The 56,227-nt window shown below is 67.2% G+C and carries 46 protein-coding genes and 1 tRNA gene (1 of these 47 cut by a window edge); 32 read left to right on the top strand and 15 right to left on the bottom strand.

Going from position 1 to position 56,227, the window contains the following annotated elements; all coding sequences use genetic code 11:
* Nucleotides 1-470: 470 nt before the first annotated feature.
* Nucleotides 471-1,682, bottom strand: coding sequence for a dicarboxylate/amino acid:cation symporter (locus FS770_RS07920; RefSeq protein ID WP_144942731.1), 1,212 nt, complete (start codon nt 1,680-1,682; stop codon nt 471-473).
* A 307-nt stretch (nt 1,683-1,989) separates the two neighbouring features.
* Between FS770_RS07920 and FS770_RS13745 the strand changes: the two genes are divergently transcribed.
* The 11 genes from FS770_RS13745 (at nt 1,990) to FS770_RS07865 (ending at nt 13,954) form a co-directional block, all read left to right on the top strand.
* Nucleotides 1,990-2,769 carry a hypothetical protein gene (locus tag FS770_RS13745; protein WP_186366729.1) on the top strand — a complete coding sequence of 260 codons (780 nt, stop codon included), beginning with the start codon at nt 1,990-1,992 and terminating at the stop codon, nt 2,767-2,769.
* Complete coding sequence (locus FS770_RS07915; protein ID WP_244944816.1) at nt 2,766-3,986, top strand: hypothetical protein; 1,221 nt, start codon at nt 2,766-2,768, stop codon at nt 3,984-3,986. The genes FS770_RS13745 and FS770_RS07915 overlap by 4 nt, the downstream gene beginning before the upstream one ends.
* Nucleotides 3,979-5,034 (top strand): HAD-IIA family hydrolase, encoded by a 1,056-nt coding sequence (locus tag FS770_RS07905; RefSeq protein ID WP_144942732.1) that lies wholly within the window; start codon nt 3,979-3,981, stop codon nt 5,032-5,034. The genes FS770_RS07915 and FS770_RS07905 overlap by 8 nt, the downstream gene beginning before the upstream one ends.
* On the top strand, nt 5,031-5,405 hold the full coding sequence (locus tag FS770_RS07900; RefSeq protein WP_144942733.1) for a hypothetical protein: 375 nt from the start codon (nt 5,031-5,033) through the stop codon (nt 5,403-5,405). The genes FS770_RS07905 and FS770_RS07900 overlap by 4 nt, the downstream gene beginning before the upstream one ends.
* Nucleotides 5,406-5,408: 3 nt before the next feature.
* Nucleotides 5,409-6,185 (top strand): TlyA family RNA methyltransferase, encoded by a 777-nt coding sequence (locus FS770_RS07895; protein ID WP_144942734.1) that lies wholly within the window; start codon nt 5,409-5,411, stop codon nt 6,183-6,185.
* A gap of 46 nt (nt 6,186-6,231) precedes the next feature.
* A complete protein-coding gene (locus FS770_RS07890; RefSeq protein WP_244944815.1) occupies nt 6,232-7,398 on the top strand; it encodes an NAD kinase in 1,167 nt (388 codons plus the stop codon).
* Nucleotides 7,395-9,107, top strand: a complete 1,713-nt coding sequence (recN, locus tag FS770_RS07885; RefSeq protein WP_145010956.1) for a DNA repair protein RecN — start codon at nt 7,395-7,397, stop codon at nt 9,105-9,107. The genes FS770_RS07890 and recN overlap by 4 nt, the downstream gene beginning before the upstream one ends.
* Nucleotides 9,108-9,150: 43 nt before the next feature.
* Entirely contained in the window at nt 9,151-10,866 is a 1,716-nt protein-coding gene (locus tag FS770_RS07880) for a CTP synthase (protein WP_145010953.1), read from the top strand.
* A 122-nt stretch (nt 10,867-10,988) separates the two neighbouring features.
* A complete protein-coding gene (locus FS770_RS07875; RefSeq protein ID WP_145010950.1) occupies nt 10,989-11,645 on the top strand; it encodes an NUDIX domain-containing protein in 657 nt (218 codons plus the stop codon).
* Complete coding sequence (locus tag FS770_RS07870) at nt 11,642-12,859, top strand: site-specific tyrosine recombinase XerD (protein ID WP_280525936.1); 1,218 nt, start codon at nt 11,642-11,644, stop codon at nt 12,857-12,859. The genes FS770_RS07875 and FS770_RS07870 overlap by 4 nt, the downstream gene beginning before the upstream one ends.
* Before the next feature lie 99 nt (nt 12,860-12,958).
* Nucleotides 12,959-13,954: a D-alanyl-D-alanine carboxypeptidase family protein gene (locus FS770_RS07865; RefSeq protein WP_145010947.1), complete on the top strand. Its 996-nt coding sequence runs from the start codon at nt 12,959-12,961 to the stop codon at nt 13,952-13,954.
* A gap of 196 nt (nt 13,955-14,150) precedes the next feature.
* On the opposite strand, the gene FS770_RS07860 is transcribed toward FS770_RS07865, so the two are convergent.
* From FS770_RS07860 to FS770_RS07845, 4 genes are all read right to left on the bottom strand, one after another.
* Nucleotides 14,151-15,290, bottom strand: a complete 1,140-nt coding sequence (locus FS770_RS07860) for a bifunctional 2-methylcitrate synthase/citrate synthase (RefSeq protein WP_144942739.1) — start codon at nt 15,288-15,290, stop codon at nt 14,151-14,153.
* An 80-nt stretch (nt 15,291-15,370) separates the two neighbouring features.
* A complete protein-coding gene (gene prpB, locus FS770_RS07855; protein ID WP_145010944.1) occupies nt 15,371-16,282 on the bottom strand; it encodes a methylisocitrate lyase in 912 nt (303 codons plus the stop codon).
* Nucleotides 16,283-16,284: 2 nt separating this feature from the next.
* Nucleotides 16,285-17,817 (bottom strand): MmgE/PrpD family protein, encoded by a 1,533-nt coding sequence (locus FS770_RS07850; RefSeq protein ID WP_144942741.1) that lies wholly within the window; start codon nt 17,815-17,817, stop codon nt 16,285-16,287.
* Between the two features lie 58 nt (nt 17,818-17,875).
* Entirely contained in the window at nt 17,876-18,535 is a 660-nt protein-coding gene (locus tag FS770_RS07845) for a GntR family transcriptional regulator (protein ID WP_144942742.1), read from the bottom strand.
* 181 nt (nt 18,536-18,716) lie between these two features.
* On the opposite strand from FS770_RS07845, the gene FS770_RS07840 reads away from it, so the two are divergent.
* From FS770_RS07840 to FS770_RS07795, 10 genes are all read left to right on the top strand, one after another.
* Nucleotides 18,717-20,636: a propionyl-CoA synthetase gene (locus tag FS770_RS07840; protein ID WP_145010940.1), complete on the top strand. Its 1,920-nt coding sequence runs from the start codon at nt 18,717-18,719 to the stop codon at nt 20,634-20,636.
* A gap of 131 nt (nt 20,637-20,767) precedes the next feature.
* Complete coding sequence (locus tag FS770_RS07835) at nt 20,768-22,201, top strand: cation:dicarboxylate symporter family transporter (RefSeq protein ID WP_145010937.1); 1,434 nt, start codon at nt 20,768-20,770, stop codon at nt 22,199-22,201.
* Between the two features lie 206 nt (nt 22,202-22,407).
* Nucleotides 22,408-23,301, top strand: coding sequence for a ParA family protein (locus FS770_RS07830; protein ID WP_144942745.1), 894 nt, complete (start codon nt 22,408-22,410; stop codon nt 23,299-23,301).
* Nucleotides 23,302-23,459: 158 nt separating this feature from the next.
* Entirely contained in the window at nt 23,460-24,428 is a 969-nt protein-coding gene (locus tag FS770_RS07825) for a segregation and condensation protein A (protein ID WP_425323828.1), read from the top strand.
* An 18-nt stretch (nt 24,429-24,446) separates the two neighbouring features.
* On the top strand, nt 24,447-25,187 hold the full coding sequence (gene scpB / locus FS770_RS07820; RefSeq protein WP_244944814.1) for an SMC-Scp complex subunit ScpB: 741 nt from the start codon (nt 24,447-24,449) through the stop codon (nt 25,185-25,187).
* A 7-nt stretch (nt 25,188-25,194) separates the two neighbouring features.
* On the top strand, nt 25,195-26,307 hold the full coding sequence (locus FS770_RS07815) for a pseudouridine synthase (protein WP_094393678.1): 1,113 nt from the start codon (nt 25,195-25,197) through the stop codon (nt 26,305-26,307).
* The gene (locus tag FS770_RS07810; RefSeq protein WP_145010933.1) at nt 26,304-27,422 is read left to right on the top strand and encodes a prephenate dehydrogenase; all 1,119 of its coding nucleotides are present in this window, start codon (nt 26,304-26,306) and stop codon (nt 27,420-27,422) included. Before FS770_RS07815 ends, FS770_RS07810 begins: the two co-directional genes overlap by 4 nt.
* Nucleotides 27,422-28,174: a (d)CMP kinase gene (gene cmk / locus FS770_RS07805; RefSeq protein WP_055086579.1), complete on the top strand. Its 753-nt coding sequence runs from the start codon at nt 27,422-27,424 to the stop codon at nt 28,172-28,174. Before FS770_RS07810 ends, cmk begins: the two co-directional genes overlap by 1 nt.
* Complete coding sequence (gene der, locus FS770_RS07800; protein WP_144942749.1) at nt 28,171-29,715, top strand: ribosome biogenesis GTPase Der; 1,545 nt, start codon at nt 28,171-28,173, stop codon at nt 29,713-29,715. Before cmk ends, der begins: the two co-directional genes overlap by 4 nt.
* A 135-nt stretch (nt 29,716-29,850) precedes the next feature.
* A tRNA-Pro gene (locus tag FS770_RS07795) sits at nt 29,851-29,924 on the top strand.
* A gap of 191 nt (nt 29,925-30,115) precedes the next feature.
* Here FS770_RS07795 and FS770_RS07790 read toward each other — a convergent pair.
* The 6 genes from FS770_RS07790 to FS770_RS07765 form a co-directional block, all read right to left on the bottom strand.
* Entirely contained in the window at nt 30,116-30,658 is a 543-nt protein-coding gene (locus tag FS770_RS07790; RefSeq protein WP_244944813.1) for a tyrosine-type recombinase/integrase, read from the bottom strand.
* On the bottom strand, nt 30,553-31,029 hold the full coding sequence (locus tag FS770_RS07785) for an IS3 family transposase (RefSeq protein ID WP_145010930.1): 477 nt from the start codon (nt 31,027-31,029) through the stop codon (nt 30,553-30,555). Before FS770_RS07785 ends, FS770_RS07790 begins: the two co-directional genes overlap by 106 nt.
* A 15-nt stretch (nt 31,030-31,044) precedes the next feature.
* Nucleotides 31,045-32,265, bottom strand: coding sequence for an IS30 family transposase (locus FS770_RS07780; RefSeq protein ID WP_425323827.1), 1,221 nt, complete (start codon nt 32,263-32,265; stop codon nt 31,045-31,047).
* A 54-nt stretch (nt 32,266-32,319) separates the two neighbouring features.
* Nucleotides 32,320-33,570, bottom strand: a complete 1,251-nt coding sequence (locus tag FS770_RS07775) for an IS256 family transposase (protein WP_145010982.1) — start codon at nt 33,568-33,570, stop codon at nt 32,320-32,322.
* 160 nt (nt 33,571-33,730) lie between these two features.
* Nucleotides 33,731-34,291, bottom strand: a complete 561-nt coding sequence (locus tag FS770_RS07770) for a PIN domain-containing protein (RefSeq protein WP_222126500.1) — start codon at nt 34,289-34,291, stop codon at nt 33,731-33,733.
* A complete protein-coding gene (locus FS770_RS07765; protein WP_119933838.1) occupies nt 34,291-34,731 on the bottom strand; it encodes a helix-turn-helix domain-containing protein in 441 nt (146 codons plus the stop codon). Before FS770_RS07765 ends, FS770_RS07770 begins: the two co-directional genes overlap by 1 nt.
* Nucleotides 34,732-35,055: 324 nt before the next feature.
* Here FS770_RS07765 and FS770_RS07760 point away from each other — a divergent pair, with 324 nt between their 5' ends.
* From FS770_RS07760 to dld, 6 genes are all read left to right on the top strand, one after another.
* Nucleotides 35,056-41,250, top strand: coding sequence for an nSTAND1 domain-containing NTPase (locus FS770_RS07760; protein WP_222126499.1), 6,195 nt, complete (start codon nt 35,056-35,058; stop codon nt 41,248-41,250).
* Entirely contained in the window at nt 41,171-41,875 is a 705-nt protein-coding gene (locus tag FS770_RS07755; RefSeq protein WP_222126498.1) for a hypothetical protein, read from the top strand. The genes FS770_RS07760 and FS770_RS07755 overlap by 80 nt, the downstream gene beginning before the upstream one ends.
* Nucleotides 41,876-42,040: 165 nt before the next feature.
* Entirely contained in the window at nt 42,041-44,143 is a 2,103-nt protein-coding gene (locus tag FS770_RS07750) for an ATP-dependent nuclease (RefSeq protein ID WP_186366725.1), read from the top strand.
* Nucleotides 44,140-46,005: a UvrD-helicase domain-containing protein gene (locus FS770_RS07745; protein ID WP_145010919.1), complete on the top strand. Its 1,866-nt coding sequence runs from the start codon at nt 44,140-44,142 to the stop codon at nt 46,003-46,005. The genes FS770_RS07750 and FS770_RS07745 overlap by 4 nt, the downstream gene beginning before the upstream one ends.
* 465 nt (nt 46,006-46,470) lie before the next feature.
* Nucleotides 46,471-46,674, top strand: a complete 204-nt coding sequence (locus FS770_RS14075) for a hypothetical protein (protein WP_244944811.1) — start codon at nt 46,471-46,473, stop codon at nt 46,672-46,674.
* 6 nt (nt 46,675-46,680) lie between these two features.
* The gene (dld, locus tag FS770_RS07740; protein WP_244944810.1) at nt 46,681-48,180 is read left to right on the top strand and encodes a D-lactate dehydrogenase; all 1,500 of its coding nucleotides are present in this window, start codon (nt 46,681-46,683) and stop codon (nt 48,178-48,180) included.
* Nucleotides 48,181-48,223: 43 nt separating this feature from the next.
* Here the strand turns inward: dld and FS770_RS07735 are convergent, their stop codons facing one another.
* Nucleotides 48,224-48,439 carry a hypothetical protein gene (locus FS770_RS07735; RefSeq protein ID WP_145010916.1) on the bottom strand — a complete coding sequence of 72 codons (216 nt, stop codon included), beginning with the start codon at nt 48,437-48,439 and terminating at the stop codon, nt 48,224-48,226.
* A 62-nt stretch (nt 48,440-48,501) separates the two neighbouring features.
* Here FS770_RS07735 and FS770_RS07730 point away from each other — a divergent pair, with 62 nt between their 5' ends.
* On the top strand, nt 48,502-50,175 hold the full coding sequence (locus FS770_RS07730; RefSeq protein ID WP_145010913.1) for an alpha-keto acid decarboxylase family protein: 1,674 nt from the start codon (nt 48,502-48,504) through the stop codon (nt 50,173-50,175).
* A gap of 174 nt (nt 50,176-50,349) precedes the next feature.
* Here the strand turns inward: FS770_RS07730 and FS770_RS07725 are convergent, their stop codons facing one another.
* Together FS770_RS07725 and FS770_RS07720 are read right to left on the bottom strand one after the other, a co-directional pair.
* Nucleotides 50,350-51,189, bottom strand: coding sequence for a serine hydrolase (locus FS770_RS07725; RefSeq protein ID WP_186366724.1), 840 nt, complete (start codon nt 51,187-51,189; stop codon nt 50,350-50,352).
* A gap of 122 nt (nt 51,190-51,311) precedes the next feature.
* The gene (locus FS770_RS07720; RefSeq protein WP_145010908.1) at nt 51,312-52,079 is read right to left on the bottom strand and encodes an alpha/beta hydrolase; all 768 of its coding nucleotides are present in this window, start codon (nt 52,077-52,079) and stop codon (nt 51,312-51,314) included.
* A gap of 167 nt (nt 52,080-52,246) precedes the next feature.
* Between FS770_RS07720 and FS770_RS07715 the strand changes: the two genes are divergently transcribed.
* Nucleotides 52,247-52,720, top strand: a complete 474-nt coding sequence (locus FS770_RS07715; protein ID WP_145010905.1) for a hypothetical protein — start codon at nt 52,247-52,249, stop codon at nt 52,718-52,720.
* Nucleotides 52,721-52,748: 28 nt separating this feature from the next.
* Nucleotides 52,749-53,909 (top strand): MalY/PatB family protein, encoded by a 1,161-nt coding sequence (locus FS770_RS07710; RefSeq protein ID WP_145010902.1) that lies wholly within the window; start codon nt 52,749-52,751, stop codon nt 53,907-53,909.
* Between the two features lie 4 nt (nt 53,910-53,913).
* On the opposite strand, the gene FS770_RS07705 is transcribed toward FS770_RS07710, so the two are convergent.
* On the bottom strand, nt 53,914-55,605 hold the full coding sequence (locus FS770_RS07705; protein WP_145010899.1) for a cation:proton antiporter: 1,692 nt from the start codon (nt 55,603-55,605) through the stop codon (nt 53,914-53,916).
* Between the two features lie 3 nt (nt 55,606-55,608).
* Here FS770_RS07705 and FS770_RS14070 point away from each other — a divergent pair, with 3 nt between their 5' ends.
* Nucleotides 55,609-55,965, top strand: a complete 357-nt coding sequence (locus tag FS770_RS14070) for a GTP-binding protein (RefSeq protein ID WP_244944809.1) — start codon at nt 55,609-55,611, stop codon at nt 55,963-55,965.
* Nucleotides 55,910-56,227: the start of a CobW family GTP-binding protein gene (locus tag FS770_RS07700; protein WP_244944808.1), read on the top strand. It continues 573 nt past the right edge of the window; only the first 318 of its 891 coding nucleotides appear in the window; it begins with the start codon at nt 55,910-55,912; the stop codon falls past the right edge of the window. The genes FS770_RS14070 and FS770_RS07700 overlap by 56 nt, the downstream gene beginning before the upstream one ends.

The following is a 56,227-nucleotide window of genomic DNA, read 5'->3' as shown; positions in this document are numbered from 1 at the left end:
GTGGGGCCTCCCCGTGTTTAACACTGGTGTGTTCCACGAGGCACCCACCCAACACCCGAAACAACGGTACTGGTGCGGGCGTTGGTGGAAGGGCCCTGCGGGGTGGGAACCCAGTCGTGGGTTCCCACCCCGCAGGGCCCTTCATCATCCTCTGGGGGATTCCAGACGGTGAGGGCTCACGCCCCGCCGGCAGGTTCAGATGTCGCGCTGGGTGCGCCACCGGGGGCTGTAACCGGCGAGCCTTACGGGGCAGCTCATGGATATTGCCTCGAACCCACTGGCAGACACGTCTATGCCCAGGGTGAGCCATTGGCCTGCGCACGGGTCGGTTTACAGCCTCCTGATTGCTCTGGGCTGCTCAGATGCGGATCGCGCTGGGTGGGGATGGTTCCGGCTGAAGGCGTCGGGATGACTGTGGCGCGCCTGCCACGGGGGCCGGCGCGCCACGGGGCGAATTGCATGGCCTGATCTTATGCGGAGGTCTCTACCGGGGCGTTGCGCAGGGTGCCGTCCTTGACCCGCAGAACCCGGTCCATGACGGAGGCGATGGCACCGTCGCCGGTGACATTGCAAGCTGTCCCGAAGGAGTCGATGGCCACGTAGGTGGCGATCATCAGCCCCACGGCCGTCTCGTCGAAGCCGAGTGTGGACTGCAGGATGCCCACCGCGGCCATGATCGCGCCACCGGGAACGCCGGGTGCCGCCACCATGGTGACTCCCAGAAGGAAGATGAACCCGATGTACTGCCCCGTGCTGATGGGCATGCCGGAGATCGTCATGATGGCCAGTGAGAACAGGACAATCTTCATTGTGGACCCGGAGAGGTGGATGGTTGCGCACAGGGGAATGGTGAACCCTGCCACGCGGTCGTCCACACCGTTCTTCTTCGTGCACGCCAGGGTCACGGGAATGGTGGCGGCGGATGATGCGGTACCGAGCGCCGTCGCGTACGCGGGTGCCATGTTTTTGAGCATGACGAACGGGTTGCGACGGGCCACGAGGCCGGCCACGCAGTACTGGATGACCAGGATCACCATGGTCATGATGAACGCGAGGATGACCACCCGCAGGAACGTGGTGATGACGAGGACGATCTGCCCGTTCATCGTGAGGCTGAGGAACATGCCGAAGATGTAGACCGGCAGCAGGGGAATGATGACCTTCTCCACGACGCGCATCACGATGGTGCGCAGCTCGCTCAAGCCGTCGTGCAGCACGTTGCCCTTGATCAGGGTGATGCCCACGCCTAGGCAGAACGCGAGGACGAGTGCAGTCATGACGTCGAACACGGGCGGCATGGTGATCTCGAAGTATCCGGAGAGCGCGTGGTCCTCTGGATTCGCCAGGCCGTTGACCGTCCGTTCACCGCCGAGCAGCCACGGATAGGTGGATTTGGCGACCAGGAAAGCGAGCAGCCCCGCGAAGATCGTTGATCCGTAGGCAATGGCGGCTGTCACCGCGAGCCACTTGCCCGCACCGCGACCGAGGTCGGCGATGGCCGGGGTGACGAGTCCCACGATGATGAGGGGGATCAGGAAGCCGAGGAACTGGCTGAAGATGCCATTGAAGGTCGTGAAGACGCGGGCGAACCACTCGGGCAGGAACAGCCCGACCACGACACCCAGGACGATGGCCACGAGCACCCGCACCAGCAGGTTCTTGGAAAGGGATCTCAAATGCATGGTTCATTATCACTGGGATAGGTGCCTCGGGGGTCGCGATGTCGTGTGCGTGGCGTCGCACCCCGCGCGGCAGCGGCGCCGTCCTCACAGGGCACGGCTGGAACTGCCCAAGGTGCGTGGGGCAGTGGATGGGGAGGCATGACCTCCTGCTTTGCGCGGTACCCGGCATTGGGAGGGCCGCCCGCCGCGTTTGTAGAATGCTCAGCAGAGCAGTGGGCGTCGCAACAGGTCGAGGCCCGTCACAGTGTGGCCGCGGGCCACGGTAGGAGACACCCCTTGAGCGAATCGGATCAGCACGGCTCCCACGATGGCGACGACCGGCGGCGCGACAGTGGCAGGAACGGGCGCGGGTTCTCCCGCGATCGTCGTCGCAACGACGGCGCTCGTGACGGCCAGCGTCGCGGCGGCGGGTACCGGGGCGGTCGGCAGGACGGCGCGGGGCGCGGTCGGGACGACGCCCGCGGCGGGTACCGGGGCGAGGGAGAGCGGACCGATCGCGGTGGTGACCGGGATCGGGGCCGTCGTGAGGGCGGCGTCGGCGACCGCCGTGACGAGCGTCGTCGCGATGACCGCTCCGGTGGCTACCGCGAGGGCGGCAACCGTTCCCAGGGCGGCGGGTACCGGGGCCGCGATGAGCGCGGCGGACGTTCGGCGGACCGTGGATACGGCCGTGACGACCGTCGCAGTGGGCATGAGCGCCGTGACGACCGTGGGAGCCGTTCGGAGAACCGCAGTTTTGACCGGTCCGACCGTCGCGATGGAGGCGTCAGCGGTGGTGACCGCCGTGGTGGGTACGAGCGTCGTGATGGTCGTGGTGGCCGTCGCGAGGGCGGCTTCTCCGGTGGGAACCGCCGTGATGACCGCCGTCCGCGCACCGGTGACCGCAGCTACGGCCGTGATGATCGTCGCGGTGGCTTCACTCGTGACGATCGCCGGGATGACCGACGTGGCGGGGACCGGGTCCGCGACGACCGCCGCGGGGCAGCTCGCGGTGGTGATGGAGGGCGTTTCGAGCGCGAGGACCGTCGTCGCAGCCACGATGACGGCCAGCCCCGCTTCGTCGCACCGGACATCGACGCGGACGTGACCGGCCGCGAGATCGACCGCGTGACCCGTCACGAGCTCGACGCCCTCGAGCCGGGCAACGCCGAGCGCGTCTCCAAGCACCTGGTGATGGCGGCGCGCTACGTGGACGACGACCCCGAGTTCGCCCTCGAGCACGCCAACGCTGCGGTCCGCAAGGCCGGCCGGATTGGCGTCGTCCGCGAGACCGCGGGCATCGCCGCCTACGCCGCCGGAGACTACGCCCTGGCTCTCAAGGAGCTTCGCACGCACCGGCGCATCTCCGGCTCCCAGGAGCACCTGCCCATGATGGTCGATTGCCAGCGCGCCCTCGGCAGGGCGGACAAGGCCCTCGAAGAGGCCAGGTCCGGCGCCGCCGACTCCCTGGACGCGGAGGCCAAGGCCGAACTCGCCATGGTGGTCTCCGGCATCCACGCCGACGCCGGCGACCACGCCGCGGCGCTCACGGCCCTGGAGATCCCGCAGCTCGACAAGAACCGCGGCTTCTCCTACAGCCCCAAGCTCTTCCGCGCCTACGCGGACGCCCTGCGCGCGGTGGGCCGGGACTCGGAGTCGATGTCCTGGGAGCGCCAGGCCATCGTTGCCGAGGCCGCCCTCGGCATGGGCCAGTTCTCCGAGCCGGAGATCGTGGACCTCGGCGACGACCTGGACGAGGACGAAGCCGAACGCACCGTGCGCGAGGCACAGAGGCGGCACAGCGTCGGAGGGGTCGAGGACTCCACCAGGGGCGAGCGCGATGACGACGGCACTGAGCGCGCTGACCGTTCTGAGCGCGAGGACCGGACCGGGCACCGCGACGTCGACGGCGAGGGGCACGACGGCGCGGCGGACCACCGCGCCGAGGGCCCGGTGTCCGTGGCCGCTGCGGCCGAGGACGGGCTCGAAGTGGAGCCAGCCTCCAGAGATCTGACCACCAACGATCCGGACAGCTACCGCGGGGATGGCGACAGCGAACACACCACTGCCGCTTCGCTTCACGGCGGTGCGGGAGCCGCGTCCATCGACGGACCCGGTGACGACGAGCCCTCGGGCGACGAGCTGGGTGAGGACGAACTCGGGCGCGGCGAGTCTGGTGACGAGGACCTGGAGGGTGAGTTCGGCGAGGTGCCGGCCGACGGCGCCTACGGGTACGCGTCGGGGAGCGGGGCCGGTGCGGGCGAGCTCGACCGCGACCCCGTCGAAAGCGATGCGCTCGACGGCCGCGGTGCGAGCCATGAGTAAGACGCCGCGCGCCGGGAGAACCTCAGTGACTGATCGAGCCGGAGCGGATCAGGACCGCCCCCTCGTGGAGCGGTTCGACGCACTGTTGTGCGATCTGGACGGCGTGGTCTACGCGGGCCCCCACGCGATCGACGGGGCCCCCGTGTCGTTGCACCGCGCCCGTGAGAGCGGGTGCGCGGTCATGTACGTGACAAACAACGCGTCCCGCCCGCCCGCGGCTGTGGCCGAGCACATCACCTCGCTCGGTGCGCCCACCACGGCCGAGGACGTGGTGACCTCCGCGCAGGCCGCCGCCGCGCTGCTAGCAGACCGCCTCGCGCCGTCCGCTCGCGTGCTGGTCACGGGGGCGACGGCGCTCGCGGAGGAGATCTGCGCCGTCGGGCTCGTGCCGGTGCGCACCCAGGGGGAGGAACCCCACGCCGTCGTGCAGGGCTTCGACCCGCACCTGGGGTGGGAGGAGCTCGCCGAAGCGTCGTTCACCCTCGCGGACGACTCCGTGCTGTGGTGCGCGACCAACACGGACCGCACGATCCCGCGGGAGCGAGGCATTGCTCCGGGCAACGGGACCCTGGTGGCCGCGGTGGCAGAGGCGACCGGGCGGGAGCCTCTCGTCGCGGGCAAGCCAGAGGCGCCAATCTTCCGGGAGGCGGCTGGACGTGTGGGTGCTGCGCGACCCGCGGTGGTCGGCGACCGGCTGGACACGGACATCCTGGGCGCGCACAACGCGGAGATGGAGAGCATCGAGGTCCTCACGGGAGTGGACGGACCTGCCAGCACGATCGCCGCGCCCCCCGCGCAGCGGCCCACCTATCTTCTCGGCACCCTGAGGGAACTCTTCGAGCCGTACCCCTCCGTGGCGGTGGAACGCCGGGCAGGGCGGGTGCGCGCACGCTGCCGCGGGGCGGGTGCGGACGTTGCGAACGGCGTCGTGGTCGTGACCGCGCCGCGGGACGACCTCGACGGCTGGCGCGCTGCGTGTGCCGCCTGGTGGGCCGAGAACCCGCACGAGGCGGCCGAGCCCGCCGTCCAGTGGCAGGACCCCGCGTGAGCGAGGAGCGTGCGGAGCTGTCCGGCACGGATCTGCCCGGCACCGGGCCGGGGGACGCGCGGCTGCCGACCACGGATCTGCCGACCCCTGAGCTTAGGGACCCGGAGCAAAGTGCCACGGAGCCGCCGCGCACAGGCCTGGAGCCCGTGGACCGGGTGCTGGCCCGTGAAGTGGAGATCGGCGAGCTTCCCGTGACCCAGCGCGCGGCCGCCTACGCGGCCCTGCACGCCGAGCTCGAGCAGATTCTGGAGGCGCGTCCCGGGCACGTACCTTCGGGGCTGACCAGTGGCGCCGGGGGCTCCGTCGGCCCGGGCCAGCAGCGCGGTCCGGGCAAGAGTGGCGCCAACGAGCGCGCCCGGTCGGCACGGTAGCCGGTGGTGCCACGTCTCGACCGTGAGGTGACGGAGCGCGGCCTCGCCCGGTCCAGGACGGTCGCCGCGGTCCGGATCAAGGAGGGCCGTGTCAGGGTCAACGGCGCCGTGGCCGTGAAGCCGTCGGCGGTGGTGGGCCCGGAGGACGAGATCACGCTGGACGCGTCCGCCGGAGACGAGTACGTGAGCCGCGCCGGGCACAAGCTCGTGGGTGCGCTGGAGCGCTTTGCGGACGTAGACCCCGCCGGGCTGCGCTGCCTGGACGCCGGTGCTTCCACCGGCGGGTTCACGGACGTCCTGCTGCGCCGTGGTGCGCGCGAGGTGCTCGCCGTGGACGTGGGCCACGACCAGCTGGTTCCGCAGCTGCGCGAGGACCCGCGGGTGCGCGTGTTCGAGGGGCTCAATGTCCGCTACCTCGACCCGGCGCAGATCGGGGGACCGGCGGATCTCACGGTCTGCGACCTCTCGTTCATCTCCCTCACCCTGGTGCTGCCGGCCCTCGCGGGCGCTACACGGGCCGGCGGGGACCTGCTGCTCATGGTGAAGCCGCAGTTCGAGGTGGGCGTCCACAACCTCTCCCGCACCGGCGTCGTGACCTCCGAGACCGCGCGGGAGGCGTCCGTGCGGCGCGTGACGGCGTGCGCCGAGGACACGGGGCTGGATGTCCTCGGCACAGCCCCGAGCCCGCTGCCGGGGCAGGACGGCAACGTGGAGTTCTTCGTGCACTGCAGACGTCCTGGCGCACGGAGCGCGTCGGAGAGCTCGCGTAGTCTTGGCTGAGTCAGCCCACCGTGGGACCCGACCGCAGGAGGATGGACCCCCACTCGTGACCCGCAAAATCCTGGTGATGACCCACACGGGCCGCTCCGAGGCCAAGGACGCCGCCCGCCAGTCCTGCGAGCAGCTCTACGCCGCGGGGCTCGTGCCCGTCCTCTCGCGCCCGGACGTCGAGGCCCTGCGCGCGGACGGCTTCCGTCTGCCCCCGGTGGAGATCCTCGAGGAGGACCTCGCCCTGCGTGAGATCGAGATCGTCATGGTCCTGGGCGGAGACGGCTCCATCCTGCGGGCCGCCGAGCTGGTCCGCGGCGTGGACACGCCCCTGCTGGGGGTGAACCTGGGTCACGTGGGGTTCCTGGCGGAGTCGGAGCGTTCGGGGCTCAGCGAGACGGTCGAAGCGATCGTGGACGGGCGCTACACCGTGGAGCGCCGCATGGCACTGGACGTGACGGTGTGGGAGCACCGGCGCAAGGTGCTGCACACGTGGGCCCTCAACGAGGCCTCCGTGGAGAAGGGCGACCGCGAGAAGATGATCGAGGTGGTCACGGAGGTGGACCGCCGGCCGCTGTCCACGTTCGGCTGCGACGGCGTGGTGATGGCCACTCCCACGGGATCCACCGCCTACGCGTTCTCCGCGGGCGGGCCCGTGGTCTGGCCGGAGGTCGAGGCCCTGCTCATGGTGCCGCTGTCCGCCCACGCACTGTTCTCCCGTCCCCTGGTGATCTCGCCGCGGTCCATGATTGCCGTGGAAGTGCTCACCCGCACGGACGCCCGGGGCGTGCTGTGGTGCGACGGTCGCCGCACCGCGGATCTCCCGCCGGGTTCCCGCATCGAGGTGCGCCGCTCGGAGAAGTCCGTGAACCTTGCCCGCATACACGCCACGCCGTTCTCCGAACGGCTCGTGAGGAAGTTCGAGCTTCCCATCGCGGGCTGGCGGGGGCCCATGCCGAGCGAGCAGGGCGAGGCCATGACCACCGCACTGCCGCTGGTGCAGCCGACCACGAAGGTGGTCCCGCAGGACGAGCACCAGCCCAAGCTCACAGTGGGTCGGGAGATCCCGCACCACGGCGACGACCGGGACCACCCGGAGACCTCGCACACACCCGCTGCAGAAACGCCAGTGCCGGGTGCGAGCACCCCGCAGGACGCCGCCGACGGCGCCTCGGACGGCGGCGGCGCGGCAGCCACCGGACACCGTGAGGAGCCTCGTCCGTGATCGAGGAAATCCACATCCACGACCTCGGTGTCATCACCGACGCCGTGCTGCCCCTGGGGCCTGGGCTCTCCGTGCTCTCCGGCGAGACCGGCGCGGGCAAGACCATGGTGGTCACCGCGCTCGGAATGCTGCTGGGCAACCGGGCGGACGCCGGTGCCGTGCGCTCCGGCAGCGCCAAGGCCCTCGCGGAGGCCACGGTCCGGGTCCCCGCGGAGCACCCGGCAGTGGGTCTCGTTGAGGAATCTGGTGGAACCGTGGACCACGAGGACGTGGGCCGTGCGCAGGAGGGACTCGTGCTGCTGTCCCGGACGGTCTCCGCCGAGGGCCGCAGCCGCGCCCACGTGGGTGGCCGTGCGGCCCCCGTGGGCACGCTCGGCGCCGTGGGGGAGACCCTCGTGGCGGTGCACGGTCAGTCGGACCAGCTGCGCCTGAAGTCCCCGGTTGCCCAGCGCAAGTCCCTGGACGACTATGCGGGCCCTCCCATCGCCCACGAGCTCGGGCTGTACCGGGAGAAGCTCGCCCGCTACCGCAGCGTCGTCGCCACTCTGCGCGCGGCCAAGGAGAACTCCCGCGAGCGGGCCCTGCAGGCGCAGAGCCTGACCACCGCACTCGCCGAGATCGATGCGGTGGAGCCTGTCCCGGGCGAGGACGCCCAGCTGGACGCGGAGAGCGAGAAGCTCACGAACCTCGAGGCTCTGCGCAGTGCGGCCCTGACCGCCCACACCGCTCTGAGCGGATCAGACGACGACGACGCCGCGGGCGCGAACGCCGTCGCCATGCTGTCCCAGGCCCAGCAGGCCCTGGAGAACGAGGCGGACGCGGACCCGGACCTCGCCGCACTCGCCGTGAGGGTGCGGGAACTGACCGTGGTCGCCGCGGACGTCGCCGCGGACCTCTCCGGGTACGGGAGCGGGCTGGATGAGGACGGCCCGGCCCGCCTCGCGGAGGTCGAGGCCCGGCGCAGCGCGCTGCGCCGGCTGACCAAGAAGTACGGCGCCACGATCGACGAGGTCCTCGCGTGGGCGGACGACGCCAGGGCCAGCCTCGAGAAGCTCGTCGTGGACCCGCACCGGGAGGAAGAGCTGCGTGTCGAGGGGGAGGCGCTGCGCGCGGGGCTCGAGGAGCACGCCGCCACCCTGCTGTCCCTGCGCCGGGCCGCCGCAAAACGGCTCGCGGCCGCGGTGAGCGAGGAGCTCACGGCCCTGGCCATGCCCAACGCGACGCTCGTGGTGGCTGTGGAGCCCGCCGAGCGCTTCACCGACGACGGCCGGGACAGCATCGAGTTCATGCTCGCACCTCACGCCGGCGCGACGCCCCGCCCGCTCGGGAAGGGGGCCTCCGGTGGTGAGCTCTCGCGCATCATGCTCGCGCTGGAGGTGGTGCTCTCCGAGGTGGACCCCGTGCCCACGTTCGTCTTCGACGAGGTGGACTCCGGCGTGGGCGGCAAGGCCGCGGTGGAGATCGGTCGCCGACTGAAGATGCTCGCCCGCAACGTGCAGGTGCTGGTGGTCACGCACCTCCCGCAGGTGGCCGCCTTCGCGGACCAGCACGTGCTGGTCACCAAGTCAGCCGACTCCAGTGTCTCGGACGTGAAGGTCCTCACGCACGAGGAGCGGGTGGTCGAGCTGGCCCGGATGCTCGCCGGCCACGAGGACTCCGACGCCGCCCGCGAACACGCCCGCGAGCTCCTGCGGGGCGCCACCGCATAAGTTTCCGCACGCCCCAACTCTCCGCAACCCCCACTAGACACGAATGGTAGGCTCGAAATCCGTGGTGAATGCTCAGGACGCCGCCCACGAGGCAGGCATAGAAAAGAACAACGGCAAGGTGACCCGGCAGATCTTCGTCACGGGGGGCGTAGCATCGTCCCTCGGTAAGGGTCTCACCGCGTCCTCACTCGGAATGCTCCTGCGGGCACGTGGACTCTCCGTGACCATGCAGAAGCTGGACCCCTATCTCAATGTGGACCCGGGCACCATGAACCCGTTCCAGCACGGCGAGGTCTTCGTGACCGACGACGGCGCGGAAACGGACCTCGACATCGGGCACTACGAGCGCTTTCTCGACGAGAACCTCGACGCCTCCGCGAACGTGACCACGGGCCAGGTCTACTCCACCGTGATCGCCAAGGAGCGCCGCGGCGAGTACCTCGGGGACACCGTGCAGGTGATCCCGCACATCACGGACGAGCTCAAGCGCCGGATGCGCCGCCGCGCGGAGGACGAGAACGCCCCGGACATCATCATCACCGAGATCGGTGGCACGGTCGGTGACATCGAGTCCCAGCCGTTCATCGAGGCGGCCCGCCAGGTCCGCCAGGACGTGGGGCGGCGCAACGTCTTCTATCTGCACGTCTCCCTGATTCCGTTCATCGGCCCCTCCGGCGAGCTGAAGACCAAGCCCACCCAGCACTCCGTGGCCACGCTGCGCGGTCTGGGCATCCAGCCGGACGCCCTCGTGCTGCGCTGCGACCGGGACGTGCCCGACGCCATGCTGCGCAAGATCGGCAGCGCCTGCGACGTGGATCTGGACGCGGTGATCTCCTGCCCGGATGCCCCCAGCATCTACGACATCCCGAACACCCTGCACAGCCAGGGCCTGGACACTTACATCCTGGACTACCTGGGTCTGGACTACCGGGATGCCGACCTGCGGCAGTGGTCCCGGCTGCTCACTGCAGTGCACGAGCCGGACCACCAGGTGAGCGTGGCGCTCGTGGGCAAGTACATCGACCTCCCGGATGCCTACCTCTCGGTGTCCGAGGCGCTGCGCGCGGGCGGGTTCGCCAACAACGCGAAGGTCAGCATCAAGTGGGTGGCCTCGGACCTCTGCGACACCCCCGAGGGGGCCCAGCGCGAGCTCGGCGACGTGGACGCGGTGCTGGTCCCGGGAGGCTTCGGTATCCGTGGCCTCGAGGGCAAGCTGGGCGCGCTGCAGTGGGCCCGCGAGCACAAGGTGCCCACCCTGGGGCTGTGCCTCGGGCTGCAGTGCATGGTCATCGAGTATGCGCGGGACGTCGTTGGCCTGCCCAATGCGTCCTCCACCGAGTTCGACCCCGACACGGACACCCCTGTGGTCGCGACCATGGAGGAGCAGAAGCGGTTCGTCGAGGGCGCCGGGGACCTGGGCGGCACGATGCGTCTGGGACTGTACCCGGCCGCGCTCGCCGAGGGCTCCGTGGTGGCCGAGACCTACGGCGCCACCGAGGTCTCCGAGCGGCACCGGCACCGATACGAGGTCAACAACGCGTACCGCGAGGCGCTCACGGGAGCCGGCCTGCGGATCTCGGGAACCTCTCCGGAGGGCACCCTGGTGGAGTTCGTGGAGCTGCCGCGCGAGGAGCACCCGTACTACGTGGCCACGCAGGCCCACCCGGAGCTGGCATCCCGCCCGACCCGCCCGCACCCGCTGTTCGACGGTCTGGTGAAGGCCGCACTGGAGCGCCGCGGGGTGCAGACGGCCTCGTGACGTGGGGCGGGTGCGGTGTTCCGCACCCGCCCTTCCGCGTGCGTCCACGCCGCACCTCGTCGGGCGCCGCACCTCTGCGCCGCGGACCGTCCTGTCCCGTCCCCTTCCCGAACGGAGTCACCGTGGAATTCACCTCCATCACCGCCGACCAGCTGCGGGACCGCCCGGATCAGCGACCGGTGGACGCGTCCGAGACTGTGCTGGACGGCGCCATCTGGAACGTGCGGCGTGAGACCTTCCGCATGGCGGGCCAGGAGAAGCCCCTGGTCCGGGAGTTCATCACGCACCCGGGTGCTGTCTCGATCGTCGCCCTCGATGAGCAGGACCGCATCCTGCTCATCAACCAGTACCGCCACCCGGTGGGCATGCGCATGTGGGAGATCCCGGCTGGTCTGCTCGACGTCGACGGCGAGCCCGCCGTCGAGGCCGCCCGGCGGGAGCTGGGCGAGGAGGCTGACCTCGTGGCCGAGCAGTGGGACGCGCTCGTGGACTTCGACAACTCCCCGGGGTCCTCCGCCGAGGCCAACCGCATCTTCCTCGCCCGAGGTCTTTCCGAGGTTCCCGCGGCGGAGCGCTTCGCCCGCGAGGGTGAGGAGGCGGAGATCGTGGCAGGCTTCGCGGACCTCGACGACGCCGTGGACGCGGTGCTCGCCGGCCGGCTCGCCTCCCCGGCGGCGGCCCTCGGCATCATGGCCGCGCACGCTGCCAAGGCCCGCGGCTGGCGCACGCTGCGCCCCGCCGACGCCGCCTGGCCCGCCCATCCCGAGCTCGCGGTGTGAGCGCGGAGCGGTTTTCGGCGGACGGGCCGATCACGGAGCCCCTGCCCGTCATCCCAGAGGCGCTCGTGCAGAACGAGCGCTCGAGGGATGCCCTCCCGCCCGACGCCACCACGGACGCACCGTCCGACCAGGACCATGACCAGGACCCGGAGCTGGGCCAGGACCTGAACCGCGACCAGGAGCAGGATCCGGATCCGGATCGGGACACTTCCGCGGCGGAGTCTCCGCAGGCGGGCCGGCGCACTTCCGGCTCCAACCCGGCACCGGCGGAGGACCCCGCGCCCGAGCTGCGCCGCGCTGTCGAGAGGTACCTGGATCACCTGGTGGTGGAACGCGGGCTGGCGGAGAACACTCTGGCGGCATACCGCCGGGACCTCGCCCGCTACCAGCACCACCTCACCACCCGCGCTGCGGAGGTTCGCGTTCCGCGGGACATCACCACCGACCACGTCAGGGCGTTCCTTCGGGTGCTGCGCGAGGGCGAGGAGGGCCACCCGCCCCTGTCCGCCCGCAGCAGCGCGCGGGTGCTGGCCGCGGTGCGGGGAGCACACGCGTTCTGGGCCACCGAGTCCACGGTGGACTCAGACGTCGCCTCCCGCGTGAGCCCGCCCGTGCCGGGCCGCAGGCTGCCGAAGGCGATCGGGATCACCGAAGTAGAGAACCTGTTGGCCGCGCCGGATCCCGAGACGCCCGTGGGGCTGCGCGCCCGGGCGTTCCTGGAACTGCTCTACGCCACGGGAGCCCGCATCTCCGAGGCCGTGGACCTGGACGTGGACGACCTCGCCGGCCTTCGTGACGAGGAGCTCGCACTGATCCGGGTCCACGGCAAGGGCGACAAGCAGCGGCTCGTGCCCGTGGGGTCCTTCGCCGTGGACGCACTGCAGCGCTACCTGGTGCGGGCCCGCCCCGAACTCTCCCGCAAGGGCCAGGGGTCCCCGGCCGTTTTCCTCAACGCGCGAGGATCGCGGATCTCACGGCAGACCGCCTGGAACATGGTCAAGGACGCCGCCCGCACGATCCACCGGGAAGAGGGCATCACCCCTCACACGCTGCGCCACTCGTTCGCCACGCACCTGCTGGAGGGCGGTGCGGACCTGAGGGTCGTGCAGGAGCTGCTCGGTCACGCATCGCTGGCCACCACGCAGATCTACACCCGCGTCTCGGTGGAGTCGCTGCGCGAGGTCTACGCGACATCGCACCCGCGCGCCCGCTGAGCCGGACCCGCCCCGGGCGTGTGCGTGCAGCTTCGTCACCCGGTGTGCTCGTGGAGCGCCGCACTTCCCCGGTGTGAACCACGGAGTACCGTGAGGAGCATGCGAACACTCTCCCGCCTGTCGCACGTCCTGCTCACCGCGCTGCTGGCCGGGGGACTGCTCGCGGCCGGGGCGTCGCCCGTCTCCGCCGTGTCCGGGACCGGCATCGGGATCGATCGCGAGTACCGTGCGCTGCCTGATCCCGGTGCCTGGCTCGGCGACCCCGTCTCTGCGGAGCGCTGCGGGCTGCGCGACGACGGGTGCTACCGGCAGTACCAAAAGGGCACCATCCACTGGTCGCCCACCACGGGGGCCCGAGCGCAGCGCGGAGGCATCCTGGCCCGCTGGCGCGCGGAGGGCTCCGAGCACGGCAACCTCGGGTACCCCGTGAGCCGGGAGACGTGGGGGAAGAACGGGTGCGAGGTGCGCTACCAGCGCGGACGCATCACCTGGACCGCCACGGCCGGTGCCGTGGTGCACCGGGACGTGGACGCGGCCTCGAGCGCGTCGGTGGTCGTCAACAAGAAGCGCCCGCTGTCCCCGCGCAGGTACGTGCCGTCCCCGCTGCGCGCCGTGGGCGGGGGAGTCCAGCTGCGCGACGACGCGGCAACTGCCTACCAGCGCATGAGCCGTGCGGCCACCGCGCAGAGCGTCCCGCTGGTGGCGCAGAGCGGGTACCGGGACTACGCGACGCAGGACTCGCTCTACCGCGGGTACACCGCCTCCTACGGGCAGGCGATCGCAGATTCCCTCTCCGCGCGGCCGGGCTACTCCGAGCACCAGACGGGCCTCGCCGTGGACGTCGCCACGCCCACCGGCGCCTGCACTCTGCTCGCGTGCTTCTCGGCCACGCCGCAGGGCCGGTGGATCGCGGCCCACGCCCACGAGTACGGATTCATCGTGCGCTACCCGCAGGGCCAGACACCCACCACCGGCTACGCCTACGAGCCGTGGCACCTGCGCTACGTGGGGACCGTCACCGCGAAGAGCGTCAAGAAGAGCGGGCGGGCGAACCTCGAGGCGTACCTCGAGCTCCCGGCAGCTCCGACCTACTGAGCCGCCGGGCGAGGGCGCGGCGCTGTGCCGCGCGCCCGGTGCGATTCGGAGAGGCGGGCCCCACGGAGGACGACGATGCCCCGCGTGCGGCGCAGGCGCGGTGGCGCCGGGGAGTCAGAAGGCGCAGGGGGCCGCAGCACGAACGACGCCGTGCCCCGCAGAAGGCGGGGCACGGCGTCGTGGTCGGATTCGCGGGTCAGTTCAGGTGGCGCTCGTCCGGGCCGTTGTAGGCGGACAGTGGGCGGATCAGCGAGTTGTTGGCGCGCTGCTCCATGATGTGGGCGCTCCACCCGACGATCCGAGCGCACACGAAGATGGGCGTGAACGTGGGAATGTCGAAACCCATGAGCCAGTAGGTGGGCCCGGCGGGGTAGTCCAGGTTGGGCTTGATGGACTTGGCCTCGTCCATGGACTTCGCCAGACCGCTGTAGAGTCCCAGGATCTCCTGGCGGTCGTAGTAGTCCAGCATGCGGAACAGAGCGTCCTGCATGGTTGGCACACGGGAGTCACCGTGCTTGTAGACCCGGTGGCCGAAGCCCATGACCTTCTTCTTCTCGGCCAGGGCCTGGTCCATCCACTCCTTGGCGCGCTTCTCGGCCTCCTCAGCGGTCTCCTCCTTGCGGATGCCGAGCTCCTCGAAGGTGTGCATGACGGCCTCGTTGGCGCCGCCGTGCAACGGGCCCTTGAGGGCGCCGATCGCGCCGGTGACTGCGGAGTGCAGGTCCGAGAGCGTGGAGGTGATCACGCGCGCCGTGAAGGTCGAGGCGTTGAAGGAGTGCTCCGCGTACAGGATGATCGACACGCGGAACGCGTCCACCACCTCGGGCGCGGCCTCCTCGCCGAAGGCCATCCAGAGGAAGTTCTGTGCGTAGTCGAGGTCCTCGCGGGGCTCCACGGGCTCCTGGCCGTGCCGGCGCCGCTGGTCGTAGCAGACCACGGCCGGCATGACCGCGAACAGCTCCTGGGCCTTGGCCAGCTCGGCCTCGGGGGAGTTGTCCTCCGCGAGCGGGTGCTGCGCGCCGATCACGGACGCGGCGGTGCGGCACACGTCCATGGGGTGGCACGTGGTGGGCAGCTCGTCGATCACGCGCCGCAGCTCTGGCGTGAGGGCGCGGTGGGTGCGCTCGAAGTCCTGGAAGGCACGAAGCTGCTCCGCGGACGGCAGCTCACCGTTCCACAGCAGCAGGGCGACCTCCTCCGCGGAGCAGTTCTGGGCGAGCTCCTGCACGGGGTAGCCCCGGTAGAGCAGGGAGTTGGTCTCGGCATTGACCTTGGACACGGCGGTGGCGTCCGCCACGACGCCTGCGAGGCCCTTGCGGATTTCGGTGTCAGCCACGGTTGATCTCCTTCGACAGCAGTGGACAGAAAAGTACGTGGTTCCCACCCCACCACATCGGGCGGGGTGGGAACAGCAGGTCACGCGTTCGGGGAGCCGGGCACCTCGAAGTTGAAGACCCCGGAGTCGAACTGGTTGTACCCCGTGTAGTCCACGAGTTCGTACAGCCGCTTGCGGGTGAGCATGGTGTCCACCTGCGCCTGCTGCGTGCCGTCCTCGCGGATGGTGGTGAGCAGGCGCTCCATCGCACCCATGGCCTGGCGCTCCAGGGACACGGGGTAGATGACCATGGACACCCCGGCGTCCTGCAGCTGCTGCGTGGTGAACAGCTCGGACTTGCCGAACTCGGTCATGTTCGCGAGCACGGGCACGTCCAGTGCGGAGGCCATGCGCTCGAACTCGGAGAGGTCCGCCATGGCCTCGGGGAAGATCACGTCCGCGCCGGCGTCCGCCAGCGCCTTCGCCCGGTTCACGGCGGCGTCGAACCCTTCCACCCCGCGGATGTCGGTGCGCGCCATGATCACGAAGTTCGGATCGCGGCGGGCCGCGACGGCGGCGAGGATGCGCTGGGTGGCGGTGGCGGTGTCCACCACGTTCTTGCCGTCCAGGTGCCCGCAGCGCTTCGGGTTGAACTGGTCCTCGATGTGGCAGCCGGCCAGGCCGGCGTCCTCGAGCTCCTGCACGGTGCGGGCCACGTTCATGGGCTCGCCGAAGCCGGTGTCCGCGTCCACGAGGCACGGCAGGTCCGTGCTGCGGGCGATCTGTCCGGCCCGGGTGGCCACCTCCGTGAGCGTGGTCAGCCCGATGTCCGGCAGGCCGAGCTCGTTGGCCAGGACACCGCCGGAGATGTAGACGCCCTCGAAGCCCTGCTCCTGGATGAGCTTGGTGGACAGCGGGGTGAACGCGCCGGGGAACTGGGAGATCTGCGGGTCGGCCAGCAGCTCCCGGAAGCGCTCGCGCTTCTGCGCGGGGGTCACGGTGGTGTACAGCATGATCAGAAGATTCCCTTCGGCGACGTCTCCAGCTCCACGGCCGCGGCGATGTTCAGCTGGCCCAGCTCGCCGGCCTTCAGCTCGGGCAGCCGCTGGACGGTGTCGAGGAAGCGCTCGATCTCCTCGGGGGCCACCAGGCCCTCAGCCAGGGTGCGGAATTTGGTGATGTACTGCTCACGGGCGAACGGGCGGGCTCCCAGCGGGTGAGCGTCCGCCACGGCGATCTGGTCCGTGATGACCGAGCCGTCCGTCAGGGTGATCTCCACCGATCCTCCGAATGCCTTCTCGGAGATGTCCAGCGAGTGGTAGCGGCGGGTCCACTCGGGATCCTCCTGCGTGGTCACCTTGTGCCACAGCTCCACGGTGTCCGGGCGGGCGGCCCGCTCCGGGGCGTAGGAGTCCACGTGGTGCCACGCACCGTCCTGAAGGGCGACCGTGAAGATGTAGGGGATCGAGTGGTCCAGGGTCTCGCGCGAGGCCGTGGGGTCGTACTTCTGGGGGTCGTTCGCCCCGGAGCCGATCACGTAGTGCGTGTGGTGCGAGGTCTTGATGAGCACGGACGCCACGTTCGCCGGGTCCGCGAGCTCGGGGTGCTCGCGGCGCAGCTTGCGGGCGAGGTCGATCCACGCCTGGGCCTGGTACTCCGCCGAGTGCTCCTTGGTGTAGGTGTCCAGGATGGCGCGCTTGGTTTCACCCGGCGCGGGCAGGGCCACCTCGTAGCGGGCCTCGGGACCGGAAAGCAACCACGCGATCACGCCGTCCTCACCCTCGTAGATGGGGGTGGGGGAGGTCTGTCCGCGCATTGCGCGGTCCACAGCCTCCACGGCCATCTTCCCGGCAAACGCGGGGGCGTGAGCCTTCCACGTGGAGATCTCGCCCTTGCGGGACTGGCGAGTCTGGGTGGTGGTGTGCAGCGCCTGGCCGATCGCCTGGAAGACGGTCTCGGTGTCCAGGCCCAGCAGGGCGCCGATGCCTGCGGACGCGGAGGGGCCGATGTGCGCTATGTGGTCGATCTTGTGCTCGTGCAGGCAGATGCCCTTGACGAGGTCCACCTGGATCTCGTAACCGGCGGCGATCCCACGGATAAGGTCCTCGCCGGTGCTGCCCACGTGCTGGGCCACCGCCAGGATGGGCGGAATGTTGTCACCGGGGTGGGAGTACTCGGCGGAGAGGAACGTGTCGTGGTAGTCCAGCTCGCGCACGGCCACGCCGTTGGCCCAGGCCGCCCACTCAGGGGACACAGCGGCGTCGTTCTCCGGAGCCCCGTAGAGCAGCGCCCCCTGCCCCGTGAAGCCGCCGCCCGGGACCACCCGGTGGCACAGCGCCTGGGAGCGGGCGGAGACGATGGGCCCGCGGTTCAGGGACGCGATGGCCACGGAGGCGTTGTCGATGATGCGGTTGACCACCATTTCCACGACCTCGGGTGCCACGGCCACGGGGTCCGTGGCCACGGCGGCGAGCTTGTGGGCGAGCTGCTCCTCGCGGGGCAGCTCCTCCTTGGACGAGTACGTGCGCACGGTGTGTGTGACGGTCACGGGCGTTCCTTTCGGGGCGGGAGTTCTCGGGTTCTCGAGCGGCCGGTCGCGGCCGGGTTCAGGAGGCCACCGGGCTGACCGGGGCGAGTTCGGGGGTGCGCAGGGCGTTGCCCAGCGCGTTCTTCAGGTGCACGCGGGTGGTGGCCACGGCGAGCGCGGGGTCCCCCTCAGCGATGGATCGGGCGATGGCCTCGTGCTCGGCGGCCGCGATCGCGAGACGCCGGGGGTTGGAGGTGGACAGTCGACGGACCCTGGCGAGGTGCAGCCGCACGTTGGCGAGGGCCTGCTGCAGGTACGGGTTGCCGGCCGCGTGGTCGATCTCGGCGTCCATGCGGTCCACGAGCTCGTAGTAGGCGGGGTGGTCCGGGTCGTCGGAGAGGGCCTCCGCGGCGTGCGAGAGCTCCTCGGCCAGGGCGCGGAAGGTGTCCCTGTCGCCGCGCTGCGCGGCGAGCTCTGCGGCGCGGCAGTCCAGGCTGTCCCGCAGCTCGTAGAGCGCGCGGACGTCCCCGGCGGAGATGGCGCTGACGACGACGCCACGGCCGTTGTGGGGCTCGGTCAGCCCGTCCGCGGTGAGACGGGAGAGCGCTTCGCGCACTGGAGTGCGGGAGATGCCGAGACGTTCGGATAGGTCCACCTCGCCGAGCACCTGACCCGGGGTCAGCCGCCAGGACACGATGTCCGCCCGCAGCTCGCGGTACGCGCGCTCACCAGCTCGCATGGCTCCTCCTGACGTGTGGAAACACCCTCACTGTATACATCCGCGCGTCTCGAACCAAGCATTATGGAAGATTGACACGAAATTCCCCGTCTTTTGTATACACAACCCTTGTTTGCATGTGATCCATGACACTACGCTGTCACTACGCCGAAGCCCGCCCGCACCACACCCGGAGGAAGCCATGACGCCGAGCACCTACGAATCCGTCTACCGCGCGAGTGTGGAGAACCCCGAGCAGTTCTGGCTCGACGCCGCCCGGGCCGTGGACTGGGTCAAGGCCCCCACACGGGTGCTGGACGACTCCGCCGCGCCCATCTACCGCTGGTTCCCGGACGGGGAGCTGAACACGTGCGTCAACGCGGTGGACAGGCACGTGGCCGCGGGCCACGGGGAGCGCACCGCGCTGATCTACGACTCCGCCGTGCTCAACGTGCAAGAGCACATCACCTACGCGCAGCTGCAGGATCGCGTGGCGCGCTTCGCCGGCGCGCTCGCCGCGCAGGGGGTGGGGAAGGGGGACCGCGTGCTTCTGTACATGCCGATGATTGCCGAGTCCGTGATCGCGATGCTCGCGTCCGCGCGGATCGGGGCGGTGCACTCCGTGGTCTTCGGCGGCTTCGCGCCCCGTGAGCTCGCGAGCCGCATCGACGACTCGCAGCCGGTGGTGATCGTGACGGCCTCCGGTGGTGTGGAGCCCAAGCGGCGGATCGAGTACCTGCCCGCGATCGAAGAGGCGCTGCAGCTCAGCGAGCACGCGCCGTTGGCGGTGCTGGTCCACGAGCGTGACGGCTTCGAGACCACGGTGGCCGGGGCCCGCGAGAGGGCGACGGCATCCGCCGGTCCCTCGTGGCTCTCCTGGATCGAGGCGCAGGACGGGGTGGCTCCGGCCGAACCCGTGGTGGTCAAGGCCACCGACCCCCTCTACATCCTCTACACGTCCGGGACCACGGGAAAGCCCAAGGGTGTGGTGCGGGACAACGGCGGCCATGCGGTGGCGCTGACCTGGTCCATGGCGAACATCTACGAAATCGGCGCCGGGGACGTGATGTGGACGGCGTCAGACGTCGGGTGGGTGGTGGGGCACTCGTACATCGTCTACGGGCCCCTGCTGGCCGGGGCCACCACCGTGGTCTACGAGGGCAAGCCCGTGGGCACCCCGGATGCCGGAGCGTTCTGGAAGCGCGTGGCCGAGCACGGAGTGAAGGTGCTGTTCACCGCACCCACTGCCCTGCGTGCGATTCGCAAGGCGGACCCGGAGGGTGAATTCGTCCGGCAGTACGACATCTCCTCCCTGAGGGCGCTGTTCGTCGCGGGGGAGCGGCTGGACCCGGAAACCTACCACTGGGCCGCCCGGGTTCTGGCCGTCCCCGTGGTGGACCACTGGTGGCAGACCGAGACCGGGTGGGCCATCTGTGCCAACCCGTTCGGGATCGAGCGGCTGCCCATCGTTCCCGGCTCGCCCACGGTGCCGGTGCCCGGGTTCCACGTGGAGATCCTCGATCCCGTCGGCGAGCCCCTGGGGCCCGGGGAGGAGGGCAACATCGCGGTGCGGCTGCCGCTTCCCCCGGGCACGCTCGCGACCCTGTGGGGCAACGACGAACGCTTCGTCTCCTCCTACCTCTCTGCCTTCCCGGGCTACTACGCCACCGGGGACTCCGGTTACATCGACGAGAACGGCTACGTGTTCGTGATGGGCCGCACCGACGACGTCATCAACGTCTCGGGCCACCGCCTGTCCACGGGGCAGATGGAGCAGATCGTCGCCACCCACCCGGACGTGGCCGAGTGCGCGGTGATCGGCGTGAACGACCCGCTCAAGGGTCAACGACCCTCCGGGTACGTGGTGCTCAAGACCGGTGCCCGGATCACGCAGGAGCAGCTGCGTGAGGAGCTCGTGAAAATGGTGCGCTCGCAGATCGGGCCGGTCGCGGACTTCAAGGACGTGGCCGTGGTCGAGGCCCTGCCCAAGACGCGATCCGGGAAGATCCTGCGCAAGACCATGCGGCAGATGGCGGACGGCGAGACCTACGTGGTGCCCTCCACCATCGAGGACCACTCCGTGCTTGAGGCGCTGAAGGCCGTGCTCGCGTCGAAACGCTGACCTGTTCGGGGGACGGCGGGAACCCCGGATAGGGTGAGCTCCGTCATGCACACGTGGGCGTGAGCACACGGGGCCGGCACCCCGGGAGCCCGCCCGCGCACCGGACACACACCGATCGATCAGGAGCCACCATGACGAACCAACCCGCCGCGCGCGATCCGCGTGACGCGCCACCACCGGTCAAGAAGAAGCGCGACCGCACCCACTACCTCTACATCGCGGTCATCGCCGCGGTGGTCCTGGGCATCGTGGTGGGTCTCGTGTTCCCCGATGCAGGGGTGGCACTGAAGCCGCTCGGCACGGGCTTCGTGGCGCTCATCAAGATGATCATCGCGCCCGTGATCTTCTGCACGATCGTGCTGGGCGTGGGCTCGGTGGCCAAGGCCGCCACGGTCGGGAAGGTGGGCGGTCTGGCGCTGCTCTACTTCATCGTGATGTCCACCTTCGCGCTCGCCATCGGCCTGGTGGTGGGCAACATCGTCCAGCCCGGCGCCGGTCTGGATCTTGCGAACGCGCACTTCGACCAGTCCTCCCTGGCCACCGGCCACGAGGAGAGCGAGGGCGGCCTGGTGGGCTTCGTGCTGGGTATCATCCCCACCACCCTTTTCTCCGCGCTGACCTCGGGGCAGATCCTGCAGACCCTGCTGGTCGCCCTGCTCGTGGGCTTCGCCCTGCAGGCCATGGGGGAGGCCGGACAGCCCGTGCTCAAGGCCGTGGGCTACATCCAGGCTGTGGTGTTCCGCCTGCTGTCGATGATCATGTGGCTCGCCCCGATCGGGGCGTTCGGCGCCATCGCGGCGGTCGTGGGGGCCACGGGTCTGAAGGCCGTGTTCTCCCTTCTCGGGCTCATGGTCGCGTTCTACGTCACCTGCATCCTCTTCATCGTGGTGATCCTGGGCCTGATCCTGAAGCTCGTCTCCGGTGTGAACATCTTCACGCTCATGAAGTACCTGGCACGCGAGTACCTGCTGATCTTCTCCACGTCCTCGTCCGAGGCGGCCCTGCCGCGGCTGATCGCCAAGATGGAGCACCTGGGTGTGTCGAAGACCGTGGTGGGGATCGTGGTGCCCACCGGGTACTCGTTCAACCTGGACGGCACGGCCATCTACCTGACCATGGGCGCACTGTTCGTGGCCGACGCCATGGGCAAGCCCCTGCAGATCGGTGAGCAGATCGCCCTGCTCGTGTTCATGATCATCGCCTCCAAGGGCGCGGCCGGTGTCACCGGCGCTGGCATCGCCACCCTGGCGGCCGGACTGCAGTCCCACCGCCCGGACCTGCTGGACGGCGTGGACCTGATCGTCGGCATCGACCGCTTCATGTCCGAGGCTCGCGCCCTGACCAACTTCTCCGGCAACGCCGTGGCCACGCTCGTGCTCGGCACGTGGGTGAAGGAAGTGGACAAGGCCCGCGTGCAGCGGGTCCTCTCCGGCGCGGAGCCCTTCGACGAGACCACGCTGGCCGTTGACCCGCACGCCTCGGTCACGCAGAGCGCCCCGGCAGGGGAGGTTGGTGCGACGTCGACGACGGGCACGCCGTCGACTCCTCCGCCCGCAGCCCACTAGCGCGACCCGGCCGAGCAACGGCCCCTGACGCCCACCCGGTGCACGCCACCGGGTGGGCGTTCGCCGTCATCCCGTCCTCCGAGCGCGGCCCCGAGCCCAGGCGCTGGGCAGGCTCGGGGCCGGACGCTGGGAGCGGAACAGCACGTCGGCGGTAGGGTAGGGCGTTGAGACCCCGTTGTCCCGCCCAGGAAGGAAGGCCGTCGCCCGTGAGCAACGCCCATGATGAGAGGCCCCAGCAGACCCAGGCTGCGGTGTCGGACGCCGTAGGCCCCACGGGACGTCCCGTGCGAACCTTCCCGGATCCCCCCGAGCTCACTGAGCACGGACCCGCGCGCATCATCGCGATGGTGAACCAGAAGGGAGGGGTGGGCAAGACCACCTCGACCATCAACCTGGGCGCCGCGCTCGCGGAGCTCGGCCGCAAGGTGCTGCTCGTGGACTTCGACCCTCAGGGCGCGCTCTCGGCGGGCTTCGGCTCCAACCCCCACGAGCTGGACCTGACCATTTACAACGTGATGATGGACCGTTCCGTGGACGTGTGGGACGTCGTGCAGCAGACTCACGTGGAGAACGTCGACCTGCTGCCCGCCAACATCGACCTCTCCGCGGCGGAGGTGCAGCTCGTCAACGAGGTGGCCCGCGAGCAGGTGCTCGCCTCCGCGCTGCGCAAGGTGGAGGACTACTACGACGTCATCCTCATCGACTGCCAGCCCTCCCTGGGCCTTCTCACCGTCAACGCGCTCACGGCCTCGCACGGCGTGATCATCCCGCTGATCTGCGAGTTCTTCGCGCTGCGCGCGGTGGCCCTGCTGGTGGACTCGATCTCCAAGGTGCAGGACCGCATCAACCCGAAGCTGCAGATCGACGGCGTGCTGGCCACGATGTTCGACTCCCGCACCCTGCACTCGCGCGAGGTCATCGCCCGGATCGTGGACGCGTTCGGGGACACGGTCTTCGACACCGTCATCAAGCGCACCGTGAAGTTCCCGGACGCCACGGTGGCCGCGGAGCCCATCCTGAACTTCGCCACCAACCACCCGGGCGCGGAGTCCTACCGTCAGCTTGCCCGCGAGCTCATCTCGCGCGGCGGCGCGCCCTGATCCGTCGTGCCTGAGCAGCACCGGCGGACGCGCGCCCTCACTGAGGCACACCGGCCGAGCCGGGCGAGCGCCCTGGCCGGTACGCGCTGGCTGACGGGAATGCGCCACCTGGCCGGAACGCGCCACCTGAGAGGGCTGCGCCCGGGGGAGCGGGGCGCGTGAGTGACGTCGACGTCGACGTCGTGGCGCCGCCCGTCCCCGTTCCCGCCGAGGCCGAGGCGGAGCGGACCGGGCAGGGGAGCAGCGGGTTCACCGTGGCCCTGGAGAACTTCCAGGGCCCGTTCGACGTCCTGCTCTCGCTGATCGCCAAGCACGAGATGGACATCACCCAGGTGTCCCTGTCGGTGGTCACGGACGAGTTCATCCAGTACGTGGGCGCCCTGCAGCGCACGGCGTCGCCCCAGGCACTGGACGAGGCGAGCGAGTTCCTGGTGGTGGCCGCCACGCTGCTGGACCTCAAGGTGGCCCGGCTGCTGCCCCGCGGCGAGGTGGAGGACGAGTACGACGTCGAGCTGCTGGAGGCCCGCGACCTGCTCTTCGCCCGGCTGCTGCAGTACAAGGCGTTCAAGGAGGTCGCGGGGCGGCTGAACGTGCGCCTCGCCGCGGAGTCCGTGCGGATCCCACGCCAGGTGGACCTCGACCCCGCCGTGACCACGGCCCTGCCCCCGCTCGTGTGGACGCTGACCCCGGATCAGCTCGCGCACCTCGCGGTCGCGGCGCTGGACCCGGAGCGCCACGTGCCGCAGGAGGTCGACGTCGCGCACCTGCACGGCGCGCAGGTGCGGGTCGCGGACGAGGCGGAGATCCTGGCCGAGGCTCTGCGGGACGGTGCGGAGCACACCTTCGACTCCCTGATCACGGACGCGGAGTCCACCCTGGTGGTCGTGGTGCGCTTCCTGGCCCTGCTCGAGATGTACCGGGACCGCGTGGTGCGCCTGCACCAGGACGAGGTGCTCGGACCCCTGCTCGTGCGCTGGGACGGAGCCCGGGACTGGTCCGCGGAAGCGCTGAACAGCAAGTACACGGGTGCTGAGCCCGACGAGGTCGCGGCGGCGGCACCCGGCGGCCACGAGGGCTCGGCACCACAGGCCCCGGTGGGCACGGAGAGCGAAAACCTGGGAGACTGAACCCAGTACAGGATCGGTGTGAACCGTACCGAAGGAGATGATGAGCGCGTGGCCGAGACGGACCCCGCACCCCCGGTGGAGACTCCCGGGGAGAACCGCACGGGAGACGACCTGCTCTCGGCGCTGGAAGCGGTGCTCATGGTGGCCGCCGCCCCCGTGGGGGTGGACGAGTTCGCGCGCGTCACGGGGGAGTCCTCGCACCGGGTGCGCAGCGCGCTGGAGCACCTGAAGGCCGACTACGACGGCGTGACCGGAAACACCGCGGCACCCCCACCCCAGCTCACGGAGCCGGGCTATGATGGACGGTCGGCCTCACACACGCACTCACCCACGCACCGGGAGAACGACCTTCCGGCAGCTCCGCGGGTGCGGGGCTTCGAGCTGCGGGAAGTGGCCGGCGGCTGGCGGATCTACGCCCGCAGCGACCACGCGCAGCTCGTGACGGACTTCGTGGTGGAGGGCAGCAGCTCCCGGCTCTCCCAGGCCGCACTGGAGACCCTGGCCGTGGTGGCGTACCTGCAGCCGGTCTCCCGCTCGCGCGTCTCCGCCATCCGCGGCGTGAACGTGGACGGCGTGGTGCGCACCCTGGTGCAGCGAGGCCTGCTCACCGCGTGGGAGCGCGACGAGGCCTCCGGCTCCGTCCTGTACTCCACGACCCCCCTTTTCCTGGAAAAACTCGGTCTCGGCTCGCTGGACGAGCTCCCGGACATTGCACCTCTGCTGCCCGGAACCGACCAACTTGACGACATAGAGGACTGATCGACGCATGGCAGCATCACACGGCAACTCGGCACGCGGCGGGGGCGCCCGCGGCCCCCAGGGGCGCGGCAAGGGCTCCAAGGCCGGCCCCAAGGGCGGCTTCCGCTCCGGACCGGGCAAGAGCTCGGGATCCGGCAAGGGTTCCGGCCCGGGCAAGGGCTCGCGCACGGGCGACGCCGCCGGGCGCGGCTACGCCAAGGGTCCCGCTTCCGGGCGGGGCAAGGGCCCGGGCAAGCCCAAGGCTGCCGCCGGGCAGAAGGGTCCGCAGAAGCCCCGCGCGTTCGCGGGTGTGGACAAGTACGAGCGCCGCGCCTCGGCGATCAAGGAGCACGGCCCGCACCGGCGTCGTCGTCCCAAGAACCCGCCCGTGGACCGGCTGGAGGTCCACGACGAGAACGGCGTGCGGCTGCAGAAGCTCATGGCGCAGGCCGGGGTGGCCAGCCGCCGGGTGTGCGAGGAGATGATCCAGGACGGCCGCGTGAGCGTGGACGAGCAGATCGTGACCGAGCTCGGTGTGCGCGTGGACCCCGCGCTGCAGGTGGTCCACGTGGACGGCATGCGCATCCAGACGGACGAGAAGCTCGTCTACTACGCGTTCAACAAGCCCGCCGGTGTGGTCTCCACCATGGAGGACCCGGACGGTCGCCGCTGCGTGAGCGACTACCTGGACCCCCGCAAGCACGAGCGCGTGTTCCACGTGGGTCGCCTGGACGTGGAGACCGAGGGGCTGCTGCTGCTGACCAACGACGGCGAGCTCACCAACCGCCTGACCCACCCCTCCTACGAGGTGCCCAAGACCTACCTCGTGCAGGTGCACGGGCCCGTGGAGAAGGGCATCGGCAACCAGATGAAGGAGGGCATCCGCCTGGAGGACGGCATCGCCAAGGTGGACGACTTCCGCCTGGTGGACTCCACCCCCGGCCACGTGCTCATCGAGGTGGTCCTGCACTCCGGGCGCAACCGGATCGTGCGCCGCATGTTCGACGCCGTGGACCACCCCGTGGAGAAGCTCGCCCGCACCCACGTGGGCCCCATCGCGATCGGGGACCAGAAGCAGGGCACGGTGCGCAAGCTCTCCCACACCGAGGTGGGCAACCTCCTCGCCTCCGTGGGGATGTGAGCGTGGTCCCCACGATCGCCACGAGCACCGGGCCCGTCCTGGTGGTCGGCTCCGGCCTGCTCGGTGCGAGCATCGGGCTGGGGCTGCGCCACCTGGGCGTGGACGTGCACGTCCGGGACTCCTCGCCCACCACGGAGGCCGTGGCGCAGGACATCGGGGCGGGCCGCTCCGTGCGCGCCGCCCGTGCCGCCCACGAGGAGGTGCCCGAACCCGCCCTCGTGGTGGTTGCGGCACCCCCGGACGTGGTCGCTGAGCTCGTCGTCGAGGCGCTCGCCGAGCACACCGACGCCGTGGTGCTGGACATCGCCTCGGTCAAGGGCCCCATTCTCGACGCCGTGCGTGCCGCGGGTGCGGACCTCACCCGGTACGTGGGCACCCACCCGATGGCCGGGCGCGAGAAGTCCGGCCCGGTGGCGGCACGCGGTGAGCTGTTCACCTCCATGCCGTGGGTCATCTGCCCCGGTCCGGAGACCGGCGCCCGTGCCGTGGCCGCGGCCAAGAACCTCGCGGTGGACCTGGGCGCGACCATCACGGTGATGGAGCCCGCCGAGCACGACGAGACCGTGGCGCTGATCTCCCACCTGCCCCAGGTGATGTCCTCGCTGCTGGCCTCCCGGCTGCAGGAGACCCCTCCGCACCACCTCTCTCTGGCCGGGCAGGGGTTGCGGGACACCACCCGGATCGCCGGCTCGGACCCCGGGCTGTGGGTGCAGATCCTCTCCGCGAACGCCCGTCCCGTGGTGGCGTTCCTGCACGAGGTGCGCGAGGACATCGACCGTCTGATCGCCACGCTGGAGAACCCGGAGGCCCCGGGCGCTCGCCTGGACATCGCCCAGCTGATGGCGGAGGGCAACGCGGGCCAGGCCCGCATCCCCGGCAAGCACGGCGGCGCGCCCCGTGCGTTCGCGACCCTCACGGTGGCCGTGGACGACACCCCGGGCCAGATCGCGCGGCTGCTCACGGAGATCGGGGAGATCGGGGTCAACCTGGAGGACATGCGCCTGGAGCACTCGCCCGGGCAGCCCGTGGGTCTGGTGACGGCGTCGGTGGAGCCCTCCCGGCACGCGGACCTCGTCGACGAGCTGCAGCAACGCGGCTGGAAGGTGGTGCAGTGATGAACGCACGCGACGTGAACGCACGACTGGTGATCGCGATCGACGGGCCCTCGGGGTCCGGGAAGTCGTCGGTCTCCAAGGAGGTCGCCCGCCGGTTCGGGCTGGCCTACCTGGACACGGGTGCCATGTACCGCGCGGTGACGTGGTGGTGCCTGGAGTCCGGAGTGGACCTGGACGACGACGCGGCGGTCCTGGTTGCCACGCGCTCCGTCCCCCTGGAGATGGGCACGGACCCGGATGAGGAGCGCATCCTCGTGGCCGGGCAGGATGTCCGCGCGGCCATCCGGGGGGACCGCGTGACCGACCACGTCTCGGCGGTCTCCACCACAGTCGCGGCCCGCGAGATCCTGGTGCGGATGCAGCGGGAGATCATCCACGAGAGCGGGAACCGGATCGTCGCCGAGGGCCGGGACATCACCACCGTGGTGGCCCCGGACGCAGACGTGCGGATCCTGCTGACCGCCTCGCAGGCCGCGCGGATGGCGCGGCGGGGCAGGCAGCTGGGCGCGGCGGCGTCGTCAAACCTGCAGGCACAGGTGGTGGGCCGTGACGCGAAGGACTCCACCGTGGTGAACTTCACCAGTGCCCAGGACGGCGTCCACCTGCTGGACTCCTCCGAACTGACCATGGAACAAACCGTGCAGGGAGTGATCGACCTGGTCATCCGTGACACGGACACGGCACACGACGGGGCCGCCGAGGCCCCCGACGACACGGGTGCTGCGGCCCCCGAGGAAGCGAGGCAACCATGAGCGCACCCGACGAGCCCACGGTGGACTCCTACGAGCAGTCCGTCCTGGGCGGGGGCAACGAGGACATCTCCCAGCGCCTGGCCGCGATCGACGACAACGAGGCCGAGGCCCGGGCGCAGGCCCTGCGCGAGGGACTGGCCGACTACGAGCTCGACGACGAGGACGCGCTGCTGCTCGCGGACTGGATCGACGGGCAGGACGAGCGCAACGCGCGCCGCCCCGATCCCGTGGTGGCGGTCGTCGGACGGCCGAATGTGGGCAAGTCCACGCTCGTCAACCGCGTGCTCGGCCGCCGCGAGGCCGTGGTCGAGGACACCCCGGGCGTGACCCGTGACCGCGTGTCCTACAAGGCAGAGTGGAACGGCAAGAACTTCACCCTGGTGGACACCGGGGGCTGGGAGCAGGATGCCAAGGGCATCCACAAGCGTGTGGCGGAGCAGGCGGAGCTGGCCGTGGAGAACGCGGACGCGGTGCTGCTCGTGCTGGACGTGACCGTGGGCGTGACCGCCACGGACGAGGCCGTGGTGAACATGCTGCGGCGCGTGAAGAAGCCGATCATCGTGGTGGCCAACAAGGCGGACTCCCCGCAGCTGGAGATCGACGCGACCGCGCTGTGGTCCCTGGGCATGGGGGAGCCGTTCCCGGTCTCCGCCCTGCACGGCAAGGGCTCCGGTGACGCGCTCGACGCGCTCGTGAAGGCGTTGCCCGAGTTCTCCGAGGTGGCCGAGGCGGAGCTGGAGGGCGGTCCGCGCCGCGTGGCACTGATCGGACGGCCGAACGTGGGCAAGTCCTCGCTGCTGAACAAGCTTGCCGGCTCGGACCGCGTGGTGGTGGACGAGACCGCCGGCACCACGCGCGACCCCGTGGACGAGATCATCCTCCTGGGCGGGGAGGCGTGGCGGTTCATCGACACCGCCGGCATCCGCCGCCGCGTGCACCTGCAGCAGGGCGCGGACTTCTACGCGTCCCTGCGCACGCAGACCGCCCTGGAGCGCGCGGAGGTCGCCGTGGTGCTGCTCGCCGTGGACGAGGTGCTCTCCGAGCAGGACGTGCGGATCCTGCAGATGGCCGTGGACTCCGGGCGCGCCCTGGTGCTCGCGTTCAACAAGTGGGACACCCTGGACGACGAGCGCCGGTTCTACCTGGAACGCGAGATCGAACGGGATCTGGCCCACGTGTCCTGGGCGCCGCGCGTAAACCTCTCGGCCAAGACCGGGTGGCACAAGGACAAGCTCGTCCCTGCGCTGCACACGTCCCTGGAATCGTGGGACCGCCGCATCCCCACCGGGCGCCTCAACGCATTCCTGGGGGAGATCGTGGCCGCGCATCCGCACCCCGTGCGCGGCGGCAAGCAGCCCCGCATCCTCTTCGGCACGCAGGTCTCCTCCCGCCCGCCGAAGTTCGTTCTGTTCACCACCGGCTTCCTGGACCCCGGCTACCGCCGGTTCATCCAGCGCCGCATCCGCGAGACCTTCGGCTTCGAGGGCACCCCGCTGGAGGTCAGCATGCGCGTGAGGGAGAAGCGCCAGCGCAAGCGCTGAGTGGTTGCCCCTACTGGCTCGGTTTCCATGCGGCGCGGGCGGCTCGCGAGTCGCCTGCGCCGATGTGAAATTCGGGCAGGGTTGGGGTAATGTAACTCGGGTGTTCGGGGCCGGAAGCGGCGTCGAACACGGTCGCGGGATGTGGCGCAGCTTGGTAGCGCACTTGACTGGGGGTCAAGGGGTCGCAGGTTCAAATCCTGTCATCCCGACAGAAAAGCCCAGGTGAGAGTAAATTTCTCACCTGGGCTTCGTCGTTTCTGGTGTCCTTTTCGGAGGGGTTTATGAAAACATCCGACCGCGGATGTTGACACCTTCCGGGACGCTTCGATTGCGGCCGTTGTGACGAGCCGGGACCTGGCCGGGACCTGGAGCCCGTTTTGGGCCGCGATCGGCAGCCTTTTCATCGCCGAGGGGCCGTCGCTAGACCGGACGATGCGGGGCTCTCATGCTCGGGGTACTTGTGTCCGTCGAGGAACGCGTTGGCGCGTGCGGCGGCGTCGGCGAGGTGCCTGGTGCCGGGGTGGAGGTAGCCGCGGGTCGTCTCGATTGATTTGTGTCCAAGGATGCCGTGGAGGACATGGAGCGGGATGCCAGCGTCTGCGAGCCAGGTCGCTCCGGTGTGGCGGAGTCCGTGCCCGGTGAGGCTGGGTAGCTCAAGCTCGGTGACAAGCTGATCCCACTTCGTCGCATCCCGCACACACCCTGTGGTGAGCACCCCACCGCGGGGACCGGTCAGGAGCCGCTCGTCGGGTTCACGTTCGTGCGTGAGTCGCTCCAGTACGGGTTTGAGGGCTTGGGAGCCTGACCCGGTTTCCCGGACGGTTGATGGTGGTTGATTCAAGCCGCCGTGGCAGCGGGGGCGTGAAGGGTTTCGAACTCGTGGGGTGACAGCATCCCGATCCCGCAGTGTCGCCGGCGGGAGTTGGACCAGCCCTCGATCCACTCGAACATCGCCGTCGCGAGGACCTGTTTCGACGGCCACGACCGCCGGTCCAACAGCTCGCGCTGCATGGACGACCAGAACGACTCCATCGCCGCGTTGTCCTGGCTCGAGGCGACCCAGCCCATCGACCCGAGCAGCCCGGCCTGGCGGAGTCGGTGCCCGAACAGCCAGCTCGTGTACTGACTGCCCCTGTCCGGGTGAACGATCGTCCCGGGCGGTGGACGGCGCTGCCAACGGGCCATCTGCAACGCGTCGACGACGAGTTCGTTCCGGATGTGGTCCGCGATCGCCCATCCGAGGATCCTCCTGCTCCAGGCATCAATCACCGCGCAGCAGTAGACCCAGCCGTGCGCGGCTTGAGTTCCAGTCATCGTCGCAACACTGGTTCAACTCGCATTCAGTAAAGCATGGAGTCGTTCGGCTGGAGTGTCCCAGTCGAGCGTCTTGCGTGGACGTTCGTTGAGGTCCTCTGCGACGCGTCGCAATTCTGCGGGCGTGTGGCGGGAGAGATCGGTGCCCTTCGGGAAGTACTGGCGTAGGAGACCGTTCGTGTTCTCGTTGCTGCCGCGCTGCCAGGGGCTGCCCGGATCACAGAAGTACACCGCCATATCGGTGGCGGTCTGGAACCCCACATTCCCCGACATCTCGGTGCCCTGGTCCCAGGTCAGCGAGCGGCGTAGCGCTGCTGGCAAATCAGCGACGGTGGTGATGAGGCCATCGCGCACGGTCTCGGCCGTGTGGTCATGTTCGAGGTGCACGAGGGTAACGAAGCGGCTTGATCGCTCGACGAGTGTTCCGATTGCTGATCGTCCCATCGTGCCGACGATGAGGTCCCCTTCCCAATGCCCAGGGATTGCACGATCCTCAGCTTCCGCGGGTCGCTCAGCGATGGAGACCATAGGGTCCACGAAGCGACTGGTTCTCTTCGCTGGATCGTGCCGTGGTTTTCGTGTTGTCCGCCCGCGCCTCATCGACGCGGCGATCTCGCGTTTCAGAGCGCCGCGTCCTTGGACGTAAATCGCCTGGTAGATCGTTTCGGTGCTCACCCGCATCCCTTGATCGTCCGGGAACTCTTTCACGAGCCGGTGACTGATCTGCTCTGGTGACCATCGTTTACGCAACTTCGCTGCCACATAGGCGCGCAAATCGCCAGCAGATTCGAGTTTGCATGCACGTCGCCTCGGCCGGCGCGCCGCCGCGATCCGGTGCGCCGCGTAAGGAAGATAGCCGACTGTCGTGGCCGTGTTGCGGGCGATCTCCCGGCTGATCGTCGACGCGCTCCGCCCCAGCGCACGCCCGATCGACCTTATCGAGTCCCCGCGGCTGCATAGATCGTGAATACGCTCTCGTTCGATCAAACTCAGGTAGCGAGAATCGATAACAGTCTCAAGACGCGCCAGATCAACCGGGGCGCCTCTCGTATAGGCATCACGCGGGCTCTTCACATTCGCCAGTATCGCCGCCTGACGGTAGCGAACTACACGACCGTCGGGGTGAACGCGTCCGCCCGTTATCTGCTTGATGCCCTTGTCCCAATCTTGCGCAGAGCGCTTGTCCACGCCGACCCGTCTCGCAGCATCCGCCCGACTGACACCGTCGGCACGCAACCGCTCAAACCGGGGACTGTCCGATAAACGGTGTGTGGGGCCCGGCGGTTCTCATCAGTGAGTGGTTCTCTCGAACCGTCCGGCGAAGGTGATCGCGAACGCGTTCAGCGCCGGCTTCCACCTCATCACCCAGCGTGCTCTACCGCCACCGCTCGGATCAAGAGATCTGGTGACGAGGTAGAGGCACTTCAGCGCAGCAGCCTCATTCGGGAAGTGCCCGCGCGCCCGCACCGCCCGCCGGTAACGGGCGTTGATCGACTCGATCGCGTTCGTCGTGCAGATCACCCGGCGGATCTCCACGTCGTACTCCAGGAACGGCACGAATTCCGCCCAGGAGCTCTCCCACAGCTGCACGATCGCCGGATACCGCTGGCCCCACTCGGCTTTGAACTCGGTGAACCGGTCCTTCGCCGCGGCCTCGGACGGGGCCGTGTAGACCGGCTTGAGCGCCTTGACGATCCCGTCGCGGTGTTGGCGGCCGGCGTAGCGGAAGCTGTTGCGGATCAGGTGCACGATGCACTGCTGAACCACCGTCTGCGTCCAGGTGGTGTTGATCGCCTCCGGCAGGCCCTTGAGTCCGTCACAGACGGCGATGAGCACGTCCTCGACGCCCCGATTCTTCAGCTCGGAGAAGACCTGCAGCCAGAACCGGGCGCCCTCGGCGCCGTCACCGGCCCAGATCCCGAGGATGTCGCGTTCCCCGTGCACGGTGACGCCCATGACGACGTAGAACGGGGTGTTGCGCACCTGCCCGTCGCGGACTTTGACCACGATCGCGTCGACGAAGAGCACCGGGTAGAGCGGGTCCAGGGGGCGCGAAGACCACTCGGCCAGCTCGCCGGCGACCTTCTCGGTGATCCGGTTGATGGTGTCCTTGGAGACCCTGGCCCCGTAGACCTCCTCGAAGTGCGCCGCGATCTCCCCGGTGGTCAGCCCGCGGGCCGACAGGGAGAGGACGATCTGATCGATCCCGTCCAGGCGCCGCTTGCGCTTGGGCACGATCACCGGCTCGAAGGACCCGTCCCGGTCCCGAGGCACCTCGATCTCGACGGGGCCGATCTCGGTCAGCACGGTCTTCACTCGGGTCCCGTTGCGCATGTTGGCCGCGATCGGGGTCTGCCCGTGGTTGTGGCCCAGGTGTTCGGTCAGTTCGGCTTCCAGGGCGGTTTCCAGGACGTTCTTCGTCAGCTGGTTCAGCAGCCCGCCCGGGCCGACCAGGCTCACGCCTTGCTCCTTCGCCTGGGCCAGCAGCCGCTCGGCGAGGTCCTTCTGATCGATGATCTCTCCCGTCACGGGATCGATCATCTCCTCTGTCCTGTCTGTCGTGAAGTCGGTCACGGCCGTCTCCTTTCGGATCAGGCCGGACCCTCACACACCGTTTTTCTTACAGTCCCAGGATTGCCTGCTTTGGGAGCGGTCAATACCTTCGCGTCGCGTGAAGGTATTGACCGAGGCGGACCGGGATCTACCCGTGACCCCTAAACGTTTCGCGCAAGAGATCAGCGGTGCCCGGCGCATCGATGGAGAGACTGTCAAGGACATCGCTGTAGTTGGCCTCGTCGCCCCACACCGCTGTGATAGCGGCGACGATCCTGCCGAGGGCGTCCGGGTGATCCTGAAACAGACCGGTGAGGAAGTCGTCGGGATGCTGCGCTGCCACATCCCACGAGTTCAAGCGGTCGGCGGGGAAGTCGCGGAGATTGTGGGTGACGATCACTTGAGCGCCAGCGTGGATTGCGGCTGCCAGGACATGCCGATCGTCGGCATCGGGAAGATCGAGCTGGTCGATCAATTGCTCGTAACCGGTCACCGTTACGTCACGGATCGCCTCGTTCATCAGGCGGCGGGTGCGATCCAGCCGCGCGGGGTCGAGGTCGGGGCGGTTCGCACGCAGGTTGCGGAACACCTCATCGAGAATCCGCTCCGTCCACTTCGGCTGCACCAGTCGAGCGAGCCCGGCCCGGATCAGCACATCCCGCAGGGTGGAGGGGTAGAGCACGTTGGCGTCGTAGACGACGACCTGCATCAGGCGAAACCGAGCTCGCGAGTCTCCGCGGTCAGCGCATCAGCAGCAGACTGGCGGCGCTCGTCGTCTTCACGCAGGTAGCGGATCAGCGACGCTGCCTTGACGCGACGGTGCGTGCCTACCGTGCGGTACTCGATGTATCCGGCGTCGAGCAGGCCGATCAGGAACGGTCGCGACACGTGCAGCGCATCGGCAGCCTGCTGGGTGGTCAGCTCTGCCTGCGAGGGAAGAACAGTCACACCCTCACCGTGCGCGAAGCTGTCGAGCACCTGCGCCAGCGCGGCCAGCGCAGACCGGGGCACCTCCACCTCGCCGACCTGCCCAGCCAGATGCAGTCGCACCGGACCCTCGGTATCGAGCGCGGCATCGAGCCCCCGCAGAGCAGAGGCCGCCAGTTCAGTGTCTGCCGGCTCAGGCACCAGCGTCGCAATGTCACTCATCAGCCACCCTAATAATCGGAACAATCGGAACAATCGGAACAATCGAAGCAGTCGAAGCAAGTGTATCGCGATGCGCCGCAGGCGACCAGCTACGTGCTGCGTCGCGAGAGCGGCGGGATGAGGAGTCGGTGCCATCAGCCGCTTGATGCGTGTCGCCCGGGACCGGAGAGCCAGATGAGGGAGAATGAAGTGATGTCGAACGCACAGTAGGTGACCCGGTCACCGGTAGGAGGTTTCCGCCAGGTGATGTCGCCCAGTACCGACACAGCAAGTCGCCACCCGAGTTCGGCTTGGCGCTGTCCGCTTCTCGGGGAGCGATGAAGCGTGGCTGCGACGAAGGGCTCCTCCGCTCGGCGAAGCAGATCCACTGCGTCGGAGCGCGTGCGCGCCTCGCGCGACGGTGATCGATTCCACTACACCTGGGGCGCGGCTCGTCTACTGCATCTGTTGAGCCCCGCATCCGAGCTCCAGCAAGTGGTCGTGGAGGGAGCTGGCTCAACCTCTTCGGTGGAAGAACCGGACGGTTCCGAAGTCATAGACCTTACCGAGTTTTACGGCCCCCCAGAGGAGAGCTTCACATCTCTGGAAGTGCGCCAGTTCAAGCACTCGACGCTGCACGCTGATGAGAATCTCACTCTGGGCGAGGTTGGTAAGGTCTTCAGCAAGTTCGCTCAGCTTGACGATGAACTACACACTCGGCATCCCGACGCCACCATTTGTTTCTCTATCGTCACGAATAAGCCGATCGCCCGAGAAGCGATCACTGCCGTGCGTGATTTGGCGACTGGTCAGCCGCCTACAGAAGGATCGCCGGCCGCCAAGCTGATGAAGGATGCTGCGAAACTCACCGTCGCTGCTGCGGCGTCTCTATGTTCGCGACTCGACCTTCGAGGCAATGAGCCCGGAGTTACAGCTCTCCGGCGTGGGCTTGATCGAGAGGTCGGGGGGCTCACTGCCGATGCTGACCTTCGCGTTTCTGCCTCTCTTGTTGACCTTGTCGCTTCGCGAGCGAGCACCGAGTCGGACGGCCCAATCCTGGGGGCAGATGTCCTCACCGCGTTTGGGTGCCGAGAGGATGAGCTTGCTCCGGCACCGTGTCTGCTCGACGACGCACCTTTCATCACGCGAGAGGCCTATGCAGATCTCGCGGACCGGATTCTTGAAGCCACTGGATCGATGGTTGTTACTGCGGAGGGCGGCGTAGGCAAGAGCACGTTCGCTCGGGCACTACCAAAGCTGCTATCTGACCGCGCCGACGTCATCATCTACGACTGCTTCGGGAACGGCGACTATCGGAATCCAGCTCGCCCGAGACATCGTCACAGGGATGGGCTGGTTCAACTCGCGACTGAGATGGCCGGACTGGGACTGTGCTTTCCAATCGTTCATGCCGGGAATCTCGCGCCCGAGGAATACACCAAGACTTTCGTTCGCCGCCTCGACCAGGCAAGCAAGATGCTCGCGCAGAGCGGAGATCGCCAGTTGGTCATCGTGGTGGACGCGGCCGACAACGCGGCGATCGCAGCCGAGGACAATGCAGATTCCAGATCGTTCGTGCGCGACCTCCTCAGGCTACAGTCCGATATTCCCCCGAATGTTCGGATCGTGCTCACCTGTAGACCAGAGCGTCTCGATCGCCTTGAGGCTCCCGCCGGCCTGGTTCCATTCGAGCTGCCAGCTTTTACTCCCGAAGAGACGGCGAAGGTTGTTTCAACCTCTCACCCGTCGGCGACCAATCCGGACGTTACAGAGATTCATGATCGAACCGCGGGTAATCCGCGAGTCGTGTCAACGGTGCTGTTTGAAACCGCGACGATTCATGACGCTCTTGGTCGAGTCGCGGGCTTAGCGAGTGCCACATCTGCGCTTGACGCCCTCATGCAAGAGCGGGTCGCGAACGCGTTCAACAACGCTGGCAGATCGCGAATGGAACTTGAACGCGCGGCGCAACTCCTTACGCTCTTGCGTCCGCGTGTTCCGTTGAACGTGCTTGCGGAACTTGCCGGCACGCAGGCCGCGAGCGTTCGTAGTTTCATATCGGACCTCGGTAGAGGCCTGATCTTGGATGGGCAAAGCGTTCAATTCCTCGACGAACCAACCGAAACATACTTCCGAGACCGGCACCCGGCAACACAAGAAGTCGCGGCCCAGGCTGCGTCGCAGTTACGAGCGCTGAGCGGATCGTCCGCTTACGCCGCGTCATCCCTGCCTGAGGTTCTCTGGAGTGCGAGTCTCCATGACGAACTCCTCGCCCTTGTCGCCACCGACGATGCCTTACCGTCAACGAGCGACGTCGAACGTACGCAAGTCGAGCACCTCCGAGTGGAGTTCGGTCTTCGTGCCGCTGTCCAGCTACGCCGTCCTGATTCGATCGTCCAACTCGCCATGCGCGCCGGCACCGGCCGCGCAGGAAAGGGCCGCCAGTTCACGATCATCCGAGACAACCCTGACCTAGCTGGTTCACGGATGGATTCTCGAGTGCTCGGTGAACTAATCGCGTCGCGCGAACTTCCAGAGAGCTGGCCGGGATCGACACTCGGCTCCGAGGCAGCCTTGCTTGCGCACACCACTGGAGGCGCGAGTACAGCCAGGAGCAGAGCACGGCAAGCCGCGTCAGCCATCGCCGCCTGGGTACGCGCCCCAAGGGAACGGTACTCGCGAGATGAGAATGTCACCTCGGAACAAGTGGCACACATCGCACTGGCGATCCTGCGAACAGACGGACCAGAATCGGCTGCCCGATATTTGTCACGTTGGCACCCAGCTCGCTTCGTTCTGGAATCGAGCGCAGCGCTTGCTCGAATGCTCATTTCATCAGCCAGCGACGAGGACGTGTCGGGCTTGATTGCGAGTTCCACCCATCCCGCACTACTGCTTGGCGTCCTTGGCGAGATGCAGCGCGCTGGCATGCCCCTGGACGTGCATGCCGCAAGAGACGTATGGACAAAACTGAAGAAATTCCGTTCCCGCCTTATCGCCCAAGAATACAACCACCGGAATGCGGAAGACACGGCGTTCCGCGGCGCCTCATGGCTTTGCGCACTCGCGGTGCGCCACTCGATCACCGACGCAACAGTAGCCGCAGAACGACTCCGCGAATGCCTACCACTTTCAATGCCCAATGGGCTTCGGGACAGACACGGCCCAGGCCGATCCGGCCTCCTCTTCGCAGTCGCGTTGCGCGCGGAACTCATGGGCGAGGCACTCGACGTCAATCATTACCGGCCGACTCAAGTTCCAGCAAAGCGTGGCAAGCACGATCCCGCAAAGTCCAATAACGAGGACCTCAATCGCTATCTGCGCCCCGCGCTCAACTGGCTCAGCGCCTGGGCAAAGTACGCTCGCGGCGACCTCGACCCGCAAGCCGCAGCAGCACTGATCGGGAGCTACCCCAAACGCCACTCACAAGATGAGATCTGGTCGATGTCCAATCGAATCGCTCGGCAGGTCTTGCCCCTAATCGGCGCGGCCACAGAGGAAGAAGCCGTGACAGTCGCTTGCAATCAAGCGATTCAGACGATCGCTGCGGATGCTCCGATCGCGGGTGCGCTCGACCTGATCCTGGGCTTGCGTGGCGACGCCCGTTTCGCGCAGGCGGTCCTCGATCTCGCCAACGCGGCGCGCCAAGCTCTGGCCAGCAGCGCTGAAGGGGCCGACAGCAAGGCCGACACGCTAGTGCGTATAGCTCGGGGACTGCACCGCTTCAGCCACGCAGAAGCCGAAAGCTACTTCGACTTAGCTGTCAAGACTGCTACCGGAGTGGGCGATGACGCGATCTATCGGTGGGATGCGATAGTCGCCCTTACGCAGGCAGCTGCTGGCATCGACACCAGCAACGCAATCACCCTCGCCGCGCGCGTCGCTCGCCTCGGCGAGGCCGTCGAACCGATCGTGTATGACGGATTCAACCAGCACCAGCTTGTCGCTGCACTCGCGCACGTCTCGGGCACCAACGTTCTCCGAATTCTCGGGCAGTGGCGGGATCGCCGGTTCGGGACGCTCGACTGGCAGTTCAGAGGACTTGTTGAAGAGGATGATGCCCTACTCGCGGGACGACCAGACCTCACGATGGTTCTGGCACCCTTCTCAACCAGCCTTGATATCGACGCCGCGCTCCGTGAACTTGACGCGTCTGGAGCCCTCAACGCTCAAACACTGTCTACTGCAAGTAATCTCGCAAATCGACTTGGACGATCCCTCGATGCCGAGTTCACGCAAACCTCACTTCCTGACCCCCCACGTACCAGGAACCCTGACGAGTTCCTGAGCACCACCTTCGACCCCACCCCAGACAAAAAGGCAGAACGCGCCGCTCAGCTGGAGGAATGCAAGGCACAGCTTGCGGCGATCGACCTCACTCAGACAAGCGGCGTGAACGCGGCGATCCGACTTCAGCAAGCGGCTCGTTCCTACAGTGACAGCCTCTTCATCGCAGAGGTCTTTACGCGTCCCATGCTTGAATGGGGCCCGATCCTGGATGCCGCATTGAGCTCCGACGCCCTCAACGATTATGAGCTGGCCAAGCTCTTGAACGAGGCCCTTGCGCGTCCTCGTACGGCTCAGTCCTTCGTCGACTCGCTGAAGAAGGCAGTCGGCGACTATATCGATCGACATGGCGTCCGTCTGCTTCACCGCAACTCGATGAGCTTTGACCTGCCTGCGGCGGCAGATCTCCTGGAGGTGCGCAAGACGGATCTCCTCCAACGCGCCCTCGAGCACCTGAGTCTCGAGGAAGCGTTGACCGACGCCGACCACTGCTACATGCTCGCAGCTGGAGCTTCAGCAGTCCTCGACCCTTCTGCGGCTGACCGCGTGCTCGGTGAAGCGCTCACCGCCTTCGAGGGAGAACTGGGAATTAGTCCCAGGACAGCCACCGAGAAGACGCCAGCGGACCCAATCGATATCGCTGTAGCCAACTTCCTTTGGGCTGCGCTGGGTGACCCGCGCTCGGCAGTTCGTTGGCAGGCCGCACACGCAGTGCGTACTGCCATTGAGCTCGGCATCAGCGACGTGATCGATGCACTCGGCACCGCCGTCATACGGGGCGGTGCAGCTGGGTACGCCGATCAACGATTCCTCTTCTACGAGATGAGCGCGGCAGAGTGGTTCCTAGTCGCTGTCGAGCGAGTAGCGCGAGACGATCCGTCCGCCATCGACGCACTCGTGCCCGCAGTGATCGAACTAAGCGACCGCTATCCGGACCACGCCGCGATTCAAGGGCACTGCTCTTCAATCGCCCGACTGACCTCCACAGCAATTGGTCGTTCGATTGGGACCGACTGGGAGGCCGCGTTTGCAGAGCCCGTTCTCCTCGAAAGCTGGCACCGTCCCACACACCCCAATCCAATGATGAAAGGCGCACCACAGGGTGAGTACCGATTCGATTCCGACTTCGACGAGTACGTCCTCGGCAAGCTGACGAAAGCACTCGTCGTCACTCACCAAGAGGTGCTCGATGCGGCTAGCGCTCTCATCCTCGACGAATGGGGATGGCGATCCGACGGTGAACGTCTGGTGGACCCGAGACGGACGGCAGGCGCCTATGAGGACGGTGAAACCTACGGATACAAGTGGGAGACCCCTAAAGCCGAGGACCTCGACTACTACCTAGAACGTCACGCGGCACTCACGATTGCCGGAAGATTGATGCGGACTGCTATTCCGTACCGCGACCCCGATGCAGAACATCTGGACGTCCTAGAGTGGCTCGCCGATTTCGACATCGCACGCGATGACGGGCGATGGATTACAGATCAGCGAAGCTCGGTTCCTGGTCCTTTGGCGACCGTCGGCCCACGAGGAAGCAACCAAGTTCACGAATCAGAGTTCCTGGCCGCCCTCAAGCCTGCCGACGGGTGGGTGACGGTCTGGCAATCAGCGTCTGTCACTGAGTACGACCAATCCCTAAACATTGATATCGCGTCAGCTCTGGTCAACCCAGAGGCCGTTGGTGCACTTGTGCGTGCCCTGCAAACTGCTGACGGCTACTGGAGCTTCCGAATCCCGTCAGCTGACCTCGACGACGAAGACTTCCAGTTCTCTTCACCGCCGTTCCAGCTTCGAGGTTGGGTGTCGACGCCGCACTCTGAAGGCGGTATTGATCGGTTGGACCCACTCGCCACCGAACTCACTCCCGAGCTGCCTCGCCCTTCCGCGGACATTGCGGAGACACTCAGCATCACATCCGCGGACGGTGGCCTCCGCTGGGAGAACGAGAACCGGGACACCGTCTTGGCGTCTGAAACCTGGGCGGAGATTAGCGTGGGCCGTGAACCACACGGCCCATCAGGCAATCGGCTCCGGATCACGACCGAAGCGCTCGACCAGATGTTGGGACGCCTCGATACCGCGCTCATCGTGGAAGTACGAGTAAGACGCGAAGATCGTCGCGCTCGCTATGCCGTCTCAGACAACGACGATGAAGGAGGTGGCGCCGATCATGACAACGACTTCCGAGTCTTCTCCTACCGACCAGGAACAGGATGGAACGACTTCAACGGCCGTGTTGGAACTAGGTAAGCTGCTGGCGGCTGAGTTAGAACAGACCGACACTCTCGGACGCTGGATAGCTCACTATCTTGCGGAGCGCATGACCAGCCTTGAACAAAAGGTCGGATCTGAGAGGGGCACCGCCGAGGCTGAGGTTGCCGACCTAACCCTCCGCCTCTGGTCGCTTCGCCGTCAGCTGCCCGGCGACCGGTTGCCACTCGCCGAAGTAGACGAGGTGGAGGCGGCAATCGAAAGGCTGACACCCGGACGAAGACCATGGGCTTACTTCGGCGCATTCGCCACTGACACCGCGCCAAGCCCGGAGGAGACCGAGACAAGTACCACACTGAAAGCCGCACAGCTCGTCGATCGACTCGCTGGCGATCTCGTCCATGGGTTGATTGGCCGCGCGGCTGCACTCGCCGAGGAAGATGGCGCGGCGTGGACCAAGCATGCGGAGAAGCTCGGAGATGGGGCGCTACGAACACTCCGTCGCATTCGCTTCACCGGCGACGGCAGTCCAGACGATGCCGAGAATCCGGACTGGAACAGTGAGGTCATAAGGAGAGCAACAGCGCTCTCATCGGTGGTGTCGGGTCTTATCGCTGCACTTGAAGCAGAAGCTTCGGGTCGTCCGGGTGAGAAGCGTGGCTGACTTGCGCGGCATCACTCGCATCAAAATCACCGTTAGTTGAGACCATGCGTGAACTTGAACCTGAACCGCACGTAAGCACCTGTCAAGGTGCGCGAATCATTGCGGCGTTGACCAAATTCATGGCGCTGGCACAATCAGGCTAGAGAACCAATGAGGAGAGAATTTGTGAAGATTTCCAAAGTCAGCATTGACGGATACCGGCTGCTAAATGAATTCGAGATGGATCTCAGAGATGACCTCTCTCTAGTCATCGGGAAAAACAATACTGGCAAGACTTCGCTATTGAACGTCCTTAGTGTCCATCTCTCAGGTTCCCAGACAGGGTTCGTTTTTGAAGACTTTTCAGTCGCAACGCAGAAGGAACTGTTGACCCTCTTAGCAGACAACCAACTGGTTGCTCCGGCTACTTTGCCGTCAATTGCTCTTACCCTCACGATCTGTTACGACGAGGAAGACAACCTGCGGAATCTCTCCAACCTCATGGTGGATCTCTCTCCCGACGCACGTGAGGTTCACCTCCGCTTCTCGAGCGAGATTACAACGGATCAGCTCGAGCAATTGCATGCGGATCTCCACGACAATTTGTCTGCGGTAGAAGAGGCTCTAGGCAAGATCCTCGAAGCGGATCAGAAACGAGACGAAGTCCAGCGCTTCCTGTCAAAGAAGCTCAAACATTACCTAGTGCGTAAAGTGGTCTCATTTGACCCGGATGATGCCAGTGCAGACCTGGATCTCACCGACCAACTCTTCTCGGTTAGACGAGTACTCAACATCGAATATGTGAGCGCAAGAAGGTCTGTCGAGAACAGGGATTCAGGCAAGGGTGGAAAAGCATCTGCACGTGCCCTATCTCAGCTGTCAAGTGACTACTTCAAGGATCACACCGGAGGCAACGAAGAGAGCGCGCCCTTCATTCAACTCTCCGCGCAAGCGGCCGTCACCGATCGTGAATTCACAAAGGCCTACAAACGGGTCTTCAAGGACGTCTTAGCCAAAGTGAAGCGCTTTGGTGCAGTGGCCGGGCTAGGTGGCGATATTCATGTCATGTCAACGATTCAGCCGAGCACGCTCCTGAATGACAGCACCTCAGTCAAGTACGGAGAGCCTGACACCCTACTCCCGGAGGACCACAACGGATTGGGCTATCTGAACTTAATTGCCATCATCATGGAGATTGAAATTCGGCTACTACGCATAAAATCAGCAAACAACTCTGCGCCTTCCGATATCAACCTACTGGTGATCGAAGAACCGGAAGCGCACACGCACCCACAACTTCAGTACATATTCATCAAGAAGATAAAGGAACTACTCAAGGAACATCGTCAAAACGGAGGCATTCAGTTCCAGACGATAATTACCACTCACTCCTCGCACATTACTGCGGAGAGTGATTTCGCGGATATCAAATACTTCCGCCGTATCGGGGATCGCGTCGAAGCGCGCAATATGACCGATCTCGAACAGAAGTACGGCAAGGATAAGAAGCATTACCAGTTCCTCACTCAGTATCTAACCCTCACAAGGGCTGAACTCTTCTTTGCCGATAAAGCCATCCTCATCGAGGGCGATACCGAGCGAATACTCATGCGCGCGATGATGCGCAAGATCGACGAAGCAGACCCCGATCATGAATCACCACTTGGGTCGCAGAACATCTCGGTAGTCGAAGTAGGAGCGCACTCTCAGATCTTCGACCACTTCATCGAGTTCACAGGCTTGAAGACGCTCATCATCACCGACATTGATAGTGCGGAGGTGACAACGAACAAGGCAGGTCACCAAGTGCTTACTGCCTGTGCTGTGGCACAAGGAACCCATACAACCAACGGTGCACTCAAGCACTTCCTGAGCCTGACACAGTCAGGCGTAGACGACGCCGGTGATCTCAGTAACCTTCGGAAGCTAACGTCCGCGGCCAAGCAACTGAAAAAGCAGTCAGGCACATGGAAGGTAGACAGTACAGATCCGTCTCTCTTTGTTGCCTATCAGACTTCGGAAAACGGCTACGAGGCACGTAGCTACGAAGACGCATTCATCCACTTGAATCGTGATTTCATTACTGACAATCTTGAGACTTTTAGAGGTTTGAAGAACACTGAACTCTTCTCAGAGAGCACCGTAGGTCCCTATGAACTTGCGGATTCTTGCGTGAACAAGAAGACACATTTTGCGCTGGACGTTATTTACGCAGAGACGGATCCCGATAGTTCATGGAACATCCCGGCATACATTTCTGAAGGCCTTCGCTGGCTAAGGGAAGCATGATGAAAGAAGTGGAACCAGAAGTCAGTAAAGCTCTGGAGTACGCACAAACCGGCAGAGACTTTCTCATGCAGGGAGGTGCTGGCAGCGGCAAAACCTATTCGATGCTCAGCTTCCTCGAAGAGCTGTACGCATCACACCCGCAGACGAGTGTTGCATGTGTGACATTCACAAATGTGGCAGTAAATGAGATCCGAAGCCGATTCTCAACGCCAGTCCTGAGCGTGTCAACCATTCACGAATTTCTATGGGCACTCATCGGGCGCTTCCAGAAGAACATTCGCGAATCACTTGCGACACTCGTAAACGAGGGTGTGATTAAGTCTGCGCTTGACCTGCCGATATCAGCGGGATTCTGGGATGAGTCAATTACCTATAAGGAATGGCTTAGCCTCGAGGCAGGCGAGATCTCCCATGACGAGCTACTCAAGGTCGCGAAGCATCTTTTCTCCGAGCATCCCACGCTCACAAAAATCCTGTCAGATCAATATGACGTCCTACTCATCGATGAGTATCAAGATACCCCTGTCGACGTCCTCTCTATTCTGCTAGATACGCTTCCGGAGCCGAAAGATCGTAGCTTGAGGATCGGGTTCTTCGGCGATGGTGAACAGGCAATTCATGAGGGCGAAAAGGGGCAAGCCGTAGTCAAGTCTGCAGTTGCCTCCGGGCGACTTCATCTCATTACCAAAGACCAAAACCGACGCAATCCTGCCACTGTGTTGAGCGTCATTAATCGGCTACGAGCAGATGGACTCGTGCAGGTGCAGGCCACAGACATGAACGCGCCCAACTTCAACAAAGAAGGCACGGCGAGGTTCGTCTATACAGAACATAACGAGCTAAACACAGACGAGCTCAGGAACCTAGAGTTCTGCAGTGATTGGGGATTTTCGTCAGAAGACACCAAGCTGCTCTATCTCGGAAAATCAATGATCGCGCGCGAGAAGCAGTTCCCCAGACTGATGGCGATATACGATAAAGACCGTGTCGTTGAATACAGCAAGAAGCTAAAGGATGCGCTGGTCAAAAGGGGCATTTCGCCGAACGATGATGCGACGTTTAGCGAAGTAATCGAGCTTCATGGAAGTATCGCTCCGCCGACGAAAGGACAAAAAGAGGCTTTCGATAATGAACCCGATTTGTTGGCGCTGGCATCACCTTTTTTGTTCACGGACATCACAACTACCTCTTCAAATTCCGATCGACTCTTAGGTACCAAGAAGGTCTCGGAGCTGGACTATCGCGACCGTGGCGAGAAACGCGACCCCCTCATCAACCACCTCATAGCGATCCAGGAGCTTCGTGCGCTATTCCGACAAGGCAGGTTTAGCGCAGTGATACGGGCTATGGACGAAACAATCACAAGCATTGAGGGTCGCGAGCGAGTCGCCATCGATCTCAATACACTTGACTCGATGAGTGATTCATCTATCGGTGATGTGATAGCGTTCTCAGAAAGCTCGGGGCTCTTGAAGCGTAAAGACGCGGTACTTCGCTTTCAGGAGAATCACCCCTATCGCAATGCGCGCGTAAGCGCGGTTCCCTTCCAAGAAATTGTGAACCTCTACGAGTATGTCGAAGACCACTCTCCTTACTCGACGCAGCACGGAGTGAAGGGATCGGAATGGGACAACATCTTTGTATCCCTCGATAACGGAGGCTGGAACAACTACAACTTCGAACGACTACTGTCCGATCCGCAAGGTAACAGCTCCGTCCACAACCGTTCCCGAATGATGCTCTATGTAACCTGCAGTCGAGCAAAGGAAAACTTGATTGTCTACATTCATAAGCCAACCGAAGCGACACTGGCGCGTGCTCGGGAGTGGTTTGGCGATACGAATGTGAGCCTTGTTGGATAGCGCGGGTTCTATTTTCGGTGGTAACTTCACAACAGGTTCAAAACATGCGGACCCAATTGATAGGTTGAGGCACCAATCACTTTTGTTAGCGGAAGTGGACCAATCAGGTGACCAACACCCTGCAAACCCTGCAAAACGTGACGCGCGGAGCACGCTCCTGAAACGCAAACCCCTGGTCAGGTGGGCTATGAGCCCTGCTCCTACCACCTGGGGGTCAAGGGGTCGCAGGTTCAAATCCTGTCATCCCGACCGATGAAGCGGTCCTGACCGGTGGAAACACCGGCGGGGCCGCTTTTTTCATGTCCGGGGGCTGAGGCCGGGACCACGCTCCGCAGTTGCTAACATTCTAGTGATGAAGGGGCAGCGGACGTGCTGCCACGGCACCGCAGTTCTCCGTCGCGCCCGGGAATGCTCGGAAGCGCCCGGGGAACCGGTCCGACGACGACGGAAGGCAGTTGATTGACCATGCATGACAGTGCAGCCGCAGGCTCGCAGGACGCGCTGAGGGCGTTCGTCGACATCCTGGGAAAGACTCACGTGCTCACCTCGCCCCGGGCGACGGCCCCGTACGCGAAGGGAAGCCGCTTCGGGTCCGGGACGGTCCTCGCGGTGCTGCGTCCGGGCAGCCTGATCGACATGTGGCGCGCGCTGCAGGTGTGCGTGGACTAGGACCTTATGGTCATCCCGCAGTCAGCCAACACCGGCCTCACCGGCGGATCCGGCCCCGGGGACCAGGACTACGACCGCGACGTCGTGATCATCTCCACGGTGCGCATCGACCAGATCCACCTGATCAACGACGCCCGCGAAGCGGTGTGCCTGGCCGGCGCCACCCTCTACGAGCTCGAGGAGGCACTGGCACCGCACGGACGCGAACCGCACTCGGTGATCGGCTCCACGTCCATCGGGGCGTCCGTGATCGGCGGGATCGCCAACAACTCCGGCGGCAGCCAGGTGCGCAAGGGCCCCGCGTTCACGGAGCACGCGATCTACGCGCGGGTGACCGAGGACCGCAGGGTCGAGCTCGTCAACCACCTGGGCATCTCGCTGGGGGACGACCCCGCGCAGGTGCTGGGCCGGCTCCAGCGCGGCGACTGGGACCCCGCGGACGTCACGCCCCCTCCGGCCGACTCGCTCGAGACGGAGTACGGCGAGCACGTGCGGGAGATCGCCCCCACGCCCGCCCGCTACAACGCGGATCCGAAGTTCCTCTTCGAGGCGTCCGGCTGCGCCGGCAAGCTCATGGTCTTCGCCGTGCGCACGCGCACCTTCCCGAAGGACGAGCACACCACCACGTTCTACATCGGCACGAACGACCCCTCGGAGCTCGAGGACCTGCGGCGCGCCGTGCTCGGCTCCGGCCGCCAGCTGCCGATCTCCGGGGAGTACTTCGACCGCGCGACCTTCGACCTCGCCGAGAAGTACGGCAAGGACACGTACATGGGCCTGAAGTACGCGGGTAGCCGGCAGGTCCGGCGCCTGTTCGCGCTGAAGAGCTGGGCCAACGGGGTCTTCGCCAAGATGCGGGTCTTCGGCCCCACCTTTGCGGACACGATCGCCCAGAACGCCTTCGCCCTGCTGCCCGACCAGCTGCCGAAGCGCCTGATCGACTACCGCGACCGCTTCGAGCACCACCTGATCATGGAGGTCGGGGACGCCCAGAAGCAGGAGACCGAGGAGTTCCTCACCTCGTTCTTTGCGGACCCGGCGCGGGGCGGCGACTTCTTCGCCTGCACCGACGACGAGGCGCAGAGCGCCATGCTGCAGCGCTTCGGTGCGGCCAGCGCGATCGCCCGGTACTTCAACATCCACCGCACGAACGTGGGCGGCATGGTGACCTTCGACGTGGCGCTGCGGCGCGACGACCAGGACTGGCTCGAGGTCCTGCCGCCCGAGATTGCCGACCAGCTCGAGGTCAGCGCGTACTACGGCCACTTCTTCTGCCACGTGCTCCACCAGAACCACGTGGCCAAGAAGGGCGTGGACGCCGTCGAGCTCAAGAAGCAGATGACCAAGCTGCTGGAGGACCGGGGCGCGGCGATCCCGGCCGAGCACAACTACGGCCGTCTCTACGACGCCCCGCCGGCCCTGGAGGAGCACTACAGGCAGCTGGACCCGTGCAACGTGTTCAACGCGGGGGTCGGCAACACGTCGCCCCGCAGGAACTGGGCCTGACGGGAACCCGGGGCGCTTCACCAAGCACCAGCGTCCACAGGGTTCAGGCCTGCACCGGAGCGCCGGGGACGGTGAACACCACCCACAGCAACGGGCGTGGATCGTGATGGCGCTCGCCCAGCAGACGAATGACCTGCTGGGCGAGCCCACCCCGCACCTGGACCTGTCCCAGCAGAACGAGATCCTCGAACCGTGCCGCGAACCTCGCGTGAGCCGTACGATCGGTCAGGGGGTCCGGCGACACTGGCTGCAGCCGCACGCCACCCCCACGCACCGCACCGCGGTCGGAACCGCTCGCACCACGCACTCGAAAGGTCTCTCATGCGCATCGCCATCGGCGACTTCCTCCTGTCACGGCTCCAGGATGCCGGCATCACCGAGATCATCGGGGTGCCCGGTGACTTCAACCTCAACCTCATCGAGCAGATCGACGCCCGGGAGGGGATCCGCTTCGTCGGGACCTGCAACGAGCTCAACGCCGCCTACGCCGCGGACGGCTACGCCCGGTCCCGTGGCCTCGGCGCGCTGCTGACCACCTACGGCGTGGGGGAGCTGAGCGCGCTGAACGGCATTGCCGGCGCGGCCGCGGAGCACGTCCCCTTGGTGTCCATCGCCGGGGCCCCGCCGCTGTACGCCACCGAGGCGCGCTACGACCTGCACCACTCCATGGGGGACGGCAACTTCGAGAACATCCTCAGCAGCGTCGGCCAGATCACCGCGGCGGCGGTGCGCATCACCCCGCACAACGCGGTCGAGGAGATCGACCGAGCCCTGCACACGGCCCTGCGCGAGAAGCGCCCCGTGCACATCCAGGTCCCCTCCGACATCACCCACCTCACGATCGAGGCCCCGCAGGAGCCGCTGAACACCGCATGGCCCTCCAGCGACCCGGAGCGCCTCGCCTCGGCGGTGGAGCGCATTGCCGAGCTGTTCGCCGCGGCGAAGTCCCCGGTCCTGCTCGTGGACCTCGACGCGGACCGCCACGGCTTCGCGGAGTCCCTGCAGCAGCTGGCCGAGAAGACCCAGACTCCGTACGCGCAGCTGGCCTCCGGCAAGGGGATCCTGGACGAGCAGAGCCCGCTGTTCCTGGGGACGTACAACGGTGCCGGTTCCGCGCCGGACGTGCGCTCGACGGTGGAGAACGCGGACCTGCTCCTGACCACCACCCCCCGTTTCATCGAGGCGAACTCGGGCTCCTTCACCCACAACCTCCCGGCCGACGCCGTCGTCGACCTCGGCGACCAGCACGTCACCATCCACGGTGAGGACTACATCGGGATCACGGTGCAGGAGCTGCTCGACGCCCTGCTGGAGACGCTCCCGGCCGCGCAGACCCCCGTGACCAGGTTCAGGGAGGAAACCGTCGAGTGGGAGGTGGCACCCGACGCCGCCCTCACGCAGCAGCGGCTCTGGCCCCGCATGGCGCGCTTCGTCCGCGAGGGCGACGTCGTCATCACCGAGGCGGGCACGTCCAACATCGGCCTGGGCCCCCAGCCCCTTCCCTCGGGGGTGAAGTACATCAACTCGGGGATCTGGGGATCGATCGGATTCACCCTTCCGGCCCTGCTCGGCAGCCAGTTGGCCGCCCCCTCCCGGCGGCACCTGCTGTTCATCGGCGACGGCTCGTTCCAGCTGACCGCCCAGGAGCTCTCGACGATCCTCCGCGAGGACCTCGCCCCCATCATCGTGCTGGTCAACAACCGCGGGTACACCATCGAGCGGTGGATCCTGGGCATGCGCTCCGCCTACAACGACATCGCCAACTGGGACTACGGCAAGCTGCCCGAGGTGTTCCACCCCGGGACGAGCATGGTCTCCTACTCCGCGAGCACGGAGGAGGAGCTGGAACAGGCCCTGGCGCAGATCGACGGCTCGTCCGCGGGGGCCTTCCTCGAGCTGCACCTCGAGCCGGAGGACGCTCCCGCCGGGCTCAAGGCGTTCGGGCCCATGACGGCCGACTTCGACTACGGCCCCCGGGGCCCGCGCAACCCCTGAGCGCGGCACGACGTCAGGGTCGCCGAGGGGCCGCGTGGCGGGTGACGTCCGCGGCGGTCCCTCGGCGATGACGACGCCGTCGGTGCCCGGGGCGAGAAGGACGCCGTCGGAGCTCGGGGCGATCACGACGCCGACGGCGATCCGGGCGCCCTCGCGCACGTCACCGAGCTGCGCTCAGTCCGCCTCGCACCACTGACTGATCGGCTCGGCGATCGCGCTGGTGGCCGCCATGCCCTCCTCGGACGTGGCGGCCCCGAACGTGGTGATCGAGATGGACAGGTCGCACGAGGACCCTGTCACCACCCCGATGCTGCTGACGGACCACTCGCCCTCCTCCTCGGCGAGCCACCCGTTCTTGAGGTACACCTCGTTGTCCACCGCCTCGTCGCGCGCGAGCACCCCCACCCCGAAGGACTGCGACGCGTCGTACCCGTCCTGGGAGGCGCCCATGGCCTCGCGCATGGTCCGGGCGTTGTCCTCGCCCAGCCACTCGGGTGGGTTGCGCACGGCGCGGATGAGCTTCATGCCGTCCTCCGCGGTGACGAGGGACTCGCCCCAGCCCTGGCTCTGCTCGTCCGGCTCCACGCCCACGAGCTCGTAGACGTCCAGCAGGGCCCGGTACTGCTCCTCGGGGGTGGCGCCGAGCTGCGTGTAGAGGGCGTTCGTGGCCGTGTTGTCGCTGTTGGCCAGTGCCTCGCTGATCAGCTGCTCGTCCTGCTCCGCGGCCTCGCGACCCTGTTCAGTCACCGTGCGAAACCACGCCATGACCACCGCAACCTTCGACGTGGAGGCGGCCCGCACCGGGAAGTCCTCATCGAGCCCGATGGCGGCCCCCGTGGTCTCGTCGGTCACCACCACACCGCCCCGGATCCCCGTGTCCTCCTGGAGCTGAGTCACGGCCGAGCGCAGCTCGTCCTCCAGATCGACGGAGTCCGCACCGGCGATCACAGAATCCTGCTCGGCGTCCCGGTCCCCGGCCTCCGGAGCCGTGCACCCGGCCAGGAGGACTGCCATGCCAGCGGCCCCCACCGCATGACGGCATCGGTTCATCGTCGAGTCCTCGTCTCCGGTTGTGTTCCCCTGATCCCCGTCGGTGATCGTACGGGGCGCGGCTGGATGGTGCCCCGGTGCCGTCGTCACGTCTCCCGCGTCAGCCGCACCCACCCGTCCGCGAGACGCGAGCGCAGGTCCGCCGACCGCGAGACCGCGGGCAGGGCGTGCGAGAGGCAGGACACGGCGTCGTACCCGGAGTGGTCCACGCCGGGGAGAACATGCAGGGTGGTGTCGAAGCCGGCCGCACGGTAGGCCGCCACGCCCTCTTCGGCCGCCCCCAGCGCGCTCCACTCGGGCGGGTTGGTGGCGCCGTCCACGTCCTTCTCGCCCACCCACCAGTGCATGGCGGTGGAGCCGATGCACGGCCGGGCCTTCTTCTTCCGCGCCACGGGCGCGTTGGCACCGCCGCCCCCGATGATCACGGCACCGCCGCGGGCCATCCCCTCGATGCCACGGTCCAGCAGCTCGTACGTGATGAACTCGGCGCCTCCGCTGTAGCCGATCAGCCAGATGTTGGTGGCGTCCACCTCCGGGTGCAGCGCCACGAGGTGCTCGTGCAGCGCCCGGAGGTACTTCCCGTTGGCCTTGCAGTCCTCCCACCACGTGTACCCGTCCCCGGAGCCGTCCTCGTCAGGGGTGTTCACGGCCACGAACATGAGGTCCCGCGCCTGGGCCGCGATGGCGAGCCTGGCGAGGTCGCCCTCCTCCGGCCAGTTGATGGAGGTGTCCTCCAGGTCCCAGTAGTCGCCGTCGAAGTAGTACAGGAACCCCGAGGTGCCGCTCTCCCACAGGTGGTACCAGGAGTCCAGGCCGTTCGGTGCCGTGAACTCCACGAAGGTCTCCGGTGTCATGCTGTCCCCTCCACAGTCCGTGGCCGACGCCGCGTGGTGCCCACCACCCGGCTCGTCCTTGGCCTCCCCGTTCCAGTATGCCCCGCACGGTGTCACATACCCGCCCGGGTGTGGTGGGAGGAGACGGCACCTGCTTGGCTGGCGGGACACGACGAAAGGGGCTCCCCATGAGCAACGTCATCACCACCTACCTGCAGGACCACCACGCCGGCTCGGCGGCGGGAGTGGACGCGTTCCGCCGGGTCGCCGCGGGCCACTCGGAGCCCGAGGTGCGCGAGGCAGTGGGGCGGATTGCCGAGGAGGTGGCCCAGGACCAGACATCGCTCGAAGAGCTGATGGCGTCCCTCGGTGTGAAGCCGGCCCCGCTCAAGGACCTCCCCGCGCGCGCCGCGGAGAAGGCCGCGCGCTTCAAGCCCAACGAGCGGCTGCAGAGCCGCTCGCCGCTGTCCGACATCGAAGAACTTGAGGGTCTCGTGGCGGCGGTCCACGCCAAGGGGCTCGGGTGGCGCTTGCTCCTGGAGGCGCCTGACGACAGGCTGGACAAAGACATGCTCCGGGAGCTGAGCCGACGCGCCCGGGAGCAGGAGGAAGCACTGGAACAGCTGCGGCTGGGCGAGGCTCACAAACTGACGAGTGAGTAGTCCCTGCCGCACACCACGAAAGGGACGCATGACCACCGCCGACGAGATCTCCGCCCTGCGTCGCCGCACGAGCACCAAGTGGCGCAGTTACGAACAGGACGTGCTGCCCATGTTCATCGCGGAGATGGACTTTCCCACGCCCCCGCGGATCAAGGAGGCACTGCTGGCCGCTGTCGAGAACAACGACACCGGCTACGCGGCCACGGCGGACCGCGGGCCCGCTCAGGCCTGGGCGGACTTCGCCGCCCGGCGCTGGAACTGGCGCCCGGACCCCGAGCGCATCGCCTACACCACGGACGTGACGGTGGTGCTCGTGGAGTCGCTGCGCCGCCTGATCGCCCCCGGGGATGGCGTGGTCATCACCCCGCCGGTGTACGCCCCGTTCTACGACCTCGTGCGTGAGGCCGGCGGCAACGTGGTGGAGGTACCGCTGCAGGACGACGGCACCGCGTACCGTCTGGACGTCCCCGGCATCGACGCCGCGCTCGCGGCGGGGGCCCGGGCGGTGCTGCTGTGCAACCCGCACAATCCCCTCGGCCTGGTGCACTCGCGAGAGGACCTTGCGGCGCTCGCGGAGGTGGTGGAGCGCCACGGCGCCCACGTGGTCAGCGACGAGATCCACGCGCCCATGGTCCACCGCGGTGTCGACTTCACCCCGTACCTCTCGGTCTCCGACGCCGCCCGGCGGCACGGGGTCGCGGCGGCGTCCGGGAGCAAGGCGTTCAACCTCGCGGGCCTGAAGGCTGCCATGTTCGTGGTGGACTCGGGGCCCATGGCACGGTGGCTCGCGGCATTGCCACCGGCCGTGTCCTACCGGACGGGGATCTTGGGCCTGCTGGCCACGCGGGAGGGTTTTCTGCACTGCGAGGACTGGCTGGATGCCACGATCGCGGTGGTCGAGTCCAATGTGGACCTCCTGGAGCGGGAGCTGGCCGAGAAGCTCCCGGAGGTCACCTTCCGCAGAGGCCGGGCCACCTACCTCGCCTGGCTCGACATGCGCGCGCTCGGCTGGGGCGATAACCCGTCGCAGCACGCGGTGACGCACGCGAAAGTGGCGCTGTCCCCGGGCCCCACCTTCGGCCCGCCGGGCAGGGGCTTCGCCCGCATGAACCTTGCGTGCGCCCCGGAGACCGTGGTCGAGGCCGTGGACCGGCTCGCAGCCGCGGTGCACGGCGGGAGCCGCAACTGAGTGCTCAGTCGATGAGCATGTTGCGTCGGTCCAGGAACTGCTGGGCCGACTCGATGCTCTGGGACCGGTAGACCCCCGAGGCCTGCGCGTCCAGAAGGGCGTCCTGCTGCGCCTCCAGGAGCTTGCGCTGCAGCTCCTGCTGCTCCTGCCGGGCGGTCGTCCACACCTGAAGAGTCTCGGTGGAGACGCTCTCGGGCAGCTTGCGCGTGCGCTTCCTGGCCATCTCCAGGATCTTCTCGCTGAAGGGCTCGCCGTCGTTGCGGTGCAGCGCGGGGGACTCCAGCAGGTCCTCGGACGCCTCGGCCAGGGTGTTGATCAGGCGCGTCAGCTCGCGCTGCATCTCCTCCTCGTCCGTGCCGCGGATGCCCAGGATCCGGATCAGCAGCGGCAGGGTGCCGCCCTGCACCACGAGCGTCACCACGGCTACGGTGAACGCGATCAGAATCAGTTGCGGGCGGTAGGGCAGGTCCTCGGGCAGCGTCTGGGCCGCCGCCACGGTCACGACGCCGCGCATCCCGGACCACGCGATCACGAACCCGCCGCGCTTGCCGATGCCCTCGTGGCTGAAGAACGAGGCGTCCGCCTGGCGGCGCGTCATCATGTGGCGCAGCCTCGTGATCCGCTGCTGCGAGGCGTCCGGGTGGTTCTCGAGCCGTTCCCTCGCGCTGTCATACCACTGCGATTTCCCCTGGGCCCGTTCCTGCTGCCGGGCCATCACCGTGATCATGGGCGCCACGAACGCGAAGCGGATCACGAACAGCACCACGGTCACGAGCAGTCCGAGGGCCAGAGCACCGCCCACGCTGAGGTGGGCCTCCTCCTCCTCGTCCACGAGCAGCGCGATCTGCAGCCCGAGGACCAGGAACACGCCGTGCTCCAGCAGCAGGAGCACGGTGCGCCAGTTGGTCCTCTCGGACACGCGCGCCTGGGAGGAGAGCAACCGGGGGGACTTGATCCCGGTGACGATCCCCGCGACCACCACGGCGAGCACGCCGGAGGCCTCGAGATGCTCGGCGGGCATGAACGCGATGAACGGGACCACCAGGGAGATCGCGGTGCTCGTCACGGGCTGCTCCAGACGCGCTCGGATCTGGATGGAGACCCAGCCCACCACGATGCCGATCACAACGGCCACTACGACGGCGTAGCCGAAGTCCGCGAGCACCCCGCCCACGCTGATCGCCCCGGCGGTCGCGACCACCGCCGAGCGCAGCACCACCAGCGCGGTGGCGTCGTTGACGAGGCCCTCGCCCTCGAGGATCGTCACGAGCCGACCGGGCAGGCCGAGGCGCTTGCCGATCGAGGTGGCTGCCACGGCGTCGGGCGGGCTGACGACGGCGCCCAGGGCCACCGCCGCGGCGAAGCCCAGGTCCGGCAGCAGCCACCAGATCAGCAGCCCCACCGCGAACGCGGAGACGACCACCAGCACCACGGACAGCGCGCTGATGGCGCCCAGGTCGCGGCGGAAGTCCCTGGCGGGCATGTTCACGGCCGCGGCGTAGAGCAGCAGCGGCAGCACGACGTCCAGGATCACGTCCGGGTTCATCGTCACCGTGGGCACCCCGGGGACCAGGCTGAGCCCCACGCCCACGATCACCAGCAGGATGGGTGCGGCCACCCCGACCCTGTCCGAGAAGCTTGTGACGGCCACCACCACGATCACCGCCGCCACGGCCAGGATGGTCAGTTCGTCCACCGGGTGTCTCCTTCGTCGTCGTCGCCCCGAGTGTATCCGCGACCCGGGGCCGCGCCGTGGCCCCGGTCCGGTACCACCGGCCACCCGAAGACCGCCCACCGCGGTCCCCCGATCCGGAAAGGCCCCGTCGTGGCCGGGCAGGTGGTCGAGCCCGTGTCGATCGCGGGCGGGTGCCTGTGCTGCATCGACGACCCGCGTCAGCTGGACTCTGCCCTGGCAGCCCTCTCCCGCCCGGCCACGGAGCTGGACGCGATCGTGATCGAGGGGTCCGGGCTCGCTGCGCCCCCCGGCACTGATCCAGCTCGTGCTGGCCAGCGAGGTCCCGAGCATCCGCTTCGGGGGCCTCGTGGAGGTCCTTGACGCCCCCCACGTGGCCCACGCGGAGTCCGGCGGCTGGGACCTGGAGCAGCACGTCACGGCCGCGGCCGTGGTGCTGCTCACCAAGTCCGACATCGCGCCACCCGAGGAGCTTGCCCGCACCCTCGAGTGCGTCCTCGCGGCCATTCCCCGCACCACGGTCCTCGACGCGCCTCACGGGGCGGTGGACCCGGCGCTGTTCTTCGACGCCGCAGAGCACACCGTCCCGGAGGGTGCGCAGCTGCCCCTCTGGGAGACCGGCGAG

Origin of the sequence: Kocuria salsicia, assembly GCF_007681555.1 — a bacterium.
Taxonomy (GTDB): domain Bacteria; phylum Actinomycetota; class Actinomycetes; order Actinomycetales; family Micrococcaceae; genus Kocuria; species Kocuria salsicia.
This window is presented reverse-complemented; position numbering and strand designations above follow the sequence as displayed.

Excerpts from the sequence above, each read along its gene's own strand:
- FS770_RS07920 (WP_144942731.1), bottom strand. The coding sequence starts at position 1,682 with ATGCATTTGAGATCCCTTTCCAAGAACCTGCTGGTGCGGGTGCTCGTG.
- FS770_RS13745 (WP_186366729.1), top strand. The coding sequence starts at position 1,990 with ATGGCGACGACCGGCGGCGCGACAGTGGCAGGAACGGGCGCGGGTTCT.
- FS770_RS07905 (WP_144942732.1), top strand. The coding sequence starts at position 3,979 with ATGAGTAAGACGCCGCGCGCCGGGAGAACCTCAGTGACTGATCGAGCC.
- FS770_RS07880 (WP_145010953.1), top strand. The coding sequence starts at position 9,151 with ATGGTAGGCTCGAAATCCGTGGTGAATGCTCAGGACGCCGCCCACGAG.
- FS770_RS07865 (WP_145010947.1), top strand. The coding sequence starts at position 12,959 with ATGCGAACACTCTCCCGCCTGTCGCACGTCCTGCTCACCGCGCTGCTG.
- prpB (WP_145010944.1), bottom strand. The coding sequence starts at position 16,282 with ATGCTGTACACCACCGTGACCCCCGCGCAGAAGCGCGAGCGCTTCCGG.
- FS770_RS07845 (WP_144942742.1), bottom strand. The coding sequence starts at position 18,535 with ATGCGAGCTGGTGAGCGCGCGTACCGCGAGCTGCGGGCGGACATCGTG.
- FS770_RS07840 (WP_145010940.1), top strand. The coding sequence starts at position 18,717 with ATGACGCCGAGCACCTACGAATCCGTCTACCGCGCGAGTGTGGAGAAC.
- FS770_RS07835 (WP_145010937.1), top strand. The coding sequence starts at position 20,768 with ATGACGAACCAACCCGCCGCGCGCGATCCGCGTGACGCGCCACCACCG.
- FS770_RS07815 (WP_094393678.1), top strand. The coding sequence starts at position 25,195 with ATGGCAGCATCACACGGCAACTCGGCACGCGGCGGGGGCGCCCGCGGC.
- cmk (WP_055086579.1), top strand. The coding sequence starts at position 27,422 with ATGAACGCACGCGACGTGAACGCACGACTGGTGATCGCGATCGACGGG.
- der (WP_144942749.1), top strand. The coding sequence starts at position 28,171 with ATGAGCGCACCCGACGAGCCCACGGTGGACTCCTACGAGCAGTCCGTC.
- FS770_RS07785 (WP_145010930.1), bottom strand. The coding sequence starts at position 31,029 with ATGACTGGAACTCAAGCCGCGCACGGCTGGGTCTACTGCTGCGCGGTG.
- FS770_RS07775 (WP_145010982.1), bottom strand. The coding sequence starts at position 33,570 with ATGATCGATCCCGTGACGGGAGAGATCATCGATCAGAAGGACCTCGCC.
- FS770_RS07770 (WP_222126500.1), bottom strand. The coding sequence starts at position 34,291 with ATGCAGGTCGTCGTCTACGACGCCAACGTGCTCTACCCCTCCACCCTG.
- FS770_RS07765 (WP_119933838.1), bottom strand. The coding sequence starts at position 34,731 with ATGAGTGACATTGCGACGCTGGTGCCTGAGCCGGCAGACACTGAACTG.
- FS770_RS07755 (WP_222126498.1), top strand. The coding sequence starts at position 41,171 with ATGACAACGACTTCCGAGTCTTCTCCTACCGACCAGGAACAGGATGGA.
- FS770_RS07745 (WP_145010919.1), top strand. The coding sequence starts at position 44,140 with ATGATGAAAGAAGTGGAACCAGAAGTCAGTAAAGCTCTGGAGTACGCA.
- FS770_RS14075 (WP_244944811.1), top strand. The coding sequence starts at position 46,471 with ATGCATGACAGTGCAGCCGCAGGCTCGCAGGACGCGCTGAGGGCGTTC.
- dld (WP_244944810.1), top strand. The coding sequence starts at position 46,681 with ATGGTCATCCCGCAGTCAGCCAACACCGGCCTCACCGGCGGATCCGGC.
- FS770_RS07730 (WP_145010913.1), top strand. The coding sequence starts at position 48,502 with ATGCGCATCGCCATCGGCGACTTCCTCCTGTCACGGCTCCAGGATGCC.
- FS770_RS07725 (WP_186366724.1), bottom strand. The coding sequence starts at position 51,189 with ATGGCAGTCCTCCTGGCCGGGTGCACGGCTCCGGAGGCCGGGGACCGG.
- FS770_RS07720 (WP_145010908.1), bottom strand. The coding sequence starts at position 52,079 with ATGACACCGGAGACCTTCGTGGAGTTCACGGCACCGAACGGCCTGGAC.
- FS770_RS07715 (WP_145010905.1), top strand. The coding sequence starts at position 52,247 with ATGAGCAACGTCATCACCACCTACCTGCAGGACCACCACGCCGGCTCG.
- FS770_RS07710 (WP_145010902.1), top strand. The coding sequence starts at position 52,749 with ATGACCACCGCCGACGAGATCTCCGCCCTGCGTCGCCGCACGAGCACC.